Origin of the sequence: Streptomyces sp. NPDC045431, assembly GCF_040646655.1 — a bacterium.
GTDB lineage: Bacteria > Actinomycetota > Actinomycetes > Streptomycetales > Streptomycetaceae > Streptomyces.
This window is the reverse complement of the sequence record NZ_JBEZAQ010000016.1, coordinates 1-56,535: the sequence shown is the minus strand read 5'-3', so window position 1 is coordinate 56,535 and position 56,535 is coordinate 1. Positions and strand designations below refer to the sequence as shown.

General features: G+C 73.3%; 50 protein-coding genes and 2 pseudogenes (1 of these 52 only partly in view). 23 read left to right on the top strand and 29 right to left on the bottom strand.

Annotation, left to right across the window (positions count from 1 at the left end; translation table 11 throughout):
* A protein-coding gene (gene lexA / locus AB0A69_RS26555) for a transcriptional repressor LexA (protein ID WP_361426982.1) crosses the window boundary here: on the top strand, positions 1-641 show its 3' portion. Its footprint begins 148 nt before the window's first position; the window shows 641 of its 789 coding nt (coding positions 149-789); its start codon lies off the left edge, out of view; it ends in the stop codon at positions 639-641.
* Between the two features lie 82 nt (positions 642-723).
* Here lexA and AB0A69_RS26550 read toward each other — a convergent pair whose 3' ends face one another.
* The 5 genes from AB0A69_RS26550 to AB0A69_RS26530 all read right to left on the bottom strand — a co-directional run bounded on the left by AB0A69_RS26550 (position 724) and on the right by AB0A69_RS26530 (position 8,825).
* Positions 724-2,706 carry an ATP-dependent DNA helicase gene (locus AB0A69_RS26550; RefSeq protein WP_361426979.1) on the bottom strand — a complete coding sequence of 661 codons (1,983 nt, stop codon included), beginning with the start codon at positions 2,704-2,706 and terminating at the stop codon, positions 724-726.
* 46 nt (positions 2,707-2,752) lie between these two features.
* On the bottom strand, positions 2,753-4,510 hold the full coding sequence (locus AB0A69_RS26545; protein WP_361427228.1) for an IucA/IucC family siderophore biosynthesis protein: 1,758 nt from the start codon (positions 4,508-4,510) through the stop codon (positions 2,753-2,755).
* Between the two features lie 172 nt (positions 4,511-4,682).
* Positions 4,683-5,396, bottom strand: coding sequence for a GNAT family N-acetyltransferase (locus AB0A69_RS26540; RefSeq protein ID WP_361426976.1), 714 nt, complete (start codon positions 5,394-5,396; stop codon positions 4,683-4,685).
* Positions 5,397-5,434: 38 nt separating this feature from the next.
* A complete protein-coding gene (locus AB0A69_RS26535; RefSeq protein WP_361426973.1) occupies positions 5,435-7,411 on the bottom strand; it encodes an IucA/IucC family protein in 1,977 nt (658 codons plus the stop codon).
* A gap of 31 nt (positions 7,412-7,442) precedes the next feature.
* A complete protein-coding gene (locus tag AB0A69_RS26530; RefSeq protein ID WP_361426970.1) occupies positions 7,443-8,825 on the bottom strand; it encodes a diaminobutyrate--2-oxoglutarate transaminase family protein in 1,383 nt (460 codons plus the stop codon).
* Between the two features lie 288 nt (positions 8,826-9,113).
* Here AB0A69_RS26530 and AB0A69_RS26525 point away from each other — a divergent pair, with 288 nt between their 5' ends.
* A complete protein-coding gene (locus AB0A69_RS26525; RefSeq protein WP_361426967.1) occupies positions 9,114-10,289 on the top strand; it encodes a hypothetical protein in 1,176 nt (391 codons plus the stop codon).
* A gap of 223 nt (positions 10,290-10,512) precedes the next feature.
* A pseudogene (locus AB0A69_RS26520) lies at positions 10,513-11,692 on the top strand (hypothetical protein).
* 131 nt (positions 11,693-11,823) lie between these two features.
* Here AB0A69_RS26520 and hflX read toward each other — a convergent pair.
* The 6 genes from hflX to miaA form a co-directional block, all read right to left on the bottom strand.
* Positions 11,824-13,329 carry a GTPase HflX gene (gene hflX / locus AB0A69_RS26515; protein WP_361426964.1) on the bottom strand — a complete coding sequence of 502 codons (1,506 nt, stop codon included), beginning with the start codon at positions 13,327-13,329 and terminating at the stop codon, positions 11,824-11,826.
* 152 nt (positions 13,330-13,481) lie between these two features.
* Complete coding sequence (locus AB0A69_RS26510) at positions 13,482-14,990, bottom strand: M1 family metallopeptidase (protein WP_361426961.1); 1,509 nt, start codon at positions 14,988-14,990, stop codon at positions 13,482-13,484.
* Between the two features lie 99 nt (positions 14,991-15,089).
* Positions 15,090-17,210 (bottom strand): HD domain-containing protein, encoded by a 2,121-nt coding sequence (locus AB0A69_RS26505; RefSeq protein WP_361426958.1) that lies wholly within the window; start codon positions 17,208-17,210, stop codon positions 15,090-15,092.
* A 139-nt stretch (positions 17,211-17,349) separates the two neighbouring features.
* Positions 17,350-18,225, bottom strand: a complete 876-nt coding sequence (dapF, locus tag AB0A69_RS26500) for a diaminopimelate epimerase (protein ID WP_361426955.1) — start codon at positions 18,223-18,225, stop codon at positions 17,350-17,352.
* Positions 18,226-18,269: 44 nt separating this feature from the next.
* A complete protein-coding gene (locus AB0A69_RS26495) occupies positions 18,270-18,878 on the bottom strand; it encodes a hypothetical protein (RefSeq protein ID WP_361426952.1) in 609 nt (202 codons plus the stop codon).
* Between the two features lie 77 nt (positions 18,879-18,955).
* A complete protein-coding gene (gene miaA, locus AB0A69_RS26490; protein ID WP_361426949.1) occupies positions 18,956-19,894 on the bottom strand; it encodes a tRNA (adenosine(37)-N6)-dimethylallyltransferase MiaA in 939 nt (312 codons plus the stop codon).
* On the opposite strand from miaA, the gene AB0A69_RS26485 reads away from it, so the two are divergent.
* From AB0A69_RS26485 to AB0A69_RS26475, 3 genes are all read left to right on the top strand, one after another.
* Positions 19,863-19,943, top strand: a complete 81-nt coding sequence (locus AB0A69_RS26485) for a hypothetical protein (protein ID WP_355356955.1) — start codon at positions 19,863-19,865, stop codon at positions 19,941-19,943. The genes miaA and AB0A69_RS26485 overlap by 32 nt on opposite strands.
* Before the next feature lie 134 nt (positions 19,944-20,077).
* The gene (locus AB0A69_RS26480) at positions 20,078-20,347 is read left to right on the top strand and encodes a hypothetical protein (protein WP_361426946.1); all 270 of its coding nucleotides are present in this window, start codon (positions 20,078-20,080) and stop codon (positions 20,345-20,347) included.
* 70 nt (positions 20,348-20,417) lie between these two features.
* Entirely contained in the window at positions 20,418-20,678 is a 261-nt protein-coding gene (locus AB0A69_RS26475) for an antitoxin (RefSeq protein ID WP_361426943.1), read from the top strand.
* A gap of 105 nt (positions 20,679-20,783) precedes the next feature.
* Here the strand turns inward: AB0A69_RS26475 and AB0A69_RS26470 are convergent, their stop codons facing one another.
* Positions 20,784-21,500: a class III extradiol dioxygenase subunit B-like domain-containing protein gene (locus AB0A69_RS26470; protein ID WP_361426940.1), complete on the bottom strand. Its 717-nt coding sequence runs from the start codon at positions 21,498-21,500 to the stop codon at positions 20,784-20,786.
* Positions 21,501-21,694: 194 nt separating this feature from the next.
* Complete coding sequence (miaB, locus tag AB0A69_RS26465) at positions 21,695-23,212, bottom strand: tRNA (N6-isopentenyl adenosine(37)-C2)-methylthiotransferase MiaB (RefSeq protein ID WP_361426937.1); 1,518 nt, start codon at positions 23,210-23,212, stop codon at positions 21,695-21,697.
* Between the two features lie 207 nt (positions 23,213-23,419).
* On the opposite strand from miaB, the gene AB0A69_RS26460 reads away from it, so the two are divergent.
* From AB0A69_RS26460 to AB0A69_RS26450, 3 genes are all read left to right on the top strand, one after another.
* Positions 23,420-23,656, top strand: coding sequence for an acyl carrier protein (locus AB0A69_RS26460; RefSeq protein ID WP_361426934.1), 237 nt, complete (start codon positions 23,420-23,422; stop codon positions 23,654-23,656).
* Positions 23,656-24,945 carry a wax ester/triacylglycerol synthase domain-containing protein gene (locus tag AB0A69_RS26455; protein ID WP_361426931.1) on the top strand — a complete coding sequence of 430 codons (1,290 nt, stop codon included), beginning with the start codon at positions 23,656-23,658 and terminating at the stop codon, positions 24,943-24,945. The genes AB0A69_RS26460 and AB0A69_RS26455 overlap by 1 nt, the downstream gene beginning before the upstream one ends.
* A gap of 67 nt (positions 24,946-25,012) precedes the next feature.
* Positions 25,013-27,172: an MMPL family transporter gene (locus AB0A69_RS26450; protein ID WP_361426928.1), complete on the top strand. Its 2,160-nt coding sequence runs from the start codon at positions 25,013-25,015 to the stop codon at positions 27,170-27,172.
* Here AB0A69_RS26450 and AB0A69_RS26445 read toward each other — a convergent pair.
* The 3 genes from AB0A69_RS26445 to AB0A69_RS26435 all read right to left on the bottom strand — a co-directional run bounded on the left by AB0A69_RS26445 (position 27,147) and on the right by AB0A69_RS26435 (position 29,905).
* Positions 27,147-27,791, bottom strand: coding sequence for a histidine phosphatase family protein (locus AB0A69_RS26445; RefSeq protein WP_361426925.1), 645 nt, complete (start codon positions 27,789-27,791; stop codon positions 27,147-27,149). The two genes, AB0A69_RS26450 and AB0A69_RS26445, sit on opposite strands and share 26 nt — an antisense overlap.
* A gap of 77 nt (positions 27,792-27,868) precedes the next feature.
* Entirely contained in the window at positions 27,869-28,564 is a 696-nt protein-coding gene (locus AB0A69_RS26440) for a class I SAM-dependent methyltransferase (RefSeq protein WP_361426922.1), read from the bottom strand.
* 69 nt (positions 28,565-28,633) lie between these two features.
* Entirely contained in the window at positions 28,634-29,905 is a 1,272-nt protein-coding gene (locus tag AB0A69_RS26435; protein ID WP_361426919.1) for a BtaA family protein, read from the bottom strand.
* A 374-nt stretch (positions 29,906-30,279) separates the two neighbouring features.
* Between AB0A69_RS26435 and AB0A69_RS26430 the strand changes: the two genes are divergently transcribed.
* Positions 30,280-31,143 (top strand): methyltransferase domain-containing protein, encoded by an 864-nt coding sequence (locus AB0A69_RS26430; protein ID WP_361426916.1) that lies wholly within the window; start codon positions 30,280-30,282, stop codon positions 31,141-31,143.
* Between the two features lie 87 nt (positions 31,144-31,230).
* Positions 31,231-32,229 carry a TAXI family TRAP transporter solute-binding subunit gene (locus tag AB0A69_RS26425; RefSeq protein ID WP_361426913.1) on the top strand — a complete coding sequence of 333 codons (999 nt, stop codon included), beginning with the start codon at positions 31,231-31,233 and terminating at the stop codon, positions 32,227-32,229.
* A 12-nt stretch (positions 32,230-32,241) separates the two neighbouring features.
* Here the strand turns inward: AB0A69_RS26425 and AB0A69_RS26420 are convergent, their stop codons facing one another.
* Both AB0A69_RS26420 and AB0A69_RS26415 read right to left on the bottom strand, forming a co-directional pair.
* Entirely contained in the window at positions 32,242-33,633 is a 1,392-nt protein-coding gene (locus tag AB0A69_RS26420; RefSeq protein WP_361426910.1) for a HAMP domain-containing sensor histidine kinase, read from the bottom strand.
* Between the two features lie 13 nt (positions 33,634-33,646).
* A complete protein-coding gene (locus AB0A69_RS26415; RefSeq protein WP_361426907.1) occupies positions 33,647-34,537 on the bottom strand; it encodes a response regulator transcription factor in 891 nt (296 codons plus the stop codon).
* A gap of 253 nt (positions 34,538-34,790) precedes the next feature.
* Here AB0A69_RS26415 and AB0A69_RS26410 point away from each other — a divergent pair, with 253 nt between their 5' ends.
* From AB0A69_RS26410 to AB0A69_RS26375, 8 genes are all read left to right on the top strand, one after another.
* Positions 34,791-35,576, top strand: a complete 786-nt coding sequence (locus AB0A69_RS26410; RefSeq protein WP_361426904.1) for an amino acid ABC transporter ATP-binding protein — start codon at positions 34,791-34,793, stop codon at positions 35,574-35,576.
* A gap of 141 nt (positions 35,577-35,717) precedes the next feature.
* Positions 35,718-36,638 (top strand): glutamate ABC transporter substrate-binding protein, encoded by a 921-nt coding sequence (locus tag AB0A69_RS26405; RefSeq protein WP_361426901.1) that lies wholly within the window; start codon positions 35,718-35,720, stop codon positions 36,636-36,638.
* 151 nt (positions 36,639-36,789) lie between these two features.
* A complete protein-coding gene (locus AB0A69_RS26400; RefSeq protein WP_361426898.1) occupies positions 36,790-37,437 on the top strand; it encodes an amino acid ABC transporter permease in 648 nt (215 codons plus the stop codon).
* Positions 37,434-38,387, top strand: a complete 954-nt coding sequence (locus tag AB0A69_RS26395; protein WP_361426895.1) for an amino acid ABC transporter permease — start codon at positions 37,434-37,436, stop codon at positions 38,385-38,387. Before AB0A69_RS26400 ends, AB0A69_RS26395 begins: the two co-directional genes overlap by 4 nt.
* Before the next feature lie 189 nt (positions 38,388-38,576).
* Positions 38,577-40,253, top strand: coding sequence for an FAD-dependent monooxygenase (locus tag AB0A69_RS26390; RefSeq protein WP_361426892.1), 1,677 nt, complete (start codon positions 38,577-38,579; stop codon positions 40,251-40,253).
* Positions 40,254-40,296: 43 nt separating this feature from the next.
* A complete protein-coding gene (locus AB0A69_RS26385; protein ID WP_355356953.1) occupies positions 40,297-40,383 on the top strand; it encodes a putative leader peptide in 87 nt (28 codons plus the stop codon).
* Between the two features lie 193 nt (positions 40,384-40,576).
* Positions 40,577-41,095, top strand: coding sequence for a cysteine dioxygenase (locus AB0A69_RS26380; RefSeq protein WP_361427223.1), 519 nt, complete (start codon positions 40,577-40,579; stop codon positions 41,093-41,095).
* On the top strand, positions 41,092-41,556 hold the full coding sequence (locus AB0A69_RS26375) for a rhodanese-like domain-containing protein (RefSeq protein WP_361426889.1): 465 nt from the start codon (positions 41,092-41,094) through the stop codon (positions 41,554-41,556). Before AB0A69_RS26380 ends, AB0A69_RS26375 begins: the two co-directional genes overlap by 4 nt.
* A 124-nt stretch (positions 41,557-41,680) precedes the next feature.
* Here AB0A69_RS26375 and recX read toward each other — a convergent pair whose 3' ends face one another.
* From recX to AB0A69_RS26355, 4 genes are all read right to left on the bottom strand, one after another.
* On the bottom strand, positions 41,681-42,250 hold the full coding sequence (gene recX, locus AB0A69_RS26370) for a recombination regulator RecX (protein WP_361426886.1): 570 nt from the start codon (positions 42,248-42,250) through the stop codon (positions 41,681-41,683).
* Between the two features lie 3 nt (positions 42,251-42,253).
* Positions 42,254-43,399, bottom strand: coding sequence for a recombinase RecA (gene recA / locus AB0A69_RS26365; protein WP_361426883.1), 1,146 nt, complete (start codon positions 43,397-43,399; stop codon positions 42,254-42,256).
* Between the two features lie 208 nt (positions 43,400-43,607).
* Positions 43,608-44,789: an AI-2E family transporter gene (locus AB0A69_RS26360; RefSeq protein WP_361427220.1), complete on the bottom strand. Its 1,182-nt coding sequence runs from the start codon at positions 44,787-44,789 to the stop codon at positions 43,608-43,610.
* A 148-nt stretch (positions 44,790-44,937) separates the two neighbouring features.
* Positions 44,938-45,132, bottom strand: coding sequence for a DUF3046 domain-containing protein (locus tag AB0A69_RS26355; protein WP_355356707.1), 195 nt, complete (start codon positions 45,130-45,132; stop codon positions 44,938-44,940).
* A gap of 223 nt (positions 45,133-45,355) precedes the next feature.
* Between AB0A69_RS26355 and AB0A69_RS26350 the strand changes: the two genes are divergently transcribed.
* Positions 45,356-46,207 (top strand): hypothetical protein, encoded by an 852-nt coding sequence (locus AB0A69_RS26350; protein ID WP_361427217.1) that lies wholly within the window; start codon positions 45,356-45,358, stop codon positions 46,205-46,207.
* 122 nt (positions 46,208-46,329) lie between these two features.
* Here the strand turns inward: AB0A69_RS26350 and AB0A69_RS26345 are convergent, their stop codons facing one another.
* From AB0A69_RS26345 to AB0A69_RS26335, 3 genes are read right to left on the bottom strand one after another with little or no spacing between them, the layout of a single operon-like run.
* Positions 46,330-46,638 (bottom strand): AzlD domain-containing protein, encoded by a 309-nt coding sequence (locus tag AB0A69_RS26345; RefSeq protein WP_361426879.1) that lies wholly within the window; start codon positions 46,636-46,638, stop codon positions 46,330-46,332.
* The gene (locus AB0A69_RS26340) at positions 46,635-47,405 is read right to left on the bottom strand and encodes an AzlC family ABC transporter permease (RefSeq protein WP_361426876.1); all 771 of its coding nucleotides are present in this window, start codon (positions 47,403-47,405) and stop codon (positions 46,635-46,637) included. Before AB0A69_RS26340 ends, AB0A69_RS26345 begins: the two co-directional genes overlap by 4 nt.
* A 10-nt stretch (positions 47,406-47,415) precedes the next feature.
* Positions 47,416-48,300 (bottom strand): AraC family transcriptional regulator, encoded by an 885-nt coding sequence (locus tag AB0A69_RS26335; protein WP_361426873.1) that lies wholly within the window; start codon positions 48,298-48,300, stop codon positions 47,416-47,418.
* Positions 48,301-48,456: 156 nt separating this feature from the next.
* Here AB0A69_RS26335 and AB0A69_RS26330 point away from each other — a divergent pair, with 156 nt between their 5' ends.
* Positions 48,457-53,097 (top strand): DEAD/DEAH box helicase, encoded by a 4,641-nt coding sequence (locus AB0A69_RS26330; RefSeq protein ID WP_361426870.1) that lies wholly within the window; start codon positions 48,457-48,459, stop codon positions 53,095-53,097.
* A gap of 45 nt (positions 53,098-53,142) precedes the next feature.
* Entirely contained in the window at positions 53,143-53,949 is an 807-nt protein-coding gene (locus AB0A69_RS26325) for a DNA-formamidopyrimidine glycosylase family protein (RefSeq protein WP_361426867.1), read from the top strand.
* Between the two features lie 23 nt (positions 53,950-53,972).
* Here the strand turns inward: AB0A69_RS26325 and AB0A69_RS26320 are convergent, their stop codons facing one another.
* The 4 genes from AB0A69_RS26320 to AB0A69_RS26305 all read right to left on the bottom strand — a co-directional run bounded on the left by AB0A69_RS26320 (position 53,973) and on the right by AB0A69_RS26305 (position 56,218).
* Complete coding sequence (locus AB0A69_RS26320; protein WP_361427214.1) at positions 53,973-54,200, bottom strand: hypothetical protein; 228 nt, start codon at positions 54,198-54,200, stop codon at positions 53,973-53,975.
* 370 nt (positions 54,201-54,570) lie between these two features.
* A complete protein-coding gene (locus AB0A69_RS26315) occupies positions 54,571-55,056 on the bottom strand; it encodes a DNA starvation/stationary phase protection protein (RefSeq protein WP_361426864.1) in 486 nt (161 codons plus the stop codon).
* Between the two features lie 168 nt (positions 55,057-55,224).
* Complete coding sequence (locus AB0A69_RS26310; RefSeq protein ID WP_019889909.1) at positions 55,225-55,608, bottom strand: helix-turn-helix transcriptional regulator; 384 nt, start codon at positions 55,606-55,608, stop codon at positions 55,225-55,227.
* A gap of 109 nt (positions 55,609-55,717) precedes the next feature.
* Complete coding sequence (locus AB0A69_RS26305; RefSeq protein WP_361427211.1) at positions 55,718-56,218, bottom strand: CinA family protein; 501 nt, start codon at positions 56,216-56,218, stop codon at positions 55,718-55,720.
* 247 nt (positions 56,219-56,465) lie between these two features.
* Here AB0A69_RS26305 and AB0A69_RS26300 point away from each other — a divergent pair.
* A pseudogene (locus AB0A69_RS26300) lies at positions 56,466-56,535 on the top strand (DUF47 domain-containing protein); the annotation flags it as partial.

Below are 56,535 nucleotides of genomic sequence, written 5' to 3'. Positions count from 1 at the left end.
TCCGGGCGGACAGCTCGGGACTCACGGACCGGCAGCGCCGCGTCATCGAGGTGATCCGGGACTCCGTGCAGCGGCGCGGCTACCCGCCGTCCATGCGCGAGATCGGCCAGGCCGTCGGACTCTCCAGCACCTCCTCCGTCGCCCACCAGCTGATGGCGCTGGAGCGCAAGGGATTCCTGCGCCGTGACCCCCACCGGCCGAGGGCGTACGAGGTCCGCGGCTCCGACCAGCCCAGCACCCAGCCGACGGACACGACCGGCAAGCCCGCCGCGTCCTACGTCCCGCTGGTCGGCCGGATCGCGGCCGGTGGCCCCATCCTGGCGGAGGAGTCGGTCGAGGACGTCTTCCCCCTGCCCCGCCAGCTCGTCGGTGACGGAGAGCTCTTCGTCCTGAAGGTCGTCGGCGACTCGATGATCGAGGCCGCCATCTGCGACGGCGACTGGGTGACCGTGCGCCGCCAGCCCGTCGCGGAGAACGGCGACATCGTGGCCGCCATGCTGGACGGCGAGGCCACCGTGAAGCGTTTCAAGCGCGAGGACGGCCACGTCTGGCTGCTCCCGCACAATGCGGCATACCAGCCGATCCCGGGCGACGAGGCTACGATCCTCGGCAAGGTGGTAGCGGTGCTGCGGCGGGTCTGACCCCTTCCCCGCCGACCCCTGACCGACCCCGGGACCCACTGCGCCAGTCCCGGGGTCCTCCCATGTCACCCGCCCGCCGGACCTACGCTTCCCGGGCCTTCGCCGCGTCCTTCGCCGCCGCGTCGATCGCGGCGAGCGAGCGGCGCACCTGGTTGCGGTCCGTCGTGTACCAGAAGTCGGGCAGGGAAGCCCGCAGATAACTGCCGTACCGGGCGGTGGCCAGGCGCGGATCCAGGACCGCGACGACACCCCGGTCCCCCGTGGCCCGGACCAGGCGCCCCGCGCCCTGCGCCATCAGCAGGGCCGCGTGCGTCGCCGCGACGGCCATGAAGCCATTGCCCCCGGCCTCCTCCACCGCCTTCTGGCGCGCGCTCATCAGCGGGTCGTCCGGCCGCGGGAACGGAATGCGGTCCATCACCACCAGCTGGCAGTTCGGACCCGGCACATCGACGCCCTGCCACAGCGACAGCGTGCCGAACAGACACGTCTCGGCGTCACCCGCGAAGTTCTTGATCAGCTCACCCAGGGTGTCCTCGCCCTGGAGCAGGATCGGCTTGTCCAGCCTCCCCCGCAGCTCCTCGGCGGCGGCCTGGGCGGCGCGCATGGACGAGAACAGGCCGAGCGTACGGCCGCCGGCCGCCTCCACCAGCTCGGCGAGCTCGTCCATCATGTCCGTACGGCTGCCCTCACGGCCCGGAGTGGCCAGGTGCCGGGCGACGTAGAGGATGCCCTGCTTCGGATAGTCGAACGGCGAGCCGACGTCGATGCCCTTCCAGACCGGGACGTCGTCACCCTGGGTGCCCTCCGGGGCCAGGCCCAGCGAGGCCCCCACCCCGTTGAAGTCCCCGCCCAGCTTGAGCGTGGCGGAGGTGAGGACCACGGACCGGTCGGCGAACAGCTTCTCCCGCAGCAGCCCGGACACCGAGAGCGGCGCGACGCGCAGGGACGCGCCGAACCGGTCATGGCGCTCGTACCAGACGACGTCGTACTCGGAGCCCTGGGTGATCCGCTCGGCCACGTCGTGCACGGTCTCGACGGAGGCGAGCGCCTGCCTGCGCACCGCGTCCTCGTCCTGCACCGACTTGTCGCGCGTGGAGCCCAGCGCCGAGATCACGGTCCTGGCGGCGTCGCGCAGCGCCATCAGCGCGTACCCGAGGTCCTCCGGGATCTCCTCCAGGCGTCCCGGCAGGGCCAGCTCCATCAGCCGCTCGAAGCCCTCCGCGGCGGTCTGGAGCTGATCGGCGGCCTTCTCGTCGACCAGCTTGGCGGCCCGCCGCACCGCGCGGTTGACCTGGCCGGGGGTGAGCTCGCCGGTGGCGACGCCGGTGACCCGGGAGACCAGCTCATGGGCCTCGTCGACGATCAGCACATCGTGCTCCGGGAGCACCGGCGCGCCCTCGATCGCGTCGATGGCCAGCAGCGCGTGGTTGGTGACCACGACATCGGCGAGTTTGGCGCGCTCGCGCGCGGCCTCGGCGAAGCACTCGGCGCCGTACGCGCACTTCGACGCGGACAGGCACTCGCGGGACGACACGGACACCTGGGCCCAGGCGCGGTCCGAGACGCCGGGCGTCAGGTCGTCCCGGTCGCCGGTCTCCGTCTCGTCCGACCAGTCGCGCAGCCGGAGCAGGTCCTTGCCGAGCTTGCTGCTGGGCGCCGCGGTCTCAAAGGCGTCGAAGAGACCCTCTTCGTCGTCCTGCGGGACGCCCTCGTGGAGGCGGTGCAGGCACAGGTAGTTCGAGCGGCCCTTGAGCATCGCGAAGTCCGGGCGGCGGCGCAGCTGCGGGTGCAGGGCGTCGACCGTCCGGGGCAGGTCGCGCTCGACCAGCTGCCGCTGGAGGGCCAGGGTGGCGGTGGCGACGACCACGCGGTCCCCGTGCGCCAGGGCGGGCACCAGGTAGCCGAGGGACTTACCGGTGCCGGTGCCGGCCTGGACGAGCAGGTGGGAACCGTCGTCGATGGCCTGGGCGACGGCCTCGGCCATGGTGACCTGGCCTGGCCGTTCCACGCCGCCGACGGCGGTGACGGCGGCGTGGAGGAGGTCGGGGAGGGATGGCTTCGTCATAGCCCGTCCACCCTACGGTGCGGCACTGACAATCCGATCACGGCGATCATGCCAGCGGATTGGGGACGGTGCCGTGGATCGCCGCGTGCGGGCGCTGCGGGCGGTCGCGGTAACCGTCCAGATGCAGCCGGTTGCGGTTGAGACAGAGGCGCTCGATGCGCGGGGTGAAGAGGTCGAAGAGCTCGAACCGGTCCTTCAGCTCCGGGAAGCGGGCCTGGTAGCGCAGGATCTCCGCCCGTACGAGTGACCAGAAGTCGTTCTCCGCGACGCCGAGTTGTTCCTCGCAGAGCGGTGCCAGGAAGCGGAACACGCCGACGAAGAGGCCGGAGTGGATGAACTGGGTGAGGAACCCCGGCTCCTCGGTGAGGAGGATGGCCCGTACGTCGTCGGGCATGGTGTCGTGCTCCGGCAGGGGCCGGGCGCTGACGTTGATGTCGTCGACGAAGTCCTTGATCGCGAGCCGTACGGGTACGTCGTGGTCGTCGAAGACGACGATGGCGTTCTCGCCGTGCGGGGAGAACACCGTCCCGTAGCGGTGGAGGAAGTGCAGCAGCGGCGGCAGCAGCGCGGCGAAGAGGCGCTGCAGCCAGTTTCCGGGCGCGAGTCCCGAGCGGGCCACCAGCTCGGCGGTGAAGGCGCGGCCGCCGGGGTCGGTGTACAGGAGGGACGCGAGGGTGCGGGCGCGTTCGCCGGGCGGCAGCCGCAGGGGTTCGCGCCAGATCGCGCCGAGGAGCTCCTTGTACTGGTACGGGACCTCGGGCAGGTGGTCGTAGAGGGGGTGCTCGACGGTGACGGAGGCGACCTCGCCCTGCAGGATCACGCCGCACTCGTCGCGCAGGAACGGGTCGTTGTCGCGCAGCGAGTGGACCCAGGCGGTGACGGCCGGGGCGGCGAGCGTCCGCGCGGTCGGCAGGCCGCGCCAGACGAGGGTGTTGAGGACGGAGAGCGGCAGTTTGACGGTGTGCCGCTCGGGGCGGCTGGTGTTGAGGAAGGTGCGGATGGACTGCTGCGGCAGCCGGAGGTCGTTGTCGGTGCCGAGGGGCACGATGAGGTCACGGGCGATGGCGGGGGCGTAGAGCGGGAGCAGCACCTCGTCCCACTGCCAGGGGTGGACCGGAAGGAGGAGGTACACGGCGGGGTCGAGGCCGCGGGTGCGGAGCGCGGCGGTGAAGGAGTCGTGGACGTCCGGGTCGAGCTCGCGGGCGTAGAGCTGCTCGGGGGTGCCCAGTCCGGTGACGCCCCGGTAGGCGGCGAGCTCGGTGGAGACCGCGATCCACGGGAGCCGGGCCGGTCTGCGCGCTTCGGGTGCCCAGTGGGCCGCGTCGTCCGCGGAGAAGCCGATGCGGCCCTTGTTGAGGACGATCCACGGGTGGCCGGTCTGGTGTCCTTCGAGCTCCGCGTAGCCGAGCTCGGCGAGCCGGTCGGCGCCGAGCGCGGTGTGGTCGAGCCGGGTGTCGGCGGCGAGGGTGGTGGTCAGTTCCCGGAGGAGGTGGCCGAGGGTGGCTCCGTCGATGGCGAGCAGGCCGCGGGCCCGGACGAGGAAGGCGAGCGGGTCCGTGAAGGGCTGCCCGTCGCAGGCGAGGGAGTCGGGGGCGACCCGCCAGCTGCCGTACGCGGTGCGGCGTGCGGTGAAGGTGAGCTGGGCGCCGTCGTCGAGCCGGAGGGTGTACGGGTCGCCCGCCGGTGCCCCGGCGGCGACGGGTGGCCCGTCGGGCGCGGGCTCGATGATCTCCTCGTAGGCGAACTCGCCGATCATCTTGGCGAGGAGGCGGCGCGAGGCGTGGTCCCACGTCTGCGCGGTCAGCTCGGGCGGGGTGACGGGCGGGCGGCTGGTCGGCGGCTGGGTGTGCTGGGCCGGGGCGGATGAATCCGCGGAGTCGGGGACGGCAGGGGACTTCGGCACGTGGACTCCTCGGGGTGGGACCGATGCGGGTCGAACGGTGGACGTAAGGCGGGGGTGCGGAGAGGGGGAGCGTTCACAGGAGGTGTCTCAGGGCGCGGTCGCGGATCATGAGGGCGGCTCTCTTGTCCGGGAGGTCGACCTCCGCGCAGAAACGGAAGCCGGCGTTCATGAAGGCGGAGACGGACGGGGTGTTGCGCAGGTCGGGTTCGGCGACGACCCGGGTGCAGCCGGGACGGTGGTCGAGGACGAGGTCGGCGACGGCCCTCAGGAGCGTGGTGCCGAGGCCGCGGCCGCGGTCGGCGACGCCGCCGATGAGGAGGTGGACGCCGGTGTCGTGCGGGCGCGCGGGGTAGTGGCGGGCCAGCGGGTCGAGGTCGGCGCGGTAGAGCTCGAAGTAGCTCATCGGCACGTCGTCCAGAACGCCGAGACAGGGCACGCTGCGGCCGTCGCCGTCGAGTTGGGCGCGCAGGTGGGCGGCGGTGACGGCGTCGGGGCCGGCGAGTCTCCAGAAGGCGGCCACCGCCGGGTCGTTCATCCAGCGGGTGATCAGCGGCAGGTCGCGCTGGATGCGTACGGGTACGAGCCGGAAGACACCGACGGGCGTGGCGGCCGCGCCCCAGCCGGCGACCGCGTCGAGGAGATCTCCGTCGGCGAGGGTGTTCTGCGGCCCGCCGCCGAGCTGGTCCCCGGGGATCGGCCCCTCTCCTGCCAGCAGGGCGATGAGTTCGTCGGGCAGCCGCATGTCCAGCGTGTCCTCCGTGCCCGTGCTCGCATCGGTGGGAGGCATGGGGCGCTCCTCTCTGCGGATGGGTGGTGCCGGTCGGGTCAGGGGTGGAGGGGGTTGGTGACGGTGACGTAGACGGACTGGGTGTCGACCGGGCCGACGAGTTCGTCCAGGCCGTGGAGCCGGGTGAGGAGGTTGGCCTTGCAGCGCAGGGTGGGGCTTTCGAGGAGCAGGCTCGGCAGCGGTGACCCGAGGGTGGTGGCGGTGGTGAGGAACTGGCGGAAGGCGGCGAGGAGGAGGCGTTCGTCGGCGAGGCGCTGGGCGCCGAAGGCGCCGATCAGGCCGAGGACGTTGTTGATGCCGAGGTAGTAGGCGAAGCGCTCGTCGGTGACGGCGTCCGGGACGAAGGTGTCGCTCTCGGCGCCGATACCGGGCAACCGGCGCTCCAGGGCCGTGCGGTGGGACTCGCGGAAGTAGTAGCCCTGATTGTCGCGGTAGCGGCCGCCGGTGGGCCAGCCGTCGGGGTCGAGGACGACCAGGGTGTTCTGCTGGTGGGCCTCCAGGGCGACACCGGCCGTGCCGTCCAGCCAGAGCACCGGGCGTACGACGTGGTCGAGGTAGCGCAGGAACCACTCGGCGGCGACGGCTCCGGCGGGCCGGCCGGTGCGGGCGGCGAGGCGGGAGACGGTCACGGCGAGGCGGGAGCGCATGCGGGTGCTGCCGGGCCACGGGCGGGGCGCGGTGAGGCTCGCGATGCAGACGGCGTCGTCGCCGGGGCCGAAGGGGTTGTGGCGGATCATGACGTCCAGTCCGGGGACGGGCTCGCCGGAGGGGGCGTCGACGGCGAGCCAGGCCGGGTCCCGGACGATGTCGAATCCGGGGTGTGCGGCCCGCCACTGCTTGCCCAGTCCGGTGCGCAGCAGCCGGTGGACCTCGACGCCCCGGTGGAGTTCCTTGCGGAGGTTCTCCCGCCGGGAGTTGGTGATGCGCAGGCCCAGCGACAGCTTGAGCATGGCGGGGGCGCCCGGCTGGTGAACGGTGCGGATGGAGGAGGTCGGGTACCAGGGCGTGCCGTGCGGGCCCAGGTCGCGCAGCAGTCCGGCGGCCAGGAGCTCGGCGACCTGCGGGCGGTGGCGCAGGTCGCGGGCCTGCCAGGGGTGCACGGGCAGCGCGACGGTGCCGTCGGGGAGTCGCAGGCCGGCGGCGAGGCGGGCGGTGATCCGTTCGGCGGGCAGGGGGCGGCCCTGTTCGGTCCAGGCGGAGTCGGCGGCCAGGACGGAGCGGTCCACGGCCATCCAGTGCAGGGGGAAGGAGCCGTACGACTCGGGTGAGTAGAGCCGGGCCTCACCGTCGGAGAGCCCCTCGCGGCTCTTGGGCGTGGGGTGGAGCGGGTGGCCGAGCACCAGCGACTGCTCGCCGGCGAGGAACGCGTCGGACGCGGATACGGGGGTGGGCCGGCGGCGCCGGTGCGCGATGAAGTCGGCGGTGCGGCGGGCCGAGTCGGCGACCCGGGCCACCAGGTCGGCGCCTTCGGGGCGGGAGGGCGGGCGGTCCGCCTCGCGGGAGGGCGGGCGGTCCGGTTCGCGGGAGGGCGGGCGGTCCGGTTCGCCGCCCGGGGCGGCACGGTGGGTTTCGCGGCTGAGCAGGGCGGCGACCGTGACGGCGTCGGCGGGTGGGGCGCTGCGCGGGGCGCCTTCGAGGGCGGGCGGTCCGAAGCGGTGCCAGCCGGTGGCCGACCAGTAGTGGACGGGTGCGAGCAGGGCGGTGCCGCTGGCGTCGAGGGGGATGCGCAGGGTGGGCCCGGCGGGCGCGGCCAGGTTCTTCTCCCGTACCCAGCAGCGCAGCAGGTTCTCGGTGGTCGCCGCGTCCGCCGCGCGGTGCGCGTCGGGGTCGTCGAGGTGGTCCTCGGCCATCGCGGCGGTGGCGGTGCGCCGCTCGGCGTACGCACCCGGCTGCTGGCGCGGCACCGTCGTCGACTCGTCCGCGCGAGGCCCTCGGGGCAGGGGGCCGGGGCCAGGGGGCGGGGCGGTGGGGCGGCCCTCGGCGTCGGCTGCTTCGGGTGCGGGGGTGGGGTTCACGGAGGGTGCTTTCTGGTGAGGGTGTTCGGGGTCAGCGGGACGGTCCTGTGTCGTTCGGGAGGGGATGGTGCCGGGTGCGTTCGGCGGCGGTGAGGGCGTCGGCGAAGCGGTCGAGGACCGCCGCGGCCTGCTCGTCGGTGAGGGTGAGCGGTGGCAGCAGGCGGACGACGGCGCTGTGGCGGCCGCCGAGTTCGACGATGAGGCCGCGGTCGAGGCAGGCGCGCTGGACCGCGGCCGCCAGGGCCGGGGCGGGCGGCGGAGCTCCGTCGTGGGGGCCTTCGGCGTCCGGGTCGACGAGCTCGACGCCGAGCATCAGGCCCCGGCCGCGTACGTCGCCGATGCAGGGGTGCATGGCGGCCAGGCCCTGGAGCCGGCCGAGCATGCGGGCGCCGAGGGTCGCGGCGCGCTCGGCGAGCCGGTTCTCGCGTACGAAGGTGAGGGTGGCGGCGCCGGCGGCCATGGCGAGCTGGTTGCCGCGGAACGTTCCCGCGTGGGCGCCGGGCTGCCAGACGTCGAGCGCCGACCTGTAGACGATGACCGCCAGGGGGAGGGAGCCGCCGATGGCCTTGGACATGACCATCACGTCGGGGACGACGCCGCTGTGGTCGACGGCCCAGAAGGCTCCGGTGCGGCCGACACCGGTCTGCACCTCGTCCGCGATGAGCGGGATGGCGCGTTCGGCGGTGATCCGCCGCATGCGGCGCAGCCAGTCGTCGGGGGCGGGGATGACGCCGCCCTCGCCCTGCACCGGTTCGAGGATCATTCCGGCCGGGTCGGGTACGCCGCTCTTCGGGTCGTCGAGGAGGCTCTCCGCCCAGCGGGCGGACAGTTCGGCGCCGCGTTCGCCGCCGACGCCGAAGGGGCAGCGGTAGTCGTGCGGGTAGGGCAGGCGGGTGACCCGTACGTCGGTGGCGCCGCCGGAGGCGTCCAGCGCGCCGGCCGTCATGCCGTGGTAGGCGCCGGTGAAGGCGAGGAGGCCGGTGCGTCCGGTGGCCGTGCGGACCAGTTTCAGCGCGGCCTCGACGGCGTCGGTGCCGGCCGGGCCGCAGAACTGGATCCGGGCGTCGTCGGCGAGTTGGCGGGGCAGCGTCGCGAACAGCTCGGTGGTGAAGGCGTCCTTGACCGGGGTGGCGAGGTCGAGGACGTGCAGCGGTGCGCCCGAGTCGATGACCTTCCTGATGGCCTCCAGGACCACCGGGTGGTTGTGCCCGAGCGCCAGCGTCCCGGCGCCGGAGAGGCAGTCCAGGTACCGCCGCCCGTCCGCCCCTTCGATCGTCAGGCCCCTGGCGCGTACGGGCACGATGGGCAGCGAGCGCGCGTAGGTGCGGGCCGCCGATTCGCGGAGCGACTGACGGCGCAGGATGCCTTCGTGCGCGGCGGGCGGCGCCACCGTGGTTGGTTCGGTCGCGGCCACGTTTCGGGTCCTCCCGGCTGGAGCGGTCATCTGTCCCCCGTCCGTACCAACGACGAGGCCCCGCCGGGATCACGGTCGTCTCCGGATCCGTGCGGCCGCGGGCGGTGGGAGCCGGTGGGGCGAAGCGGGTCGGGCGAAGCCTGCCGGGCGCGGGGGAACCGTGGACCTGCCGCACGCCGTCCCCACCGTCACCGGCATAGTGGGGGCCGCACTCCGGTGCCGTGGTGCAGAAGTTGTTCGAGACGTACCTGACGTACGTGGTTACGAAGTCCCAGGGGGATTCACGACATGCGACCCATTCGTCCGCTGCTCGCCGCAGCCTCCGTCGCCGCCGCGCTGGCGCTGACGGCCACCGCCTGCGGGCCGGGTGAGGACACCGCGGGCGGGGAGCCCACCGCTTCCGCCGGTCAGACCTCGGACGGGAAGATCACGATCCCGGACGAGGTGAAGGACCGGCTCAAGGAGCACGGGATCGATCTGGACAAGTGGAAGAACGGCGAGTGGAAGAACTGGGACAAGGACACGTGGCTGCGTGAGGCCAAGGACTACGTCAACCCGATCATCGAGGACCTGTGGGACCCGGACCGGATGCGGGAGGCGGAGGAGCCGGAGCGCCCGGTCGAGGAAGAGGACATCTCCGGTGACGAGGGTGTCACCGACCCGACGCCCGCGCCGGTCGAGGCGCAGCCGGTGAAGGCGCCGTACCACTCGGGCGTCCCGGAGGCGGGCAAGCTGCTGTTCGACGGTCCGCAGGGCCCGATGGTCTGCTCGGCGACCGTGGTGAAGGACCCGGCGAACCCCGGCAAGTCCAACCTCGTGTGGACCGCGGGCCACTGCGTCCACGCCGGCAAGAGCGGCGGCTGGTACCGGAACATCGCCTTCGTCCCGTCGTACAACGACGGCGGCAAGTCGACCGCCGAGCTGGAGAAGGCCTCGCGCGAAGAGGTCGCCCCCTACGGCGTGTGGTGGGGTGACTGGGCGCAGACCTCGGAGCAGTGGATCAACGAGGGTGCGTCGACCGGTGGCCAGGGCGCGCCGTACGACTTCGCGGTCATCCACGTGACGCCGGAGAAGGGCGGCAACGGCAAGTCGCTGGAGGAGACGGTCGGCGCGGCGCTGCCGGTCGACTTCAACGCCCCGGCCACGCAGAAGATCACGAGCATCACGGCGACCGGCTACCCGGCGGCGCCGCCGTTCGACGGCCAGAAGATGTTCCAGTGCGCGGACAAGCCCGGCCGGCTGTCCCTGAAGGCGGACCAGCCGACGATGCACCGCATCGGCTGCACCATGACCGGCGGTTCGTCCGGCGGCGGCTGGGTCGCGGAGGGTCGGGACGGTAAGCCCGCCCTGGTGTCCAACACCTCGATCGGCCCGGTGTCGGCCGGCTGGCTGGCCGGTCCTCGCCTCGGTGACGAGGCGAAGGGCGTGTTCGACGAGGTCAGCAAGAAGTTCGCGGGCCGCTAGGGAGTGTCCGTGACACCGGCGGCGGCCGGTGAGTGCTCTCGTGGAGAGTCCGTGCAGGTGGTGCCGGGTGGCGACGCGCCCCGGCACCACTTGCATAGAGTGAGGGGCACATCCTCACGCGGCGGTCCCGGAAGACCGCCCTGCGGCGTGACAAGTTCATGGCAATACACGCGGGTTGGCGGCGCGACGGCCGGATCCTGCGCTTTCATGGGGGAGTCGTTTCATGCGATCCATACGTCCACTGCTGGGCGCCACCGGCCTGGCCGCGGCCCTCGCGCTGACGGCCACGGCCTGCGGCCCCGCGGAGGAGAAGGCGGCCGACAAGCCGGCGGCCTCCAGCCCCGCCGGCGGGCAGGGCGGTCAAGGGGGCACCGAGCTTCCGAAGGACCTCGCCGACAAGCTCAAGGAGCACGGCGTCGACCCGGAGAAGTGGAAGAACGGCGAGTGGAAGAACTGGGACAAGGACACGTGGCTGCGTGAGGAAGGACTTCGTCAACCCGGTGATCGAGGGGCTGTGGAAGCCCGAGCGGATGCAGACCGCCAAGTCGCCGCAGAAGACCATGGCCGCCGGTGACCTCTCCGGCGACCAGGGCGTCACCGACCCGGAGCCGGCCCCGGTCCAGGCCGTGCCGGAGGAGAAGCCGTACCACAAGAACGCCGCCCCGGTCGGCAAGGTCTTCTTCGACTCCCCCGAGGGCTCGATGGTCTGCTCGGCCACCGTGGTCAAGGACCCGAAGAACCCCGGCAAGTCCAACCTGGTGTGGACCGCGGGCCACTGCGTCCACGCCGGCAAGAGCGGCGGCTGGTACCGCAACATCGCCTTCGTCCCCGCCTACAACGACCTGGGCAAGAGCCCGGCGCAGCTGGAGGGTGCGCAGCCGCAGCAGATCGCCCCGTACGGCGTGTACTGGGCGGACTGGGTGGCGACCTCCGGTGAGTGGATCTCGCAGGGCGGCCCCACCGGCGGCGAGGGCGCTCCGTACGACTACGCCGTGATGCACGTGAAGCCGGAGAACGGCACCAAGTCGCTGGAGGAGACGGTCGGTGTCGCCCTCGACATCGACTTCCAGGCCCCGCAGGCCGTCGGCATCCCGGCGATGGGCGCCTGGGGCTACCCGGCCGCCCCGCCGTACGACGGCGCGCTGATGCACAAGTGCGTCGACCGGCCGGGCCGTCTGACCCTCAGCCCCGGTACGCCGACGATGTGGCGGATCGGCTGCACCATGACCGGCGGTTCGTCCGGCGGCGGCTGGTTCCGCGAGGTCCCGGGCGAGGACCGGCTGGTGCTCGTGTCGAACACCTCCATCGGGCCGGTGACGGCCGGCTGGCTGGCCGGACCGCGCCTGGACGAGGGCGCGCGGGGCATCTACACGATGATGAGCGACAAGTTCGCGGGGCAGTGACCCGGACGCGGTGACGCGGACGAGGTGACCCGGACGGAGCGACCCGGACGGAGCGACTCCGACAAGCGGACAGGCCGAAGGCCCGCCCCCTCACCTGGAGGGGGCGGGCCTTCGGTTCGTGCGGTACCGCGTCAGTGCGTCGCGGGGGTGAACCGGGCCAGCGCGGCGGCCAGCTCCTCGTGCACCCGCGCCTTGAGCAGCGTGCCCTCGGCGGTGTGCTCCTCGGAGAGGACCTCGCCCTCGGCGTGCACCCGCGAGACCAGCCCGCCCTGCGTGTACGGCAGGAGGACCTCGATCTCGACCTCCGGCCGCGGCAGCTCCGCGTCGATCAGCGCGAGCAGCTCGTCGATGCCCTCGCCGGTCCGCGCGGAGACGGCGATGGAGTGCCGCTCGATGCGCAGCAGCCGCTGCAACTCGACCGGATCGGCGGCGTCCGCCTTGTTGATCACGACGATCTCGGGGATGTCGGTGGCGCCGACGTCCCGGATCACCTCGCGCACGGCTGCCAGCTGCTCCTCCGGCGCCGGGTGCGAGCCGTCCACCACGTGGAGGATCAGATCGGCGTCGCCGACCTCCTCCATGGTGGAGCGGAACGCCTCGACGAGGTGGTGCGGCAGGTGCCGGACGAACCCGACGGTGTCCGCCAGCGTGTACAGGCGGCCGCTCGGCGTCTCGGCCCGGCGCACGGTCGGGTCGAGGGTGGCGAACAGCGCGTTCTCCACCAGCACGCCCGCGCCCGTCAGGCGGTTGAGCAGGGACGACTTGCCGGCGTTGGTGTATCCGGCGATGGCGACCGACGGCACCTTGTTGCGCCGCCGCTCCTGCCGCTTGATCTCGCGGCCGGTCTTCATCTCCGCGATCTCCCGGCGCATCTTCGCCATCTTCTCGCGGATCCGTCGGCGGTCCGTCTCGATCTTGGTCTCACCGGGACCACGGGTGGCCATGCCGCCGCCCGAGGAGCCGGAGCCACCGCCACCCATCTGCCGGGACAGCGACTGACCCCAGCCGCGCAGCCGCGGCAGCATGTACTGCATCTGCGCGAGCGAGACCTGGGCCTTGCCCTCGCGGGACTTGGCGTGCTGGGCGAAGATGTCGAGGATCAGGGCGGTCCGGTCGACCACCTTGACCTTGACGACGTCCTCGAGGTGGATCAGCTGGCCCGGGCTGAGCTCACCGTCGCAGACGACGGTGTCGGCCCCGGTCTCCAGCACGATGTCCCGCAGTTCGTTCGCCTTGCCCGAGCCGATGTACGTGGCCGGGTCCGGCTTGTCGCGGCGCTGGATCACCCCGTCGAGGACCAGCGCACCCGCCGTCTCGGCGAGCGCGGCCAGCTCCGCGAGGCTGTTCTCCGCGTCCTGCACGGTCCCCGAGGTCCACACGCCGACCAGCACCACGCGCTCCAGGCGCAGCTGCCGGTACTCGACCTCGGTGACGTCCTCGAGCTCGGTGGAGAGGCCCGCGACGCGACGCAGGGCTGCGCGCTCGTGGCGGTCGAACTGGTCGCCGTCGCGCTCCCCGTCGATCTCGTAGCTCCAGGCGACGTCCTCTTCCATCAGGGCATCGGCCCGAAGGCTCTCGGTGCGGGTGGTGTCCGCGAAGCTCTGTGCGTCCTGGGAAGGGGAAGAAGAGGAGGTCATTGGATCCTTACGTCGAAGAGATACTCGATTCGTCAGGCACAACGCGTGACTCCCCCGGATCATTCCCGGGGCGGGTCCCCGGCAACCCGGGGCCCGGCAGCGCCGCCGACCCGATGATGGTCGCACGGTACCGCGGGCCCGTCACGCGGGTTTCAGCGCTTCGTCGAGGGCTGGGCCTTGACGGGGGCCTTGCTGCGCCAGTCCGGGTGGCCGGGCATGGGCGGGGTCTTCTCGCCGTACAGCCAGCCCTGCAGGAACGTGCTCAGGTCGCGGCCCGCGATGTCGGAGGCGAGGCGTACGAAGTCCTCCGTGCTGGCCGTCCCGTGGGCGTGGTCGGCCACCCAGCGCCGCTCCAGCAGCTCGAAGGCGTCCTTGCCGATCTCCTGGCGCAGCGCGTACAGGACCAGGGCGGAGCCGTCGTACACCACCGGCCGGAACAGGCTGATCTTCTGGCCGGGGGCGGGGGGCTTGGGCGCGGCCGGGGGGCCGCCCGCCACGCGCCAGCCGTCGGAGGCGATGTACGCGTTCCGCATCCGCTCCTCCAGCGACTGCTGGGCGGTCTCCTCGGCGTACAGGGCCTCGTACCAGGTGGCGTGGCCTTCGTTGAGCCACAGGTCGGACCACGTGCGGGGGGAGACGCTGTTGCCGAACCAGTGGTGAGCCAGCTCATGGACCATGATCGCGTCGACGTACCACTTCGGGTAGTCACCGTCCCGGAACAGTGAGCGTTCGAAGAGGGACAGCGTCTGGGTCTCCAGCGCGAAGCCGGTGTCGGCGTCGGCGACGAGCACGCCGTACGTCTCGAAGGGGTAGGGCCCGACCCGGCGCTCCATCCACTCCAGGTGCTGCGGCGTCTTCCGCAGCCACGGCTCCATGGCCTCCCGGTCGGCCACCGGGACGACGTCGCGCACGGGCAGCCCGTGCGGGCCGGTGCGTTCGACGACGGTGGAACGGCCGATGGAGACCTGAGCGAGCTCGGTCGCCATGGGCTGGGCGGTCCGGTAGAGCCAGGTCTGCGTGTCACCCGTCCGCGCCTGTGCGACGCGGCGTCCGTTGGCGACGACGGTGAGTTCCGCGGGGGCGGTGACGCGGAAGGTGAAGTACGCCTTGTCGGCGGGGTGGTCGTTGCCGGGGAAGACCCGGTGGGCGGCGTCGGCCTGGTTGGCCATCGCCAGCCCGTCGCCGGTACGGACCCAGCCTCCCGCTTCCCGGGAGTCGCGCGGGTCGCTGGTGTGGGCGACGGTGATGGTCAGCGGCGCGCCCGCCTCGACCGGCTGGACCGGCTCGACGACCAGGTCCTCGCCGCTGCTCTCGTACGCGGCGGGCAGGCCGTTGACGTGGACGCCGCGCACGGTGCCGTGGGTGAAGTCGAGGTTGACCTGCTCCAGCCGGGCCGTGGCCCGCGCGTCGATCTTGGTGAGGGCGTCCATCGGCTTGGTGTTGTCGCCCTGGTAGGTGAGGGCGATGTCGTACGCGAGGACGTCGTAGCCGGGGTTGCCGAGGTGCGGGAAGAGCGGGTCACCGATGCCGAGCGGCTGGGGCGCGGGCACGGCGGCGGCGACCAGGCAGCCGGCCGACGCCGCGGCCAGCAGGGCCACGCGGACGCGTCGGGACGATCGCGCGAGCGCTCGCGGCGTGAATCGCGGTGTGATGAAAGGCATGGGGCAACCGCTACCAGCGCACCGCGCACGCGCCGTGACGGCGCGCGCCCCGCACGCCCCCGCGCACCCGAACGGCGTCGTACGTCGCCTTCCTGGGTCCTAGGCGCGGCTCACGTCGTACACCCCCGCCACGTCGCGCATCGCGCGCATCAGGGCGGGCAGCCGGGTCGCGTCGGGGAGCTGGAGGGTGTAGGTGTGCCGGACTCGCTGTTCGGTGGGGGGTTCCACGGTGGCGGAGATGATCGCGGCGCCCGCCGTGGCGATGACGTCGGTGAGGTCGGCGAGCAGCCGCGGCCGTCCGAACGACTCGGCGACGAGCGTGACGCGGCAGTCGGCGGTGTCGCCCCAGCTCACGGGCGTGGGCACGCGGCCGAGCGCCTCCATGCGGCGGACGGCCGGGCACTCGGCGCGGTGCACCGTGACGTTTCCGCCGCGTACCGAGAAGCCGGTGACCGCGTCGGGCGGTACGGGGGTGCAGCAGCGGGCGAGGCGGACGGGCGCGCCGGGGAGGCCGGCGACGACGGCCCGGGCGCCCGTCCCGGCCGGGGAGGCGGGGCCGGCCGGGCCGCGCTCCGCGGGAGGGGCGGCGGTGGGCGGCTGCTCCGACGCCGGCTCCGGCTTCGCGGCCTCCGGGTGCGCGGCGAGCCAGCGGGTGATGGCGATCCGCGCGGCCGGGGTGCTGGCGTGGTCGAGCCAGTCGGGCGAGGGCCCGGAGACCGCGTCCTGCGGGGGGTCCTGGGCGAGCAGCAGCTGCACGGTGTCCCCGTCGCCGAGCACGGTGCCGAGGGAGGCGAGACGGCCGTTGACGCGGGCGCCGACGCAGGCGTGGGCGGCCTCGCCGTACTGGGCGTACGCGGCGTCCACGCAGGTCGCACCGCCCGGCAGGGCCAGGGTGCCACCGTCGGGACGGAAGACGGTGATCTCGCCGTCCTGGGCGAGGTCGGCGCGCAGCGAGGTCCAGAACGTGTCGGGGTCCGGGGTCGCCTGCTGCCACTCCAGGAGGCGGGAGAGCCACCCGGGCCGGGTCGGGTCGGCGCGCTCGCCGTCCTCCCCTTCCTCGCCGTGCTCGGCGCCGTCGGCCGTGGCACCCGCGGCGTACGGGTTGCCGAGGGCGACGACGCCCGCCTCGGCGACCTTGTGCATCTGGTGCGTACGGATCAGGACCTCGGCGACCGACCCGTCGGGGGCGGCGACGGCGGTGTGCAGCGACTGGTACAGGTTGAACTTGGGCGCTGCGATGAAGTCCTTGAACTCGGAGATCACGGGCGTGAAGCAGGTGTGCAGTTCGCCGAGCACGCCGTAGCAGTCGGCGTCCTCCCCCACCAGGACCAGCAGGCGCCCGAAGTCCGTGGCGCGCAGCTCGCCGCGTTTGAGCCTGACCCGGTGCACGGAGACGAAGTGGCGCGGCCGGACGAGGACTTCGGCGGGGATGCCCGCCTCGCGCAGGACGGTCCTGACGTCGTCGGCGATGGCGGCGAGGGCGTCCCCCGCGGTGGCGTTCTCGGCGATGAGGGCGCGGGTCTGCTCGTACTCGGCGGGGTGGAGGATCGCGAAGACGAGGTCTTCCAGCTCGGTCTTGAGGGCCTGTACGCCGAGCCGTTCGGCGAGCGGGATGAGGACGTCGCGGGTGACGCGGGCGATCCGCGCCTGCTTCTCGGGGCGCATGACGCCGAGGGTGCGCATGTTGTGCAGCCGGTCGGCGAGTTTGATGGACATGACGCGGACGTCGTTGCCGGTGGCGACGAGCATCTTGCGGAAGGTCTCGGGCTCGGCGGCGGCGCCGTAGTCGACCTTCTCCAGTTTGGTGACGCCGTCGACGAGGTAGCAGACCTCGTCGCCGAACTGCTCCCGTACCTGGTCGAGGGTCAGGTCCGTGTCCTCGACGGTGTCGTGGAGGAGGGAGGCGGTCAAGGTCGTGGTCTCGGCGCCCAGTTCGGCGAGGATCAGCGTGACCGCGAGCGGGTGGGTGATGTACGGCTCGCCGCTCTTGCGGAACTGGCCGCGGTGCGAGGACTCGGCGAGGACGTACGCCCGGTGCAGCACGGCGAGGTCCGCGTCGGGGTGGTGCGCGCGGTGGGCCTCGGCGACATGGCTGATGGCGTCGGGCAGGCGGTCCCGGGCGCCTGGACCGAGCAGGGCGGCGCGGCCGAGCCTCCGGAGGTCGATCCTCGGGCGGCCGCGCCGGCGGCTGGGCGCGGGGTTGGTGGCCTCTGCGCTCATGGGGCACCTCCGGCGGGGTCTACCGGCGGTGGGCGGGCCGACATGCCCGCCGGGCCGGTGCTTGATGCTACCGAGCCCACCACGTCGAACCGACCGGCTCCCGCCCAGCGGGAACGGGATCACCCATTCGAGCGAAGCCTCAGGCGGTGGCGTCCTCCGCGAGCCAGGCGGGGTCTACGCGGCCCTCGGCGACGATGACCGCGGGGCCGGTCATCTCGATCTCGCCGTCGGGGTGTTCCGTGATCGTGAGGGTGCCGCCGAGGACGTCCACGGTGTACGTGACCGGGGTCCCGGTCTCGGCCGGGTCGGCGCCGTCCCGGCGGGCCGCGGCGACCGCGACCGCGCACGCGCCGGTGCCGCAGGAGCGGGTCTCGGCGGCGCCGCGCTCGTGGACGCGCATGGCGACGTGGCGGGGGCCCCGGTCGGCGACGAACTCGATGTTGACCCCGTCGGGGTAGACCGCCGCGGGCTCGTACGGCGGCTCGGACCGCAGGTCTCCGGCGTGGGCCAGGTCCTCGACGAAGGCCACGGCGTGCGGGTTGCCCATGTTGACGTTCCGGGCGGGCCAGCTGCGGCCGTCGACGGTGACGGTGACGCCGTCCTCGGGCAGCCGGGCGCGGCCCATGGAGATGGTGACGTCGCCGTTCTTGGCGAGGTGGGCGCGCTTGACGCCGTCGCGGGTGGCGATGGCGATCTCCCCGGCGGTGACGTGGCCCGCGTGCTGCAGGTAGCGGGCGAAGACGCGGACGCCGTTGCCGCACATCTCGGCGACCGAGCCGTCGGCGTTGCGGTAGTCCATGAACCATTCGGCCTCACCGGCCATGTCCCGCGCCTCGGGGTGCGCGGCGGAGCGGACGACGTGCAGCACCCCGTCGCCCCCGATGCCCGCCCGCCGGTCGCAGAGCCGGGCGACCGCGGAGGCGGTCAGCTCGATGGCGTTGTCCGGGTCCGGCACGATCACGAAGTCGTTCTCGGTGCCGTGGCCCTTGAGGAAGGCGAGGGGCGTGGTCGTCATGCGGTCCATCGTACGAGGGGGGTACGACACCGGCCCCGCCCGGCTCAGCGGAGGCGGGCGACCCGCCAGACGGCCAGCGCCACGAGGACGGCGACACCGGCCGCGTACAGCGCGATCACGCGCCAGTCGGGGCGCTCGCCGGAGCCGCGGGCGGGCAGGCCGGGCCAGGTGTAGCCGACCCGGCGGGCGGCCATCATGCCCCAGCCGGCGGCGCAGCCGCAGAGCAGCAGGCCCAGCATGGGGAGGACCGCGCCGCCGTCACCCGAGCCGAAGGCGAGGGGGAAGGCGAACATCAGCGAGCCGATCGCGGCGAGTCCCACGATGGGGGCGAGCTGCCAGATGCGCAACCGCCGCTGCGGGCGCAGTTCGACCTCGACCTCGTCGGGGGTGATCTCCTGGGCGCCGTCCTCGTCGAGCTCGGGCCCGTCGGGGCTCAGGCCCGGCGCGCCGGAGGCGCCGGGGACCAGACCCTGGACCGCCCGGCCCTGGGCCGCCCGGCCCTGGGCCGCCTGGGCCTGGACCGCCTGATCCCGGGCTGCCCGGTCTCGGGCTGCCTGGTCTTCGCCCGGTGCCATGTCGTCCGGTGCTTCGTACTGTTCTCTGTCGCGAGGGCCGGCCTCCATCGCCACGCGCCCTCCCAACTCGGACTCCACTGGTCGATCGATGCTCGATGATGGCACGGTCCCGGGCACCGGAATGACGGGCAGGGCGTCCCGATGCCATCACGTGATCAGGCTGTAACCGCTCGTTCGACCAACGTCAGGGCTTGCCGCGGGAGTTCCGCGCGGTCCGCGGCCGCGCCGCTGAGCCAGTGCACGCGCGGGTCGCGGCGGAACCAGGAGTCCTGGCGCCGCGCGAAACGCTTGGTCGCGCGTACGGTCTCGGCGCGCGCCTCGTCCTCGGTGCACTCGCCCGCGAGCGCGGCGAGTACCTGCTGGTAACCGAGGGCGCGGGAGGCGGTGCGGCCCTCGCGCAGCCCGTGCGCCTCCAGTTCCCGCACCTCGTCGACGAGCCCGGCCTCCCACATGCGGTCCACGCGCGCGGCGATCCGTTCGTCGAGCTCGGGGCGCGCGACGTCGACGCCGATCTGGACGGTCTCGTACACCGACTCGTGACCGGGGAGGTTGGCGGTGAAGGGCTTGCCGGTGATCTCGATGACTTCGAGCGCCCTGACGATCCTGCGGCCGTTGCTGGGCAGGATGGCCCGGGCGGCGTCCGGGTCGGCGGCGGCGAGGCGGGCGTGCAGGACGCCGGAGCCCCGCTCTTCGAGCTCGGCTTCGAGGCGGGCACGGACGGCCGGGTCGGTGCCGGGGAACTCGAGGGCGTCGACGGCGCCGCGTACGTACAGCCCGGACCCGCCGACGAGGACGGGGACGCGGCCGTCGGCGAGCAGCCGGTCGATCTCCGCGCGGGCGAGCCGCTGGTACTCGGCGACGCTGGCGGTCTCGGTGACGTCCCAGACGTCGAGGAGGTGGTGCGGGATGCCGCCGCGCTCCTCGGGCGTCAGTTTGGCGGTGCCGATGTCCATCCCCCGGTAGAGCTGCATGGAATCGGCGTTGACGACTTCGCCGCCCAGCTGCTGGGCGAGGAAGACGCCCAGATCGGACTTTCCGGCCGCGGTGGGGCCGACGACGGCGATGACCCGCGGGGCGGGAGCTGCGCTTCTCACCGACCCAGTCTCGCAAACCTCGCCGACTGTCCCCGAACGAGTTACGTGACGGTCCGGGATCGGCGTCGTTGCCTGTTGCGAGGTTCCGACCGCCGGTTTTCAGGACCGGCTCCACCGGGCGACGCAATGGGACGCTCCGGACGGCGCGGAATTTCGCCCACACGAGTACGCTATGGAGTAGACATGGGCGTTTTTGCATGGTTTCGCCGGAAGGGTAAGGAGTCTGCCGCGGCATCGACCGAGGAGACGGCGACCGCTCCGGTGACCGCCGAGGCGGACGGGGAGACGGCGGCAGCGGAGACCGAGGCGGCGGCCGAGGCCACCGAGGAGGCGGGCACGACCGGTGCGGCTCCGGCGTCCGAGGCCGCGGCCGGCGAAGGGGTGGAGATCCCGAAGCAGCAGTCGGCCGAGGAAGCGGCGGACAACGAAGCCGGTGAAGGCGCGCGTAAGTAGAGCCGGAGCGGGAAGCCGCGACACAGGAGCGGCATCACGGCCGGCGGCGACTGACGAGAGACGGTGACCCATGGGCTTCCTGGATCAGATGAAGGCCAAGCTCGCCCCTGCCAAGGAGAAGGTCCAGGGCCTCGCGCAGCAGCACGAGGGAAAGATCGACCAGGGGCTGGAGAAGGCCGCGCGGATGGTCGATCACAGGACCAAGGGCAAGTACAGCGACAAGATCCAATCCGGTACGGGCAAGGCCAAGGACGCCCTCGGCCGGTTCGCGCACAAGGACGGGGGCGACGCCACGCCGCCACCGCCGCCACCGCCGGGTTCCACCTCCTGACCTCCTGCGCCTCGCGCACGGGCACGCGATACGGCGGACGGCCACGGAGCACGACTCCGTGGCCGTCCGCCGTATGCGGTTGCCGGGAGGTGCGCCGCGGTGGTCCTAGGACCAGGCCGCGACGAAGTAGCCGACGCCGTACGGCGCGTCCTCGTGGAGCAGGCGGCCTTCCAGGCCGGCGCCCTCCGCCGCGCCCGCCAGGACCTGCCAGGGGGCGCGCCCGGCCGCCTTCAGGTCGTACGCGAGGTGCGCGTCCAGCGCCGCGAGGGCTCCGGTGTCCGCCGCGCCGAGGGCCCGGGCGGCCGCCTCGTCGAAGCCGGCGGCGCGGTCGTCGAGATAGCCGGGCGCCTTGAGGGAGCGGCACGCGCTGCCGTCGCCCATCACGAGCAGGGCGACACGCTCGGCGCGGGCGGCGAGGTCGCGGCCCGCGTCGGCGCAGCGGGCGGGCGCGAGGCGCTCCCCCACCGCGAGGCCTTCGACGGGGGCGCCGGCCCAGTCGACCCGCGCCAGCAGCCAGGCCCCGACGGCGAGGGAGGCCGGCAGCCGCCGGTCCTCCGCGCCCGCGGCGCCGCCGGGCCCCAGCCGTACGCCGAGGTCGACGCCGAAGCCCCGGAAGTCCCCCACGGCGCCGGCCGCGTACCGCTCCACGGCGTCGCCCTCGGCCGGGCCGACCACGAACAGCCGGTCCGGGCGGGCGGCCGCGAGCACCGCCAGCGCGTCGGAGCAGGCCGTGCGCGCGGCGTCGAGTTCGGGCGCGGCCCCGGCGGCGACGTCGGGGACCAGGAGCGGGGGGCAGGGGCAGACGGCCGCGGCGACAAGCATGATCCGCAGCGTAGCCGCTGCACCCCGCGGACAGCGGCGCAGGTCAGCGGGACACCCGGCCGCGGCGACGGAACAGCGGCCGCGGGTCAACGGCACCCGGCCGCGGATCGGCAGGACACCGGCCACGGTCGACGGAACGCCGGCCGCGGCTCAGCGTGGCACCCACCGCAGTCGACGGAACGCCCGCCAGCGGCTCAGCCGACCGCGCAGCCTCCGGTGACCGGCGGCAGGGGGGCCGGGGCGCCGATCTGGGGCAGGCCCAGCATCACGCCGGCCGGCTTGGCCGCCTCGGCGGCGTTGCGCTTCTCCCAGGCGTCGCCCGCGCGAGTGCGGCGTACGCGGGTCGTCGGGCCTTCGGCCAGCAGGTGGTGCGGGGCCGCGTAGGTGATCTCGACCGTCACCACGTCGCCCGGGCGCACCTCCTGGTCCGGCTTGCTGAAGTGCACCAGACGGTTGTCGGGCGCGCGGCCCGACAGGCGGTGGGTGGTGTCGTCCTTGCGGCCCTCGCCCTCGGCGACCATGACCTCCAGGGTCCGGCCGACCTGCTTCTTGTTCTCCTCCCAGGAGATCTCCTCCTGGAGGGCGACCAGGCGCATGTAGCGGTCCTGCACGACCTCCTTGGGGATCTGCCCGTCCATGGTCGCCGCCGGGGTGCCGGGGCGCTTGGAGTACTGGAAGGTGAAGGCCTGCGCGAAGCGGGCCTCGCGCACCACGTGCAGGGTCTGCTCGAAGTCCTCCTCGGTCTCGCCGGGGAAGCCCACGATGATGTCGGTGGAGATCGCGGCGTGCGGGATGGCCTCCCGCACCTTGCTGATGATCCCCAGGAAGCGGTCCTGGCGGTACGAGCGGCGCATCGCCTTCAGGACGGTGTCCGAGCCGGACTGCAGCGGCATGTGGAGCTGCGGCATCACGTTGGGGGTCTCGGCCATCGCCGCGATCACGTCGTCCGTGAAGTCGCGCGGGTGCGGGGAGGTGAAGCGGACGCGCTCCAGGCCCTCGATGTTCCCACAGGCCCGCAGCAGCTTGGAGAAGGCCTCGCGGTCGCCGATGTCGGAGCCGTACGCGTTCACGTTCTGGCCGAGCAGGGTGATCTCGGAGACGCCCTCGGCGACCAGCGCCTCGATCTCGGCGAGGATGTCGCCGGGGCGGCGGTCCTTCTCCTTGCCGCGCAGCGCGGGGACGATGCAGAAGGTGCAGGTGTTGTTGCAGCCGACGGAGATGGACACCCAGGCGGCGTACGCCGACTCGCGCCGGGTGGGCAGCGTCGACGGGAACGCCTCCAGCGACTCGGCGATCTCGATCTGCGCCTCCTCCTGGATGCGGGCGCGCTCCAGGAGCACCGGCAGCTTGCCGATGTTGTGCGTACCGAAGACGACGTCGACCCACGGCGCCTTCTTCACGATGGTGTCGCGGTCCTTCTGGGCCAGACAGCCGCCGACGGCGATCTGCATGCCGGGCCGGTCCGCCTTCCGCGGGGCGAGCCGCCCGAGGTTGCCGTACAGCTTGTTGTCGGCGTTCTCCCGCACCGCGCAGGTGTTGAAGACGACGACGTCGGCGTCACCGTCGGAGCCATCGGGCGCGCGGACGTAGCCCGCCTCCTCCAGCAGCCCGGAGAGGCGCTCGGAGTCGTGGACGTTCATCTGGCACCCGTAGGTGCGGATCTCATAGGTCTTGGACGCGCCCACGGCAAGGCTCCGGTCGATGCTGGTCATTCCTCCAGGGTAAGGGGGCGCCGAGCGAGCCCTGTCCCTAGCCGGTCGGGAACGGCCGGTGGGCGCTTCCGCCGTCCGAGTACAGGATCCCGGGCGATCGCCAACATGCCGGGGCGGTGCCGGGCGCGCACCTGGCGGGTGTGGAAAGTTGGCGCTTTCCAGAGCCCTCACGCGGGTGGTCCCACACGGCGGACGCAGAGGAGAACCATGTACGAATGGCTGCGGGAGACCATGACCGGCACGCTCCACCTGCCGGCCGACCTGATCCGGCCGGACGCCACGGTGGAGGAGGTCGGCCTCGACTCGCTCGCCGTGACGGAGCTGGTGCTCATCGCCCAGGACGAGCTCGGGATCAGCGTCGACGAGAGCCGGCTGCACGGCCTGAGGACGGTCGGGGACATCGCCGACTTCCTGCAGCGCCACGCCCAGCCCGTCGCGGGCTGATGACCGGGCCGGCCGACGGGGTCGCCGCCTACCCGGCGGTGGACGAGGTCATTCGCGCCATGGAGGGCCCCGGCCAGGGGCACTACCTGCACATCGGTGCCGTACTGGAGCTGGACGGTCCCGTGCCGGAGCTCGCCGCCGTACGGGAGCACGTGCGGGGGCGCCTGCCGTTCCTGCCGCTGCTCGCCCTGTCCGTCGCCGGGGACCTCGGGGACGCCGGGGACTTTGGGGACGGGGGGCCGGACCTCGACCGGCACGTACGTGAACTGCGCGTGGAGCGGCGGGAGGCGGCGTACGACGCGCTGCTCAACGCCGCCGCGCCCTGTCCGCGGCGGCCCTGGGGGGTCTGGCTGGTGCACGGGTACGCGGAGAACCGGTTCCTGCTGTGCTACCGCGGCCACCACGGGCTGCACGACGGTGTGAGCCTGGCGTGGGTGATGCAGCGGCTCTTCCGTACGAAGCCGCCCGCCGGAGCCCTGCCCTCGGCGGGCGGTCCGTTCGCGCCGACCCTGCCCGCGCGTGTGGGCGCCCACGCGCGCAACGCGCTGGAGTCCGTACGGCTGTTCCTGCCGGCCCCGCGCCGGCCGCTGCTGGACGGGCCCCGGGAAGGGCGGCGGGTGCTGTCCGCCGTGACCGTGCCGGTGGGCCGGCTGCGGACGGCGGCCGCCGACCTCGGCTGCTCGGTCCTCGACATCCACCTCAGCGCCCTGTCGTACGCGGCACAGCGCGCGGACACCACCGGCTGGACCCGGGAGGGGCCGCGCGCACGCGGTATCGGTCTGCCCATCGCGCTGGGGCCGATGGGGTCCGCGACCACAGCGTGTCCCGCCTATCCGGGCAACCGCTTCTCCGTCGCCGTGGTGGACGTGCCGTGGGACGAGGCGGACCTGCGGCACCGCGCGCGGCTGCTGTCCCGCCGTACCGCCCGCTACAAGGACCCCGCCCTCCGCTGGGCGAAGGGCGACGCGCTCGTACGGCTCGACGCGCGGCGCACGAAGAGCCTGTCGGAACGGGTCTTCGCGCGCTGCGGGGTGCAGACCACGGTGCTCACGCAGACGGCCGACTTCGGGTTCGACGGCTGCCGTGCCCTGAGCGTCACCGGGCTGAACTGCCTGCCCGCCCACTTCCCGTACCAGCCCGTGCTGACCACCTGGCGCTCCCAGGCCACCTGCGCGTTCACCGCCGACGCGGCCGTGCCGGCGGCGAGGGAGCTGGCGGAGTACTGGCGCGAGGCGCTGGACCTGCTGGCTCCGGAGGCGGCCGCCCCGGCGCCTTCGATCGGGAGGTAGTGCCCTGCGCGCCGATCCGCTGGGCGCTCTGGCCCGGCTCGTCCTCCGCTTCCCCGTCCGTACGCTCGTGCTGACCCTGTGCGCCCTGGTGGCGGCCGGGGTGGCCGGAGTGGGCGTGGGAGACCGGCTGTACCACGGCGGTACGACGCCGCCCGGCGCGGAGTCGGCGCGGGCCGAGTACACGCTGTCCACGGCCTTCCGGAGCGGCGTGCCGACGGTCACGCTGGTGGCCACGGCGGCCGGGTCCGTGGACGACCCCGCGGCCCGACGGGCCGGCACGCGGCTCGTGGCGCGGGCGCGCTCGCTGCCGAAGGTCGTGGCGGTGCGTTCGTACTGGACCGAGCGTCCGATCTCGCTGCGGGGCCGCGACGGGCGCTCGGCGCTGGTGCTGCTGCGGATCGCGACCAGCGAGGCCACCGCCCACCGGGACGTCGAGCCGCTGCTGCGCGAGCTCACCGGCCGCCACGGGCCGCTGGAGGTGGCCGCGACGGGGCCGACCCCGGTGGGGCTGGCCATCGAGCGGCAGAGCCGGCTGGACCTCCAGCGCATGGAGCTGCTGGCGGCGCCGCTGACCGCCGCCGTGCTGGTGGTCGTCTTCGGGGGCGTCGTGGCCGCCGGGCTGGCCCTGCTGGTCGGTCTCGCCGCGGTGGTGGGCAGCGCGGCGGTGCTCAGTGGGCTCGCCGGCTTCACCACCGTCTCCGTGATCGCCCTGAACCTGACGACCGCGCTCGGTTTCGCCCTGGCGGTCGACTTCAGCCTCTTCATGCTGGCCCGCTACCGAGAGGAGCGGGAGCGGACGGCGAGCCTCCACGACGCGCTGCTGGAGACCGTGCGCACCACCGGCCGGACGGTGGTGTGCTCGGCCCTGACGGTGGTCGGCAGCATGGCGGCGCTGCTCGTCTTCCCGCTCGACATGCTCCGTTCCATCGCGTACGGAGGGATGGCCGTGGTGGCGCTCAGCGCGCTGCTGGCCCTCACCGCGCTGCCCGCCGCGCTGCTCCTGCTGGGGCCCCGCATCGACCGGCTGTCGCTGCGCCGCCGCGGCCGCGGTGCCGCGCGGGCGGCCGTCGCCGCACCGGAGAAGGGCCGCTGGTACCGGCTGGCCGACGGGGTGATGCGGCGGCCCGTTCCGGTCGTCGTCGTCCTGGGCACCCTGCTGGCGGCGCTGGTACTGCCGTTCGCCGAGGCCCGGTTCGGCACGTTCGACGACCGGGCGCTGCCGCAGGGTTCGCCGACGCGGCAGGCGACGGAGACGCTTCGGCGGGACTTCGACCACTACGCCGTCAACCCCGTACAGGTGGTCCTGCCCGGCCTCGACGCGCACCGCGCGCGGGACGCCGCGGCGCTGGACGCGTACGCCCGCCGCCTGTCGCGGCTGGAGCACGTGAGCCGGGTGGAGACGGTCACCGGCATCTACCACCACGGCCGGCTGCTCGGCCCCACGCACCCTCAGGTCGGGTACGCCTCCCCCGCCGGCTCCTGGGCCGCGGTCGTCACGGACGTCGGCCCGCACGCCGAGGAGGGCGCGGCGGTGGTGCGGGCGGTGCGGGAGACCCCCGCGCCCGGGCCGGTCCTCGTGGGCGGTACGCAGGCGTGGCTCGCCGATCTGCAGGACAGCATCCGGGCGGGCCTGGTCCCGGCGCTGGTGCTGATCACCGTGGTCACCCTGGCGCTGCTGGCCTGGTGCACGCGGAGCGTCGTCCTGCCCCTGAAGGCGTTCCTGCTCAACGTCCTCAGTCTGAGCGCGGCCTTCGGGGTGATGGTGCTCGTCTTCCAGCAGGGTTTCCTGCGCGGCGTGCTGGGCGACTTCGCGGTGACGGGCGTGACCGACACCCTCGTACCGATCCTGGTGCTGTGCGTGGCCTTCGGGCTGTCGATGGACTACGAGGTGCTGCTGCTGTCGCGTGCGGTGGAGGAGCACGCGGCGGGCGCCTCCACGCGGGAGGCCGTCGCGCGGGCCGTGCAGCGCACCGCCGGGCTGTTCACCGCCTCGGCCGTGGTCGTCATCGTCGTCATGGCGGCGCTGGCGGCCTCCGGGCTGCTGCTGCTGAAGGTGGTGGGCGTCAGCCTGGCCGTGGCGGTGTTCGTCGACGCCACCCTCATCCGGCTGCTGCTGGCGCCCGCGCTGATGGCGCTGCTCGGCAGCGCCAACTGGTGGCTGCCGTTCAGAAGGACACCGGCGGACGCGAAGCCGCCCGAGCCTAAGCCGGAGCTTGAGCCGGTGTAGCCGGGGTGAGGGTGGTGGTCAGGTTCCCGCCCGTCCAGGACAGCGCGAGCCAGCCGTCCTCCGGGGAGCCCTCCAGGGCGACCACGCCCGTGTTGGGCAGCTCGTGCGCGGCGGCGAAGGGGACGGACACGTTGTGCGCCCGGGCGGCCGCCCACACGCGGATCGCCGACCCGTGGCCCACCAGCGCGGCGGTGGCGGCGCCCGAGGCGGCGGCCTCGGCTACGACGGCGTCGAAGCGGGCGAGGAACTCGGCTCCGTCCTCCCCGCCCGGCATGCGGGGCTCCGTCCGCCCGGCGGCCCAGGCGACGGCGACCGTGCGGTACCGGGTGATCCCCTCGGCGTCGCGGCAGCCCTCCAGGACGCCGGCCTCGATCTCGCGGATGCCGTCCCGGACGCGCACCTCCAGCCCCCGCGCGGCGGCGAGCGGGGCGGCCGTCTGCCGGGCGCGCGTGAGGGTGGACGCGTACAGGACGTCGATGTCCTCGTCGGCCAGCGCGGCGGGCAGGGCGGCCGCCTGCCGCCGTCCCACCTCGTCCAGGGCGGCGCCCGGTGCCGCGGTGTCGAGGACGTGGGTCCGGTTGGCGTCGGTACGGCCGTGGCGGATCAGGAGCATGCGCATGGGCGGTGCCCTTCGAATCGGATCGTTGCGTCGTGCAGTCGGGTCTTGAAGTCGGCTCTTGGGGCCGGGTCCTGGAGTCAGGTCTTGCTTCCGAGGAAGAGGTAGAAGGGCACGCGCGCCTTGAGGTAAGGGACCCGGCCCAGCCGTTCGTCCAGCCGGACGGTGCCGAACCGCTCCCGGAGGTACGGGAGGTGGTCGGCGGAGAGGAAGACGTTGTTGTGGCTGAACCAGGCGGGCCACAGGTGCCGCCGCCACGCCGCGTGCCGTACGCCGCCGTCGGGCGGGTACTTGCGGGAGACGTAGAAGTCGCAGACCGCGATGGTGCCGCCCGGCCTGAGGAGGGAGCGGGCGTGGTCGACGGCCGCGAACCAGTCGGGCATCATCGTCAGCGCGTACGAGAACACGACGACGTCCACGGGCCCGTCCGGCGGCCGGTAGGCGGTGGCGTTCGCGTGGACGGTCTCCACGTTGTGCCAGCGGTTGCGGCGGATCCGTTCGCGCGCCACCTGCAGCATGGAGGCCGACACGTCCACGATCGTGATGCGCGCGCACCGCTCCCGGCGGTCGGTGTCGAGGTACTCGAGGTTGTTGCCGGTGCCGCCGCCGAGGTCGACCACCCGGCACCCGGGTTCGAGGGGCAGCGTCTCCATCAGGTCGCGGCGGCCGTGCAGCAGCCGGTTCTCGCGGAAGGCGTCGTAGAGGTGGGCGGTCGGCTGGTAGAGGGACTCCATGCGCTCGGCGGGCGTCGCGCCGTCGAGGCGTGGGAAGGCCATGTGGCGGACGATCCGCACATGGGAGCTGAGACGCAAAAAGCGCTCCCTTCGGGCGTCAGGCGTCGGGCTTCACGGCAGGTCGGCGATGTGGAAGCTGCCGTACGTGTGGACGCGGTCCCGTTCGTGCAGCCGGGCGGCGAGTCCGGGGTGGCGGTCGAGCAGGTCGGGAAGGTGGTGCGTACGGCCCTCGTGGCGGACGCGCACCGGGTCCAGGTAGCGCGTGTGCAGGCCGGCGCTGCGGTAGATCACGCGCGCGCCGGGCCGGGCCGCGTCGACGATGGCCTGCCACTCCTCGGCGAGCGCGGCCTGGTCGCGCCAGCCCATCCAGTCCATGTGGTCCAGCAGGACGAACTTCGAGACCCCCGCGGCGGCCCCGGCCGGCGCCATGCCCGTCAGGCACGACGTGACCGTCGCCGTACGCACCTCCAGGCGGGGCAGGAGCTCGCGCAGCCGCCCGTAGTTGTGCGCCCGCAGGTACTCGGGGCAGCACGTGGGCGTGTAGGAACCGGTGATGTAGGCGCGCCAGAAGTAGTTGTCCACGAGGGGCAGCCGTCCGAAGACCGCATCGAAGCCGTCGTGGATGAGCTGGGCGGTGCCGCCGGGGTACTCCTCGATGATCTCGCGGCGCTGCTCCGGTGGTACACCGACGAGGCTCAGCGCGAGCGGCTGCGCGGCCATGCGCGCCACGGTCCACAGCGGGCCCCGCAGCCGTGCTTCGTAGATCTCCCGCTGCTCGTCGACGGTCGGCGCCTCCAGCAGCGCGTCGAAGTACCGCCCCACGCCCCGGAAACGGCGCAGGAAGAGCATGAGGCACTTCGCCAACAGGCCGGAGGTACCGCGGTAGTAGAAGGAGCGGCGCCAGCCGCGGCCGGCGAAGGCGTCGATGTAGCCGTCCCAGAACCGGCGTGAGGGCGGCGACAGTCCGGCGCGCAGGGCGTCGCCGTACATCTCCCGCGCGCGGGGCGAACGGCCGGTGCCGAACAGTTCGAAGAACTCCGCGTGGTCCAGGCTCCGTACGGCGGCCGTCTTCAGCTCCAGCAGCGCGGTCTGGCGCGGGTTGACGTCGACCGCCGTGACCCGGCCGGCTCCGGCGAGCAGGTAGTCCAGGGCGTTGCAGCCGGCGCTGGTGATGACCAGGACGTGGTCGTCGGGCCCGAGGTCCAGTGCCGCGCGGTCGAGCGCCGGGTCCTCCCAGCACGCGTTGTACACGAGGTTGCGGTCGTGCAGCGCGGTGAACATCCGCCCGCTCAGCGCGCCGCCCGCGCCGGGCGCGGTCAGGGGCGGCCGGCGGGTCCCGGCGACGGGCGTCACGACGGCACTGGCAGATGAGTACGAGGCCATGGCACTCACCATGCGGGATGGAGGACGCCCGTCAGCGCAGAGGCACCGGGTTTCCCCCGCATGGCCGACCGCCGACGGTGACTCACTAGGCCGTGCGGGGGGCATGTCCTTCCTTGTCGGGCCGGTGCGTCCGCCGCACCGGCCGTCCTGGTGGACGATCGGGGCCCGCCGCACACGGGACGGGGGGACGGAACGGAGGGACAGGACCGCTATGGGAACGAAACCACGTCCGCGCGTGACACCGGCGGGGATCATGACCACCGCCGTGGCCGCGCTGGTCGTCGCCGGCTTCGTGGCGACGCGCGGCACGGGCGCCCGGAGAAGGCGTCGGCCGCATCCCCTGCTGCTCATTCCGACCGCGTAGGACGGCGTCCATGACAACCACGAACCCCACCCGGTTCTACCGGCGCTCCGTCCTGCCGTACTACAAGCGGCTCGGCTCCCGCTGGGGCTACGCCATGCTCCTGGGGCGCACGCGGCACTTCGGGTGGTACGAGCCCGGCCAGTCGCCCTGGGGTTTCGCCGCCTCCATGCGGCGCATGGAGGCCACCACGGCCCGCAAGCTGGCGCTGCCCGCCGGCTCCCACGTCCTGGACGCGGGGTGCGGGGTCGGCGACGTGGCCCGGACCGTCGCGGCGGAGGGCGGGCTGCGGGTGACGGGCATCGACGGCATCGAGTCCGACGTCGCCCTCGCCCGCCGCCGTACCGCCGCCCGGGCCCCCGGGGAGGCGGCCCGGGCGACGCGGTTCCTGGTGGCCGACTACCACGCGCTGCCGTTCGCGGACGGCGCCTTCGACGGGCTCTACACCATGGAGTCCTTCGTCCACTCCGCCGATCCGCGCCGCGCGCTGGCGGAGTTCTTCCGGGTCGTACGGCCCGGGGGGCGGCTGGTGATGTCCGAGTACTCGCGGACCCCGAGCGCGGAGCTCACACCGCGGGCGGAGCGGGTCCTGACGGACGTCTGCGCGCTCGCGGCGATGCCGGGGATGATGATGCTGCCCCACGGCCGCCTGGAGGAGCTCCTGGGCGAGACGGGCTTCGCGGTCGAGTCCGTCACGGACGCCACCGCCCACGTCCTGCCCATGCTGCGCGCCTTCTCCCTCCTCGGGCGGGTGCCGTACGCGGTGGCGCGCGGCGTGGGGCGCGGCCATGCGCTGGTGAACGCGATGAGCGGGGTCGAGCTGTACCGGCACCAGGAGACGTGGCGGTACCACATCACCACCGCCGTACGGCCCTGAGCGCCCGGTCCCGGCCCGCCCGCGCGGAGGCGCCCTCCGTACGGGCGGGCCTGGCCATGACGGGAGCGGGCTGGCAGGATCGCGGCCATGGTCCAGGCCCTGTCCCGCATCAGCCGCCGCCGCGCCCTCGAAGGCGCGGCCGCGGCCCTCGTGGTGCTGGCGCTGTTCCTGTGGTGGTCCGCGCCGGACGAGGCGGCGGCCCCGCGCGGCGAGGTCACCTTCAGCACCGGCGTACCGAGCGGGGTCTACCAGCGCTACGGCGCGCTGCTGGAGGAGGCTCTCGCCCAGAACGTGCCGGAGGTGCGGATACGTCTGCTGACCAGTGAGGGCTCGCAGCAGAACCTGGTCCGGGTCGCGTCCGGGGAGGCGGACTTCACCATCGCGACGGCCGACGCGGTCGCCACGCACCTCCGCGACGGCCGGCCCGGCTCGAAGGGGCTGCGGGGCTGTGCGCGGCTGTACGACGACTACGTGCAGCTGGTGGTGCCGAAGTCGTCCACGGTGCGCTCGACGCGCGACCTGCGCGGGCTGCGGGTCGGGGTGGGGCAGCAGGGCTCGGGGGTGCGGCTGCTGGCCAACCGGATCCTCAAGGCGGCGGGGCTGGACCCGGAGCGGGACGTCGTGCCGATGTCCGCCGGCATCGACACGATGCCCGGCCTGCTGGAGACCGACCGGCTGGATGCCTTCTTCTGGTCCGGCGGCCTGCCGACCAACGCCGTACAGCGGCTGTCGGAGCGCTTCCCGGTCCGGCTCGTACCGCTGGAGAAGGAGCTGGTGGACCGGATGCACGCGCAGGGCGGCACCAGCCGGTACTACCGCTCCGCCGTGATCCCCGCCGACGCCTACGCCCGGGTGCAGGCGGGCCGCCCGGTGGAGACCGTGGCGGTGGCGAACCTGCTGGTGACCACCGACCGGACGGAGCCGGCGCTGGCGGAGGCGTTCACGCGTACGGTCATCCGCAGCCGGGACCGGATCGGGCGGGAGGTGCACCCGGCGCAGCTGGTGGACCTGCGTACGGCGATCTACACGGACCCGCTGCCGCTGCACGAGGGCGCGCGGCGCTACTACCTCTCCGTCAAGCCCTGACCACGGCCAGGGTCAGTGGGGGGCGCTGCGCGGCACGGTGACCGTGACGCGCAGACCGTGCGGTGCGTGATGGGCGTACGTGATCGAGCCGCCGCCCGCCGCGAGCAGGGCGCGGGAGATGGACAGGCCGAGGCCGGAGCCCTTGACGTTCTGGTGGCGGTTGCTGCGCCAGAAGCGGTCGCCGATACGGGCCAGCTCGTCGTCGGTCAGGCCCGGGCCGCGGTCGGTGACCACGACCGTGGAGCACTCCCCGTCGGCGGCGACGGTGACCGTGACCTCCTCCCCGGCCGGGGTGAACTTAAGCGCGTTGTCGATCACGGCGTCCAGGGCGCTGGACAGCGCGACCGGGTCGGCCCAGGCCGTGACGGCGGGCGTGGCCCCGGTCAGGTGGACGCCCTTCTCGTCGGCGAGCGCGCGCCAGGCGTCGAGCCGCTCGGCCGTCAGCGCACCGATGTCGGTCAGCCGCAGGTCCGCGGAGGCGTGCTCGGCCAGCGCCAGGTCCAGCAGGTCGTCCAGGACCTGGGCCAGGCGCTTGCCCTCCGTCCGTACGGAGGCGATCTCCTCGTTGCCGGGGGGCAGTTCGAGCGCGAGCAGCTCGATGCGCAGCAGCAGGGCGGCGAGCGGGTTGCGCAGCTGGTGCGAGGCGTCGGCGACGAAGGCGCGCTGCTGCTCCAGGACCTCCTCGACGTTGTCGGCCATCTCGTTGAAGGAGCGGGCGAGGCGCCGCAGTTCGGGCGGGCCGCCGGCCGCGGCGACGCGCGAGTTCAGCCGCCCGGTCGCGATGTCGTGGGTGGCCGCGTCCAGGACGCGTACGGGCTTGAGCACCCACCCGGTGAGCCGGAACGCGGCGCCGACCGCCAGCAGCATGGCCGCCGACTCGCCGGCGGCGATCAGCAGCCAGCCGTGCAGGATGCGCGAGCGCAGCGGCCCGGTCGGCGAGTCGGTGACCACGACGGCGACGACGTCCCCGTCCCGTACGACCGGCGAGGCGACCGCGAGGCGGGCGTTCGGCTGCCAGGGCAGGACCTGCGGCGGGTTGTGGCTGCGGCGGCCCAGCAGCGCCTCGCGGAAGGCGCGGCGGGGTTCACCGTCCCCGGGGATGGTCCAGTTGTGGGGGGCGCGGGCCATGGCGGTGCCGTCGCGGTAGAAGACACCGGCATGGATCCCGTACACCTCGTGGTAGCGGGCGAGCTCGCCCTCGAGGGTGGCCTTGCGCTCGTCGATGCCCGGTCCGCTCTCGGTGACGAACTGGGCGAGGGCGGCGAAGCGGGCGGTGTCGTCGATCCGGTCGACGACGACGGTCTGCTGGCGTGCGGCGGCGAGGCTGCCGGCGAGCGGGAAGCCGAGCGCGAGCAGCACGCCCGCCATGAGGACGATGAGGAGCGGAAGGAGGCGGGTGCGCACAGGGCGGGGGGGGTTACGCGGCCGGGGCGACCAGGCGGTAGCCGACGCCGCGCACGGTCTCGATGAGGGCGGGCATCCGCAGCTTGGCGCGCAGGGACGCCACGTGCACCTCCAGGGTGCGTCCGGTCCCCTCCCAGCTGGTGCGCCACACCTCGCTGATGATCTGCTCACGGCGGAAGACGACGCCGGGGCGCTGCGCGAGGAGGGCGAGGAGGTCGAACTCCTTGCGGGTGAGCTGGATCACCGTGCCGTCCACGCTGACCCGGCGGGTGGGCACCTCGATGACGACCGGCCCGAGGTGCAGGGGCGGTGCCTCTCCGGGGACGCGGGCCGTGCCCTGCGGTCCGGGCCCTCCGGCGCCGTTCCCGCCGGCGTCCGTGCCCGCGCCCGCCGTGCCGTTGTCCGTGCCGGCGCCGCCGGTGCCCGTGGTGGCCGTACGGCGGCTGACGGCGTGGATGCGGGCGAGCAACTCGCCCGTGTCGTACGGCTTGACGACGTAGTCGTCGGCGCCGAGGTTCAGGCCGTGGATCCGGGAGCGTACGTCGGCGCGCGCGGTGACCATGATGACCGGGGCGGTGGTGAGCTTCCGGATCTTCCCGCAGACCTGGTAGCCGTCCTGGTCGGGCAGGCCGAGGTCGAGGAGCACGACGTCGAAGGGGCCGCGGGCGGTACCGGCGCCCGCGCTGCCGTTGCCCGGTGCGGCGGCGCCCGTGGCGAAGGCGGCGGCGACGGCGGTGCCCGCCGCGGAGGTGCCGGACGCGGAGGTGCCTGCCGCGGCGGGCAGGACGGCCTGGAGGGCCTCCTCGCCGTTGCGGGCGTGCGTGACGTGGAAGCCGTGCTTCCTGAGGATGGCGGCGAGGGCCGCGGCGACGTGGTCGTCGTCCTCGACAAGCAGCAGTCTCATGGGCCCCCCTCCTGAAGGTGCGTACGCGTGGGTTACCAGGGCATGAACGCCGATGCCGGGCATGCCCGTCAAGAGCCTTCCGGCGGCACCGCGGTTTCCGTTACCCAGCCGTACTCAGGATGCCTGCCCCGCTCACCCTTGGTGTCCGGTCGCAGCCGGATCGTTATGCTCAATTTCAGCTCAGATGTAATGACGCTGGTCGCACCGCGTGCTTAATGTCCTCTCCAACCGAGGAGGACGGAGCAAGAAGCCGATGAGCGGAGTGTCAGTGACCAAGGGCGCGGAGGATGCCGCACCGACGGCGAGCGACCTGGTCGTGCTGAGCAACGTCAACAAGCACTTCGGCGCGCTGCATGTGCTCCAGGACATCGACCTGACCATCGCCCGTGGCGAGGTCGTGGTCGTCATCGGACCGTCCGGGTCCGGGAAGTCCACGCTGTGCCGCACCATCAACCGGCTGGAGACGATCGACTCCGGCACGATCACCATCGACGGCAAGCCGCTGCCCCAGGAGGGCAAGGAGCTGGCCCGGCTGCGCGCCGACGTCGGCATGGTCTTCCAGTCGTTCAACCTCTTCGCGCACAAGACCGTGCTGGAGAACGTCATGCTGGGCCAGGTCAAGGTCCGCAGGGCGGACAAGAGCCTGGCGGAGCGGAAGGCCCGGACCCTGCTCGACCGCGTGGGCGTCGGCTCGCAGGCCGACAAGTACCCCGCCCAGCTCTCCGGCGGACAGCAGCAACGCGTGGCGATCGCCCGGGCGTTGGCCATGGACCCGAAGGTCATGCTCTTCGACGAGCCGACCTCGGCGCTCGACCCCGAGATGATCAACGAAGTCCTCGAGGTGATGCAGCAGCTGGCGCGCGACGGGATGACGATGGTGGTCGTCACCCACGAGATGGGGTTCGCTCGCTCGGCCGCCAACCGCGTCGTCTTCATGGCGGACGGCCGGATCGTCGAGGAGGCGTCGCCGGAGCAGTTCTTCAGCAGTCCGCGCAGCGACCGGGCCAAGGACTTCCTGTCGAAGATCCTCCACCACTGAGGGCCAGGGCCACCGACGGCCGGGATCACCGACGGCCGGATTCACCGACGGCCGGGATCACTGATGGCCGGGATCACTGATGGCCAGGATCTGCGTACGACACCTGGCGACCAACGAACCACGACTCAAGGGATGTTCACCATGAAGCTCCGCAAGACGGCGGCCGTGGCCGTCGCTGTGCTCGCGCTGACCGCGACCGCCTGCGGCGGCAAGGAGGGCTCCGCCGGCGACAAGCCGAGCGGTGTGCAGCCGGGCGCGTCGAACGCGCCGGCCCTGCCGAAGTACATCGTCGCCACGGACGTGAACCTCGACTCGCCGACCTTCAAGGCGGCCAAGGAGCGCGGCAAGCTGATCATCGGCTCCAAGGCCGACCAGCCGTACCTCGGCTTCGAGGACCAGGCGACCAAGCAGCGCTCCGGCTTCGACATCGAGATCGCCAAGATGATCGCCGCCGACCTGGGCTTCACCGAGAACCAGATCGAGTGGAAGACCGTCGACTCCAGCACCCGCGAGACGGCCATCTCCAAGGGCCAGGTCGACTACTACGTCGGTACGTACACGATCAACGACAAGCGCAAGGCCCTGGTCGGCTTCGCGGGCCCGTACTACAAGGCCGGCGCCGACCTCCTCGTGCGCAAGGACGAGACCTCGATCACCGGCCCGGAAACCGTCAAGGGCAAGAAGGTCTGCTCCATCAAGGGTTCCACCCCGCTGCAGGAGATCAAGAAGCCGCAGTACGGCGCCCAGGCCACCGAGCTCGCCAAGTACTCGGACTGCGTCCAGCAGCTGCTCACCAAGCAGGTCGACGCCCTCACGACGGACGACGCGATCCTCAAGGGCTACGCCGCGCAGAACCCGGCCAAGCTGAAGGTCATCGGCAAGCCGTTCACCCAGGAGCCGTACGGCGTGGGTCTCAACAAGGACGACAAGGTCCTGCGCGAGGCGATCAACAAGTCGCTGGAGAACCGCGTCAAGGACGGCACGTACAAGAAGATCTACGAGGCGACCCTGGGCCTGTCCGGCTCCGCCTACACCGAGCCGCCGGCGATCGTCCGCTACTGAGCCGCTGATCGCCACAGCTCCGGCTGTGCCTGCTGTAGCGCCCCGTACGCGAGCGTGCCGGGCGCTACAGCCCTTGCTCACCCCCAGAGCTCACCCCCAGAGCCGCAAAGACCGTTGACCGTAAGCCGCTGACCGCCGACGCGGAGACCTCATGAACGTACTGCTGGACTATTTCTCGGATTTCCGTGACGGCTTCATAGGAACCGTGTCGATCACCCTCGTCAGCTCGGTCATCGCGCTGGTGCTCGGCATCGTCATCGCCGGTTTCCGGGTCTCGCCCGTCCCGCCACTGCGCTTGTTCGGCACCCTCTGGGTCACCCTGCTGCGGAACACGCCGCTGACGCTGCTGTTCCTGGTGACGACGTTCGTGGTGCCGGAGATCCTCTTCCCGGGTATGAGCCCCTTCGTCCTCGGCTCGATCGCCCTCGGCTTCTACACCTCCTCCTTCATCTGCGAGGCGGTCCGCTCCGGCATCAACACGGTGCCGCTGGGCCAGGCCGAGGCGGCCCGCTCCCTGGGCATGTCGTTCTCGCAGACGCTGCGGCTGATCGTGCTGCCGCAGGCCACCCGGACCGTGCTGCCGCCGCTGAGCTCCATCTTCATCGCGCTCACCAAGAACTCGGCCATCGCGGGCGCCTTCAGCGTCACCGAGCTCTTCGGCTGGCAGAAGCTGGTGAGCGAAGAGGGCTACGACATCATCCCCATCTTCATCTGGGTCTCCCTCGCCTACCTGGTGGTCACGTTCTCCATCAGTGGGGTCTTCCGAGTCCTCGAGCGCCGCCTGGAGGTCGCCCGATGAGCGCCAGCGTTCTCTTCGACGCACCCGGCCCGAAGGCCGTCATCCGCAACCGCGTCTACGCCGTCATCGGCACCCTCGCCGTCGTGGGGCTGCTCGCCGTCACGATCGTGCGGCTGAGCGACAAGGGGCACCTCGCCCCCGAGATGTGGGACATCTTCAACTACGCGGGCATCCGGCAGAACATCGCCGACGCCATCCTCGCCACCCTCAAGGCGTTCGGCATCGCCGCCGTCGGCTCGCTGGTGCTCGGCGTGCTGCTGGCCGTCGCCCGGCTCTCCGACCACAAGCCGGTCCGGTGGCTGGCGACCGGCTTCATCGAGCTGTTCCGCTCCATCCCGCTGCTGATCACCATCTACGCCGTGTGGGTCGGTTTCCTGACCGACTACTCGATGTGGGCGCTGGCGGTCGGCCTGTCGATCTACAACGGCTGCGTCCAGGCCGAGGTGCTGCGCGCCGGCGTCAACGCCGTGCCGAAGGGCCAGCGGGAGGCCGCGTACGCGCTCGGCATGAACAAGACGCAGGTCATGACGACCGTGCTGCTGCCGCAGGCCGTCCGGGCGATGCTGCCGACGATCATCAGCCAGCTCGTGGTGACGCTGAAGGACACCTCGCTCGGATTCATCATCCTGTACCCCGAGCTGCTCCAGACGGCCCGACTGATCGCCTCCAACACGCAGGTCAACGGCATGTACCCGTACGTGTCGACGATCGTGGTCGTCGGCGCGATCTACGTGGCGATGTGCCTGGCGCTGTCGGCGCTGGCCACCTGGATCGAGAAGCGCGGGCGCCGCGCCAAGACCGGCATCGGGGTGGCGTCGGCGGCCGAGCCCGCCTCCGCCGCGGCCACGACGGTACTGAGCCAGGACGCCGGGCAGGCGTTCGGTAACACGGGCATCACAAAGCTGCCTCCGGGCGGGGGCGACGGTGCCGGCGGCACCGGCTCCTCGTAGGGCTGGACCGTATGGCTGGTGAGGGCAGTGGCGTCCGCGTCGCTGCCCTCGTCGCTTGACGCAAGCACCGGCAGTGGGTTGCATACGTAGTGTGATCACCTCGCGCCCGGCTCCGGCCGCCTGTCCCGCCCTTTTCGATGTGTGTGCTGTTCTCGGTGCTCGTGGGGTCGCTGGTCCTGGAGTCACGCCGTGGACCCGGTGATCGTGGTCGGCGCGGGCCCGGTCGGGCTCGCGCTGTCCCTCGCGCTGGCCGCGCAGGGCGTCCCCTCCGTCGTCCTGGACGAGGGCCCCGGCGACGACGAACCCCGCGCGGCCCGAACCGCCGTGCTGCGTCCGGACACGGCGGCGTTCGTGGAACGCCTCGGGTGCACGGCCGTACGGGCCGAGGGGACCCGCTGGAGCGGGTGGCGGTCGATGCGGCGCAAGCAGGAGACACGGCACGTGCTCTTCGCGGAAGGCGCGGAACCGTTCCCCCCGGAGGAGGACGGTGACCCGGTCCCGCCGCTGCATTTGGCGCAGCACGCCCTCACGCGCGGGCTGCGGGCGGCCATCGCCGCGCTGCCCCGGCGGGGGCTGGTGCGGGTGGTCACGCACAGCCGTGTGGACGCGGTCGAGCAGGACGCCGACGGCGTCACCGTGCACACGCGCGGGCCCGAGTCGACCTGGTGGCGCGGCGGTTACCTGGTCGGCTGCGACGGAGCCCGCTCCACCGTGCGCAAGCTGCTGGGGGTGCGCTTCCCCGGGCGTACGGCGGTCGAACGGCACGCCGTCGCCACCCTGCGCGCCGAACTCCCCTGGGAGGGCGAGGGGCTGCTGCACCGTCAGCCGCCGTGGCGGGGCGCGGGCGAGGAGGTGACGGCGCGGCCGCTGCCCGGCGGCGCCTGGCGGCTGGACTGGTTGCTGCCGCCGCGCGGCGACCTGGTGACGCCCGACGCGCTGCTCGCGCGGATCCGCGAGACGCTGGACGGCTGGTGCGGCCAGGCCCCGCCGTACGACCTGATCGACACGGGCGTCTACACGTTGCACCACCGGCTCGCCAAGCGGTGGCGCGTGGAGCGGGCCTTCCTCGCCGGGGACGCGGCCCATCTGCTGGGCGCGCTCGGTACGCAGGCGCTGGACGAGGGGCTGCGGGACGCCGACAACCTGGCCTGGAAGCTGGCGATGGCCTGGCACCACGGCGCCTCGGAGGCGCTGCTCGACAGCTACCAGGCCGAGCGGCGCACGGCCGTCGCGGCGCGGCTGCGGGCCGCCGACCAGTCGCTGCCGGTGCTCCGGGGTGCCGGCGGGCTCCGGACGTACCTGCGGGGCGGCGGGCACGACGCGCTGCTGACGGACGGCCACGTGGGGCGCGGGCCGCTCGGTGCGCCCCCCGCGTACCCGCACTCCCCCCTCGCACCTCCGTACGCCGAGGGGCACACGGCCGTGGGTACACCGCTGGGCGCGCCGGTCGCCGATGTGCGGGTGACGGCGCCGGAGGACGGCACGACCGGGCGGCTGCGCGACCGGCTGGGGCGCGGGCGTCTGCTGGTGGTGCTGGTCGCGCCCGGAACGGGCGTGTGGGACCGGCGGCACTGGATGACCGCGGGGGTGATGCCCCGGCTCGCGGCGGCGGTGGAGGCGCTGCCGGTCGCCGGTGAGCTGCTGGTCACGGAGGCGTATCCGGGTGCCGCCGCGCACACCGTGCTGCTGGTGCGGCCCGATGGGCACCTGGCGGCGGCGTTCGCCGGGGTGCGGCCGGAGGAGCTGCGTGCGGCGGCCGACGCGCTGCGGGGCGGGGCGCCGGAGGCGGCACGGCGCGACCGGACGACCGCGGACGCCGACGCCGACGCCGACGCCGACGCCGACGCGGCGTTCAGCCGCGGTTGACGGTCGATTGACCGTCACGGGTGTCCATGGTGTACTCCGGATCATGAACGGCACCGTGGTACGCCTGTGGCGGAGGGTCCATATGGACCTGCTCCGCTACGCGGGCTGCGTGTGTCGTCCGTCCTGCTGAACTCGCCTCCCTTCCCTGCGTACGCGCGGTGGGTCCATCCCGCGCGTACGCGCCTTCGCGACTTCCAGGACGGTTTCCCGTGCCCCAGCATGTCTCCTCCCCGCATGTCTCGTCCCCGCACATCTCCTCCCCGCATGTCTCGTCCCCGCATGTCTCGTCCCCGCACGTCTCCTCCCCGAACGTCGCCGCGCGCTTGGCCGGCCGTGCCGCCGATCCCGCGGCGCCGAACGCCGCCGAGTTGCTCGACTTCGCCCGCCGTACCGCCGCCGACACCGAGTTGATCGCTTCCCTGCCGCTCGATCCGGAGGGCCGCACCTGGGTGCGGCTGGACGGGCCGGGAGGCAGCGAGGCGTGGCTCATCGGGTGGCCGCCGGGCTCCGGCACGGGGTGGCACGACCATGCCGAGTCGATCGGCGCGTTCGCCACCGCACGCGGCGAACTCCGGGAGCAGTCGCTCTCCGTACGGCTGCCCGCGGGCGGCTGGCGGTCGCTGGAGCTGACGGAGGACGTCGACCGCCGACGGGTACTGCCGGCGGGACGCGGGCGCGCCTTCGGGCGGCACCATGTGCACGAGGTGCTGAACGAGTCGGCGACCGAACACGCCATCTCGGTGCACGCGTACTATCCGCCGCTGCCGCTGATCCGCCGGTTCAGCCGGACCGGCGCGGTGCTGCGGCTGGAGCAGGTCGAGCGTCCGGAGGACTGGCAGTGAGTACGGGTACGGGCACGGGCACGGGTACGGGTACGGGTGCGGCTTCGGTGCGGGTGGGCGTCGACGAGCTGCTGGAACGGGTCCGGGCGCACCTGGCCCGCGTGGCGCCGCGGGTGACGCCGCGCGAGGCGTGGGCGGCGGCCGCGGCGGGTGACGCGCTGCTGGTGGACATCCGGTACGCGGCGCTGCGCGAACGCGACGGGCTTATCCCCGGGGCGCTGGTCGTGGAGCGCAACGAACTGGAGTGGCGCCTGGACCCGCGGGGCAGTCATCGCGTGCCGCAGGCGGTGAGCCACGACCTGCGGATCGTCGTCGTGTGCAACGAGGGCTACGCCTCCTCGCTGGCGGCCGCGTCCCTGCACCAGCTGGGCCTCCACCGCGCGACGGACCTGATCGGCGGCTTCCAAGCGTGGCGGGCGGAGAGCCTGCCGGTCGAGTCGGTCACGGCGAACGGGCCGTGACCGCCCGGAAGCGGGCCCGCCGGGAAGGACCCGGTCACGAAGAGACCGGCCGGGGATGGACCGACCGGGGAGGGACCGGCCGGGCGTGGCCCGATCAGGCAGGGACCGGTCGGGCAGGGCTCCGTCAGGAGGGGTCGAACGGCAGGTCGTCCGTGTCCTCGCCCTCCTCCTCCAGGGCCTGGCGCACCACGCGCAGGGCCATGCCCTCGGAGTAGCCCTTGCGGGCGAGCATGCCCGCGAGGCGGCGCAGGCGGCGGTCGCGGTCGAGGCCGCGGGTGGCGCGGAGCTTGCGCGCCACGAGCTCGCGGGCCGTGGCCTCCTCCTGCTCGGGGTCGAGCTGCCCGACCGCCTCGTCGATCAGCTCGGCGTCCACGCCCTTGGTGCGCAGCTCCCGGGCGAGGGCGCGGCGGGCCAGGCCCCGGCCGTGGTGCCGGGACTCCACCCACGCGCCCGCGAAGGCCGCGTCGTCGATGAGGCCGACGTCCTCGAAACGGGAGAGGACCTCGTCGGCGACCTCGTCCGGGATCTCGCGTTTGCGCAGCGCGTCCGCGAGCTGCTTGCGGGTGCGCGGGGTCCCGGTGAGCAGGCGCAGGCAGATCGCCCGCGCCCGCTCAGCCGGATCCTGGGGCGACAGCTCCTGCTCGGCCCTCGACGAGTCGGCGCTGTCGCCCGGCCATTCGGTACGGCGGGCCATGGGCTAGGCCTTGGCCGCCGTGGCCTTGGTCGCCTTGGTGGCCTTCGCCGCCGGAGCGGGCACCGACTTCGCGGCGTCGTCCGGGGTGGCCGCGCCCGCCGCGCCCGCCGCGCCCGCCGCGTCCGCGCCCGGCTCGGTCGCCGGGGTCTCCGGGCGGACGCCGACGCCCAGCTTCTCCTTGATCTTCCGCTCGATCTCGTTGGCGAGGTCGGGGTTGTCCTTCAGGAAGTTCCGGGCGTTCTCCTTGCCCTGGCCGAGCTGGTCGCCCTCGTACGTGTACCAGGCGCCCGCCTTGCGGACGAAGCCGTGCTCCACGCCCATGTCGATCAGGCCGCCCTCGCGGCTGATGCCCTGGCCGTAGAGGATGTCGAACTCGGCCTGCTTGAAGGGCGGCGCGACCTTGTTCTTCACGACCTTGCAGCGGGTGCGGTTGCCGACCGCCTCCGTGCCGTCCTTGAGGGTCTCGATGCGGCGGATGTCGATGCGCACGGAGGCGTAGAACTTCAGCGCGCGACCACCGGTCGTGGTCTCCGGCGAGCCGAACATCACACCGATCTTCTCGCGGAGCTGGTTGATGAAGATCGCCGTGGTCTTGGACTGGTTGAGGGCGCTGGTGATCTTCCGGAGCGCCTGGCTCATCAGACGGGCCTGGAGACCGACGTGCGAGTCGCCCATCTCGCCCTCGATCTCGGCACGCGGGACGAGCGCCGCCACCGAGTCGATGACGATCAGGTCGAGCGCGCCGGAGCGGACGAGCATGTCCACGATCTCCAGGGCCTGCTCGCCGTTGTCGGGCTGGGACAGGATCAGGTTGTCGATGTCGACGCCGAGCTTCCTGGCGTACTCGGGGTCGAGGGCGTGCTCCGCGTCGACGAACGCGACCTGGCCGCCGGCCTTCTGCGCGTTGGCCACGGCGTGCAGGGTCAGGGTCGTCTTACCGGAGGACTCGGGGCCGTAGATCTCCACCACACGGCCGCGCGGCAGGCCGCCGACGCCGAGCGCGACGTCGAGCGCGGTCGAGCCGGTCGGGATGACCTCGATGGGCTCCCTCGACCGCTCGCCCATGCGCATGACTGCGCCCTTGCCGAATTGCCGTTCAATCTGTGCGAGCGCGGCGTCGAGCGCCTTCTCGCGGTCGGTACCTGCCATGGGTTCCACCCGGTTTGCTTGTGTCGATCGCTTCACGTCAAAGACGCTAACCCCTGCCACTGACAATGGGCCCCGCCGTCCCTCCGGCCTGTGGATAACTCTGTGGACAACTATGTGAACAGCTTCACGCGACCCCGGGATTCCGGGCCGGAACCCCATAAGAATGGATGTTCGATTTTAGTGTCAAGCGCGCCGCGCCGGGCCCGGCTCAGGCGCCGTCGCGCGGCGGGGCCTGGTCGGGGAGGCGGGGCGAGGCGGGCGGGGTCTCGTCGCCGGCCTGCTCCTTCTTGGCCCGCAGCGCCCGCTGCACCCTGGCCAGCACCAGCTCGCCATGGCGCCGGTGGCCGTGGACGCGCGGGTCCTCCGTCACGTCGTACCGCTTCACATAGGCCCCGAGGAACGCCTGGAGGGTGGCGACCGCCGGGATGGCGATGAGCGCCCCGACCGCGCCCAGCAGCGCCGTGCCGGCGACGACCGACCCGAAGGCCACGGCCGGGTGGATGTCGACGGTCCTGGCGGTGAGCTTGGGCTGCAGCACGTAGTTCTCGAACTGCTGGTACACCACGACGAACGCCAGCACCCACAGCGCGTACCAGGGGTTCTCGGTGAAGGCGATGAGCATCGGCAGGGCGCCCGCCAGGTACGTGCCGATGGTCGGGAGGAACTGCGACACCAGGCCCACCCACACCGCCAGCGCCGGCGCGTAGGGCACGTTCAGGAACTCCAGCAGGACGTAGTGCGCCAGACCGGAGATCAGGGCCATCAGACCGCGCGAGTAGAGGTAGCCGCCCGTCTTGTCGACGGCGATCTCCCAGGCGCGCAGCACCTCGGCCTGCTTGGCCGGCGGGAGTACGGAGCACAGGGCCCGGCGCAGCCGGGGCCCGTCGGCCGCGAAGTAGAACGAGAACAGGAAGATCGTCAGCAGCTTGAACAGCCCGCCGAGCACGGTCGCGGAGACGTCCAGCACACCGCTGGCGCTGTTCTGGACGTACTTGCGCAGCCAGTCGGAGCGCAACAGGCTGTCCTGGACCTCGACCCGGGACAGCTCGGTGTGGAAGGTGTGGTTGCTCCAGTTGATCAGCGAGTCCAGGTAGCGGGGGAAGTCCTCGACGATCTCGATGATCTGCCCCGCCAGCATGGAACCGAGGAGCACCACGAACCCGACGCCGACGGCCATGACCGCGAAGAACACCAGGAAGGTGGCGAGGCCGCGGCGCATGCCGCGGGCCGCCATCCGCCCGACCGCCGGCTCGACCGCCAGCGCCAGGAAGAAGGCGATCAGGATGTTGATGAGCAGGCCGATGAGCTGGTGGAAGGCCCAGCTGCCGAGCTGGAAGCAGGCGTAGAGGGCCAGGGCGAGCACCATCGCGCGTGGCAGCCAGCGGGGCATACGGCCGCCGGCCGGGGGTGGGGCGGACTCTTTCCCGGTCGGGGGCACGGTGGTCGTCGTCTCGTTCTCGTCAGTCGGGGCCACGGGGCAAGTCTCGCGTACGGCTCGGACAACGGGCGTATGCCCCGGAAATCCCCGGCGATGCGCGTCAGCGCTTGTCCGCGGGGACGCCCACCGCCTCGCACACCGCCCGCCACACGTCCTTGGCCTCCCAGCCGGCCCGCAGCGCCTCGTGCACCGTACGACCGCCGAGTTCGGACATCACGTGGTCCCGCGCGAAGGACTCGGCGTACGCCGAACCGAAGTGGTCCGCCATGCGCTCCCAGAAAATCGTCAACCGCATGAACCCAGTATCCCGCTCCTGAGAGTGCAGCCCTGTCCGCACTGCTTGCCGAAAGCCCTTTCCGCCCTACCGTCGGAACATGGCTGGAACTCCCCTCGCTGGACCTCCCCTCGCCGGAACTCCCCTCGCCGGGGCTCCGCTCGCCGGAACTCCCCTCGCCGGGGCTCCGCTCGCCGGAACCCCTCTCACGCGCGCCGAGCACTTCGTCTGGCTGACGGCCCGCGTGCTCGAACAGCGGCGCTTCGCGTACCACTTCCTCGGCGGCGGCGCCGACGCGGTCGAGGCCGCCCTCACCGCGTACCTCAACGAGGACGGCGGTTACGGGCACGCGCTGGAGCCGGATCTGCGCGGCCCCGTCAGCCAGCCCCTGCACACGGCGCACGCGCTGCGGGTGCTGGACTCCATCGGCCGGTGCGGCGGGATGCGCGTGGAGCGCGTGTGCCGCTACCTGACGGGGGTGTCCACGCATGACGGCGCGCTGCCCGCGCTGCACCCCTCCGTGCGGGGCTATCCGATCGCGCCGTTCTTGCCGGTCGTCGACGACCCGCCCAGCGACCTGCTGGCCACCGGGCCGGTGGTGGGGCTTCTGCACCGGAACCAGGTGTGGCACGCGTGGCTGTTCCGCGCCACGGACTTCTGCTGGGCCGCGGTCGAGGGGCTGGAGAAGTCGCACCCGTACGAGGTCCAGGCCGCCGTCGCGTTCCTGGACGGCGTCCCGGACCGGGCCAGGGCGGAGGCGGCGGCGGACCGGCTGGGCCGGTCGGTGCGGGAGCAGCGGCTCGCGGTGCTGGACCCGGCGCGCGTCGGGGACTTCCCACTCCCGCCGGGGTACGCGCCGGGCGAGCACCACTTCCCGCACGACTACGCGCGGGTGCCGGACTCCCTGGCCCGGCGCTGGTTCACGGACGAGGAGATGGCGCGCTCGCTGAACCACCTCGCCGCCGAGCAGCGGGAGGACGGGGGCTGGCCGATCCGCTGGCGCGAGTGGGCCCCGGGGACGGCCCTGGAGTGGCGGCCGATCGTGACGATCGAAGCGCTGCGGACGCTGCGCGCGTACGGCCGCCCGATCGGCTGAACCGGCGCCGGCCGGCCGCTGTACGGAGGGGCCGGCCGTACGGAGGGGCCGGCGCGGGGCCGTCGTACGGAGGGCCGACCGTACGGAGGGGTCGGCGGGACCGTCGTACGAAGGGGCCGGCGTCAGCCGCCCAGGGCCCGTACCACCGCCGTCACCGCCACCGCGGCGGCGACCACCACCAGGAAGGGCGAGCGCAGGACCAGCGCGAGCGCCGCGGCCGCGAGGCCGGCACCGCGCGCGTCGACGACCAGCGAGCCGCCGGCGCTGAAGGTCTGCTGCGCGGTCAGGGCGGCCAGCAGGGCGACGGGCAGCAGCGCGGACAACCGCTGGACGAGCGGCCTCTCCAGGGTCGCGGCCGGGACGAGGAGACCGGTCAGTTTCAGCAGGTAGCAGCCTGCGGCGGTCAGGCCGATGGCGATCCAGACGCTCAACGCTCCGCCCCCTGCCGTCCCGGGCGGTCACCGAGCGCCCCGCGCCCCTGGAACCACAGCACGGCCGGTGCCGCGAGCGCCGCGACGAGCACCGGCGCCCCCGCGGGCAGCAGGGGCAGGGACGCGAGCCCCAGCACGACGGCGAGCCCGGCGACGGCCCGCTCGGTGGCCGTACGGAGCATGGGCGCCAGCAGGGCGAGGAAGACGGCCGGTCCTGCGGCGTCCAGGCCCAGGGCGTTGGTGTCGCCGATGGCCTCGGCCCCCAGGGCGCCGAGGAACGTGGTGAGGTTCCACAGCACGTACAGGGTGAGCCCGGTGACGGTGAAGCCGATCCGCGCGGCACGGCGCGTGGGCTGGGCGAGGGAGACGGCGGCGGTCTCGTCGATGACCCAGTGGGCCCCGAGCGGGCGTACGAGGCGGGGCAGGGCGAGCAGCTGGGACAGGCGGAGCCCGTAGAAGGCGTTGCGGGTCCCGAGGAAGAAGGCGCCGGCCGCCGCGGTGAACGGGTTCCCGCCGGCCGCGAGCGCCCCCACGAGCGCGAACTGCGAGGCGCCGGTGAAGACCAGGAGACTGAGCGCGCAGGTCTGCAGGAGGGTCAGCCCCGCCCCGGCCGACGTCACGCCGAAGGCGAAGCCGGACAGGCCGACGGCCAGCCCGACGCCGAGCGCGTCGCGGACGACGGCGCTGTCGGCCTTGCCCACGGGCGGAACGGCTGTCGGGCGCCCCGGTTCTCCGGTGTCTCTGGTGAGTGCTGTCTGTTCTGCCACGCCCGGGACGCTACGGGCGGGGGCCGTTCCCGGTCTTGTACGTTCTTGCGCGTTCGCGCTGGTAGGCGCCCGGTGGCACGCCGACGATGCGGGTGAAGTGCCGGTTCAGGTGCGGCTGGTCGGTGAAGCCGACCGCGACGGCGGCGGCCGCGGGCGCGGTGCCGGCCTCCAGGAGGTCACGGGCGGCACGCACGCGCGCGTTGGTGAGCCAGGTGTGCGGCGGCATGCCGTAGGCGGCCTTGAAGGCCCGCAGCAGGGCGAACGGGCTGGTGCCGAGTTCGCGCGCGAGCTGTTCCAGGGAGGGCGGCTCCGCCATCCGCGCCTGGAGGAGCTCCCGGGCCAGGGACGCCGTGCGGGCCCCGGCGGCGAGCGGCGCGCGGGCGGGCAGCGTCTGGCCGTGGCGGTGCAGCAGCCGGGCTATGGCGACGCGCAGGAGGCTGTCGGCGGCCAGCGCGTTGCCCTCTTCGGCCGCCCGGTGCACGGCGCGGACGAGCCGGGCGGTGTCCTCGTCCTCGACGATGGTCTCGGCGAAGCCGGGCGTACCGCGCAGCGTGGTCTCCTCCGCCGCGATCCCGGCCACCAGGGTGGACGACGGGTAGAGGGTCGCGTACGACCAGCCATCGGGGGCCCCGGCGTGCGCGGAGTGCGGCACCTCCGGGTTGATCATGACGACGGTGCCGGGGCGGGCGCGGATCGTGCCCTCCGGCATGACCACGTCCTCGGCCCCGCGGCGGACGGCGCCGAGGACGAACCCCTCGTGGCTGTGGCGCGCGAAGGTGTGGCGTACGTAGCGCGCCCGGAGCAGGTCGAGCCCGGGCACTCCGGGGTAGTTCCAGTGCCTGGCCCACTCGCCGTCCCGGTCGCCGCCCCGCTCACCGTTCCGTTCGCTCGCCATGATTCCATTCTGCGCCCGTCCGCCCGCCTCCCGCGTCCGTCCGTACGCCTCCTGCATCCGTCCGTAACGCCTCCGACCTGCGCGTCCATGGCGCGGACGGGCGCGTGGCCCCGCCGCCGGGCCGGATTGTCGGTGGCGGGGTGCACGATGGTGGACATGGCCAGGACTGCGCTCGACTCCTTCTCCCCCGCGACCCGCGCCTGGTTCACGGGGGCCTTCAGCGCGCCCACCGCCGCGCAGGAGGGCGCGTGGCGGGCGATCGGCGCGGGCTCGGACGTGCTGGTGGTGGCGCCGACCGGTTCCGGCAAGACCCTGGCCGCGTTCCTCGCCGCGCTGGACCGGCTCACCGCCACGCCGCCGCCCGCGGACGCCAAGAAGCGCTGCCGGGTGCTGTACGTGTCGCCGCTCAAGGCGCTCGCGGTCGACGTCGAGCGCAATCTGCGCAGTCCGCTGACCGGCATCCGCCAGGAGGCGGTCCGGCTGGGGCTGCCCGAGCCGGAGGTGCGGGTCGGCATCCGCTCCGGTGACACCCCGGCCGCCGAGCGGCGCTCGCTGGCCACCCGGCCGCCGGACATCCTGATCACCACGCCCGAGTCGCTGTTCCTGATGCTCACCTCCGCGACCCGGGACGCCCTGTCCGGCGTCGAGACGGTGATCCTCGACGAGGTCCACGCCGTCGCCGGTACGAAGCGGGGCGCGCACCTGGCCCTGTCCCTGGAGCGGCTGGACGAGCTGCTGCCGCGGCCGGCGCGCCGCATCGGCCTGTCGGCGACGGTGCGCCCGGTGGACGAGGTGGCCCGCTATCTGTCCCCGCAGCGGAAGGTGGAGGTCGTCCAGCCGCCTTCCGGCAAGGAGTTCGACCTCTCCGTCGTCGTCCCGGTCGAGGACCTCGGCGAGCTCGGGGGCTCCCCCGCCACGGACACGGACCAGGCCGAGCGGCCGTCGATCTGGCCGCACGTCGAGGAGCGGATCGCCGACCTCGTACAGGCGCACCGCTCGACGATCGTCTTCGCCAACTCGCGCCGGTTGGCCGAGCGCCTGTGCAACCGGCTCAACGAGATCGCCTACGAGCGCGCCACCGGAGAGGCCCTCCCCGAGGACCAGTCACCGGCCGAGCTGATGGCCCAGTCGGGCGCGGCGCAGGGCGCCCCGCCGCTGCTGGCCCGGGCGCACCACGGGTCGGTCTCCAAGGAGCAGCGTGCCCTGGTCGAGGAGGACCTCAAGGCGGGCCGCCTGCCCGCCGTGGTCGCCACCTCCAGCCTGGAGCTGGGCATCGACATGGGCGCGGTGGACCTGGTGGTCCAGGTCGAGTCGCCGCCGTCCGTCGCCTCGGGCCTCCAGCGCGTGGGCCGGGCCGGGCACCAGGTGGGCGCGGTGTCGACCGGTGTCGTCTTCCCGAAGTACCGCGGTGACCTGGTGCAGGCGGCCGTGGTCACCGAGCGGATGCGCAGCGGCTCCATCGAGTCGATGCGCATCCCGTCCAACCCGCTGGACGTGCTGGCGCAGCAGGTGGTCGCCATGGTCGCCCTGGACACCTGGCAGTTCGACGACCTGCTCGCGGTGGTGCGGCGCGCGGCGCCCTTCGCGTCCCTCCCGGAGTCGGCGTTCACGGCCGTCCTGGACATGCTCGCCGGCCGCTATCCCTCCGACGCGTTCGCCGAGCTGCGCCCGCGCGTGGTGTGGGACCGGATCGCCGGCACCATCACAGGCCGGCCGGGGGCGCAGCGCCTCGCGGTCACCTCGGGCGGCACGATCCCCGACCGGGGCCTGTTCGGGGTGTTCCTGGCGGGCGCCGACCCGAAGAAGGGCGGCGGCCGGGTCGGGGAGCTCGACGAGGAGATGGTGTACGAGTCGCGCGTGGGCGACGTGTTCACGCTCGGCACCTCCTCCTGGCGGATCGAGGACATCACGCGCGACCGGGTGCTGGTCTCCCCGGCCCCGGGCGTGCCGGGGCGGCTGCCGTTCTGGAAGGGCGACCAGCTGGGCCGGCCCCTGGAGCTGGGCCGTGCGGTGGGGGCCTTCCTCCGCGAGGTCGGCTCGCTGGAGCCGGACGACGCCCGGCTGCGCCTGGTGGCGGCGGGCCTGGACGCGTGGGCTGCGGACAACCTCCTGGCGTACCTGGACGAGCAGCGCCGCGCCTGCGGTCACGTCCCGGACGACCGCACCATCCTGGTGGAGCGGTTCCGCGACGAGCTGGGCGACTGGCGGGTGGTGGTCCACTCGCCGTTCGGCGCCCAGGTGCACGCTCCCTGGGCCCTGGCCCTCGGCGCCCGCCTCTCCGAGCGGTACGGCATGGACGCCCAGGTGATGCACGCGGACGACGGCATCGTGCTGCGGCTGCCCGACGCCGACCTGATGGGCCTGGACCTGCTCGACCCGGACCCGGCACCCACGCCCGCGCCCGGTCTGGAGTACGACAGCGAGCAGGCCCCGGTCGGCGCCGCCGACGTCGTCTTCGACAAGGGCGACGTCGACCAGGTCGTCACCGACCAGGTGGGCGGCTCCGCCCTCTTCGCCTCCCGGTTCCGCGAGTGCGCGGCCCGCGCCCTGCTGCTGCCGCGCCGCAACCCCGGCAAGCGCACCCCCCTGTGGCAGCAGCGCCAGCGCGCGGCCCAGCTGCTCCAGGTGGCGAGCGAGTTCGGCTCGTTCCCGATCGTGCTGGAGGCCGTCCGCGAGTGCCTCCAGGACGTCTTCGACGTGCCGGGCCTCCAGGAGCTGATGGGCGACATCGAGTCGCGCCGCGTCCGCCTGGTCGAGGTCACCACCCCCGAGCCGTCCCCCTTCGCCCGCTCGCTCCTCTTCGGGTACGTCGCCCAGTTCCTGTACGAGGGCGACTCCCCGCTCGCCGAGCGGCGGGCGGCCGCCCTGTCCCTGGACTCCCGGCTGCTGGCCGAGCTGCTGGGCCAGGCGGAGCTGCGGGAGCTGCTCGACGCTGAGGTCCTGACCGAGCTGGAGCGCGAGCTGCAGTGGCTCGCCGAGGACCGCCGCGTCAAGGACGTGGAGGGCGCCGCCGACGCCCTGCGCGTCCTCGGCCCGCTCACCGACGCCGAGCTGGCGGAGCGCGGCGCCGACCCGGCGTGGGCGCAGGACCTCGCCAGGACGCGCAGGGCGATCCGCGTCCGGATCGCCGGGGCCGACCACTGGGCGGCCGTCGAGGACGCGGGCCGGCTGCGCGACGCCCTGGGCACCGCGCTGCCGGTCGGCGTCCCGGAGGCGTTCACCGAGCCCGTGAAGGATCCACTCGGCGATCTCCTCGCCCGGTACGCCCGCACGCACGGCCCGTTCACGTCCTCGCAGGCCGCCGCACGCTTCGGTCTGGGCACCGCCGTCACCGACGGCGCGCTGCACCGCCTGGCCGCGAGCGGGCGGGTCGTCCAGGGCGAGTTCCACCCTTCCGGCATCGGCCAGGAGTGGTGCGACGCCGCCGTTCTGCGCCGCCTGCGCCGCCGCTCCCTGGCCGCCCTCCGCCACGAACTGGAGCCGGTCCCGCCGGCCGCCCTGGCGACCTTCCTGCCCCAGTGGCAGCACCTCGGGAGCAGCAGCCTGCGCGGCATCGACGGGCTGGTCCGCGCCATCGAGCAGTTGCAGGGCGCCCCGGTCCCCGCCTCCGCGCTCGAAAAACTGATCCTGCCCTCCCGCGTGGCGCACTACGCGCCCACCCTCCTCGACGAGCTCACCACCACGGGCGAGGTCCTGTGGGCCGGGGCCGGGGCGCTGCCCGGCAAGGACGGCTGGGTCTCGCTCTACCTCGCCGACGCCGCCCCGCTCCTCCTGCCCCCACCCCACCCCCTGGAGCTCACGGCCCTCCACGAGTCGATCCTCACGGCGCTCTCCGGAGGCTACGGCCTGTTCTTCCGGCAGATCGCCGACCAGGTCCGCGCCACCACCCATCCCGACGCCACCGATCCGCAGCTCGCCGACGCCCTGTGGGACCTGGCCTGGTCCGGCCGGCTCACCAACGACACCCTCGCGCCGTTGCGCGCCCTGCTCGGCTCGGGCCGTACGGCGGGCGCCACCGCCCACCGTGCCAAGCGCACCGTCCCGCGCGGCCGGTACGGCACCCTCACCGCGGCCGCCCGCCCGACCGGTCGTGCCGCCTCCCGTTCCGGCCCGCCGACCGTGAGCGGCCGCTGGTCACTGCTGCCTCCCGCCGAGCCGGACCCGACGCACCGCGCCCACGCCCTGGCCCGCACCCTGCTGGACCGGCACGGCGTGGTCACGCGCGGCGCCGTGGCCGCCGAAGGCGTGGAGGGCGGCTTCTCGGCGACGTACCGCGTCCTCTCGGCGTTCGAGGACAGTGGGCAGGCGCGCCGCGGCTATGTCGTCGAGGGCCTGGGCGCCGCCCAGTTCGCGATGGACGGCGCGGTCGACCGCCTCCGCGCGGCGGCGACCGCGCGCGACCGCGCCGAGCCCGGCGCCGCCCCGCGCGCGGTGGTCCTCGCCGCCGCCGACCCGGCCAACGCGTACGGCGCCGCCCTGTCCTGGCCCGAGCCCCCGACGGGCGCCGGGCACAAGCCGGGCCGCAAGGCGGGCTCCCTCGTCGTGCTCGTCGACGGCGAGCTCGCGCTCTACATGGAGCGCGGGGGCAAGACCCTGCTGTCCTGGTCCACCGAGCCGGAGGACCCGGTCCTGCGGGCGGCGGCCGAGGCGCTGGCCGAGGCCGCCCGCGCGGGCGCCCTGGGCACCGTCACCGTGGAGCGGATCAACGGCACGGCGGCCCTGACGTCGCCGCTGTCCCGCGCCCTGGAGGCGGCCGGTTTCCACGCCACCCCGCGGGGCCTGCGGCTGCGCGCGTAGCGGCCGCGAGCGCACCGGCCGCCGGCACTGGCCCATCATGGAGACATGCCCGAAGGAGACACCGTCTGGCTGACCGCCCGTCGCCTGCACACCGCCCTCGCGGGCAGGCTCCTGACGCGCTCCGACCTCCGCGTCCCGAAGCTGGCCACCGCCGACCTGACCGGCCGTGAGGTCCTCGACGTCACTCCGCGCGGCAAGCACCTGCTCACCCGCATCGAGGGCGGGCTGACCCTGCACTCCCATCTCCGGATGGACGGCTCATGGCGCGTCTTCGCGGCCGACGAGCGCTGGCGCGGCGGCCCCGCCCACCAGATCCGGGCCATCCTCGCCACCACGGCCCACACCGCCGTCGGCTACCGCCTGCCCGTCCTGGACCTCATCCGTACCAGCGACGAACACACCGTCGTGGGCCACCTGGGCCCCGATCTCCTCGGCCCGGACTGGGACTTCGAGGAAGCCGTACGCCGTGTGTGCGCCGACCCGGCGCGCCCTCTCGGCGAGGCGCTGCTGGACCAGCGGAACCTCGCCGGCATCGGCAATGTCTTCAAGTGCGAGCTCGCCTTCCTCGCCCGCGTCACCCCCTGGCTCCCCGTCGGCGACCTGCCGCTTGGCGTGCCCGAGCGGCTCGTCGCCACCGCCCACCGCCTGCTGGAGGAGAACAAGGAGCGCGTCGAGCGCCGCACCATGCCGGGTTCACGCCCCGACCAGAAGGTGTACGTCTACGGCCGCAGGCACCAGCCCTGTTACCGCTGCGGCACCCCGATCCGCTGGGACGACCGGCACGAGCGGATCTCGTACTGGTGCCCCGGATGCCAGAAGGGCCCCGGCCCCGAGGCCGCCGCCGCCAGGTGACGCCTTGTCGGCGCCGGAGCGCGTCAAGCGCGTGAACGGCCCCACCGCACCGCTCTGGTGAACCTCAAGGCCCTGGACCCCTTGGAGGCCCTGCGCGCCGGCGGCGGTGACGCGGCGTGCACCGGCAGGAGACTGAGCCCCCATCCGCCGGCCGCCACGGCACCCTCCACGACGCCCGCCTGACCCGGCGCCAGGGCCAGTCTCAGCACCGCCCAGCACCACAGTCCGCCCAGCACCAGCGCCAGCGTCACCCGCCCGGCCGTCAGCAGCCGCGGGCCCACCCGCCGTTCGGGTACCGGGCGCCCGAGCCCCCGCTGTCCAGCCACCGGCAGTCCGGCCACCGGCAGCCCGCCCACCGGCGGTCCACCCGCCGGTAGTCCAGCCGCCGCCGACCGCCGTTCAGCCGACCGCCGTTCAGGTGCCGGCCGCGAGACCCGTCGCCGTACCATGGCCGCCTCCTCCGGTCGACGCTAGACCGGCCGGTCAACCGGCGGGAGGGGCGTACCGGTGCGCGCCTCCCGCGCGCACCCGGCCGCCCTCACGCGCTCCTCGCGCTCCGCCGGCGCCGTACCGCCTGTAACGCCCGTACCGCCACGCGCGCGTAATCCGGCTCCGCGCCGCTTACACACTGTCCGCCTGGCGGCTCTCGGCCTGGAACATCCACCCGTGCTTCTCGAGATCGGCGGTCAGCGCGATCAGCAGGTCCTGCGTCACCGGGTCGGGCTCGTCGGTCGCGGCGATGCGCTCCCGCATCCGTCCGACCACGGTGACGAGCGCGTCGACCATGATCTTCACCGCGTCGTCGTCCTTGATCCACCCCGTCGGTACGTTCCCGATGGCGCTGCTCGACGCGACCGATGAGGCGCGCCCGTCCGGGTTCACGCCCAGCGTCGAGGCACGCTCCGCCACGATGTCGGCGTGCTGGCGCGCGGTGGCCACGACCTCGTCGAGCTGGAGGTGAATGGAGCGGAACCGCGGTCCGACGACGTTCCAGTGCACCTGCTTGGCCACCAGGGACAGGTCCACCACGTCCACCAGCGCCCCCTGCAGGGCTTCGCCGACCACCTTGAGGTCGGCGTCGGGCAGAGAGCTCTTCACGACAGTCATTCCGAATCCTCCATTCGAGCGTGCGGCTGTACACCCTCACGCCTCGTCCACCATGACACATATGACCTGAAACGGGCATTCGGAGTAAACGAAAGCCCCGGTCGGCACTCGGGTACCCGACCGGGGCTCAGCTCAAAACGCTAGCTCGCTCTCAACACGAGCGCGCGCTCAGGCGGCGACGACGTCCACCGCCTCGGCGGGCGCCTTGATGGTCACCCGCTCCGTCGGCACGCCCGCCACCGACGTCACGGACACAGAGTTGAGCATGGGACGCACTGGTGCCGGCACCGGCTCACTCGCCGCTGCCGATTCCGCCAGCTCCGCCAGCGAGAGCTCGTCGCTCACCTCTCGCATGAGCTCGGACATCCGTACGTCAAGCGCGTCGCAAATCGCGGAGAGCAGCTCGGAGGAAGCCTCCTTCTGCCCCCGCTCCACCTCGGAGAGATAGCCGAGCGAGACTCGGGCGGACGAGGAGACTTCGCGCAGAGTACGGCCCTGGCGTTGGCGCTGCCGACGCAGCACGTCACCCAGCAGGCGACGGAGCAGAATCATCGGTGGCTCCCTCCTCGGACCGCGTAGCCGCATCCTTCACGCCCCACCGTACCGCCTCGCGCTGCGGCCGTGCGGGGAGCGATGTCGTGTTCACTCAGGGCTGCAAACATCAATTCCCCCCGTTCTGTTCCGTATCCTGTGCCCGCGCATTCTCCGAGAGTTCGTTCGCGAGCAGCTCCAGCACGCTCCGTACACTCTCTTTACGGATTTCCGCACGGTCGCCGTTCAATCTCAGGGCGACGACTTTCCCCGCTCCGAGTGGCCCGTCGGGCGGCCCGCAAACCGCCACGAACACCGTGCCGACCGGCTGCCCGTCCTGCGGTTCGGGCCCCGCGACACCCGTCGTCGCGACCCCCCAGACGGCACCCAGCCGGGCCCGTACACCCGCCGCCATCTGCAGTGCCACGTCCGGGTCGACCGCCCCGCGCTCCTCCAGAAGGGTGCCGTCGACGCCCAGCAGCTCGCGCTTGAGCGCCGTCGCGTACGCCGTGACGGAGCCGCGGAACGAGCGGGAGGCGCCCGGTACGGAGGTGAGCTCGGCGGCCACCAGGCCGCCGGTGAGGGACTCGGCCACGGCGAGCGTCTGGTGACGCTCCGCGAGCAGCGCCAGCGCCCGCGCCGCGAGGGCCGCCTCGTCCGTAGCCGCCGGCGTCGCGACGGCGGCTCCGGCCGGACCCGGCGAAGTCGCCACGACACCCGCCGCCGAACCTGCCGAAGTCGTCGCCGGCGTCATCGGCCCGGCTCCGATCCGCTCTCCGCCCCCGCTCCCGAAGCCGTCCCCGCGCCACCCGGCGCCGCGTCCCCCGGAGCCGTCCCGGCCGCCCCCGCGCCCGGAGCCGCCCCGGCCGCCGCCGCGGCTGCGCTTTCGTCTGACCCCCAGGGAGACGAGCTTCTACGACATGTTTTCCGCCTCCGCGGACAACATCG

Coding starts and splice junctions, on each gene's coding strand:
- miaB (WP_361426937.1), bottom strand. CDS start 23,212: ATGACCAGCATCGACCGGAGCCTTGCCGTGGGCGCGTCCAAGACCTAT.
- AB0A69_RS26445 (WP_361426925.1), bottom strand. CDS start 27,791: ATGCGCATGCTCCTGATCCGCCACGGCCGTACCGACGCCAACCGGACC.
- AB0A69_RS26360 (WP_361427220.1), bottom strand. CDS start 44,789: ATGCCCCGCTGGCTGCCACGCGCGATGGTGCTCGCCCTGGCCCTCTAC.
- AB0A69_RS26410 (WP_361426904.1), top strand. CDS start 34,791: ATGAGCGGAGTGTCAGTGACCAAGGGCGCGGAGGATGCCGCACCGACG.
- hflX (WP_361426964.1), bottom strand. CDS start 13,329: ATGACCTCCTCTTCTTCCCCTTCCCAGGACGCACAGAGCTTCGCGGAC.
- AB0A69_RS26405 (WP_361426901.1), top strand. CDS start 35,718: ATGAAGCTCCGCAAGACGGCGGCCGTGGCCGTCGCTGTGCTCGCGCTG.
- AB0A69_RS26440 (WP_361426922.1), bottom strand. CDS start 28,564: ATGGCCTTCCCACGCCTCGACGGCGCGACGCCCGCCGAGCGCATGGAG.
- AB0A69_RS26455 (WP_361426931.1), top strand. CDS start 23,656: ATGACCGGGCCGGCCGACGGGGTCGCCGCCTACCCGGCGGTGGACGAG.
- AB0A69_RS26315 (WP_361426864.1), bottom strand. CDS start 55,056: ATGACTGTCGTGAAGAGCTCTCTGCCCGACGCCGACCTCAAGGTGGTC.
- dapF (WP_361426955.1), bottom strand. CDS start 18,225: ATGACGACCACGCCCCTCGCCTTCCTCAAGGGCCACGGCACCGAGAAC.
- AB0A69_RS26510 (WP_361426961.1), bottom strand. CDS start 14,990: ATGCCTTTCATCACACCGCGATTCACGCCGCGAGCGCTCGCGCGATCG.
- AB0A69_RS26550 (WP_361426979.1), bottom strand. CDS start 2,706: ATGACGAAGCCATCCCTCCCCGACCTCCTCCACGCCGCCGTCACCGCC.
- AB0A69_RS26415 (WP_361426907.1), bottom strand. CDS start 34,537: ATGAGACTGCTGCTTGTCGAGGACGACGACCACGTCGCCGCGGCCCTC.
- AB0A69_RS26435 (WP_361426919.1), bottom strand. CDS start 29,905: ATGGCCTCGTACTCATCTGCCAGTGCCGTCGTGACGCCCGTCGCCGGG.
- AB0A69_RS26400 (WP_361426898.1), top strand. CDS start 36,790: ATGAACGTACTGCTGGACTATTTCTCGGATTTCCGTGACGGCTTCATA.
- AB0A69_RS26430 (WP_361426916.1), top strand. CDS start 30,280: ATGACAACCACGAACCCCACCCGGTTCTACCGGCGCTCCGTCCTGCCG.
- AB0A69_RS26540 (WP_361426976.1), bottom strand. CDS start 5,396: ATGCCTCCCACCGATGCGAGCACGGGCACGGAGGACACGCTGGACATG.
- AB0A69_RS26480 (WP_361426946.1), top strand. CDS start 20,078: ATGGGCGTTTTTGCATGGTTTCGCCGGAAGGGTAAGGAGTCTGCCGCG.
- AB0A69_RS26460 (WP_361426934.1), top strand. CDS start 23,420: ATGTACGAATGGCTGCGGGAGACCATGACCGGCACGCTCCACCTGCCG.
- AB0A69_RS26425 (WP_361426913.1), top strand. CDS start 31,231: ATGGTCCAGGCCCTGTCCCGCATCAGCCGCCGCCGCGCCCTCGAAGGC.
- AB0A69_RS26470 (WP_361426940.1), bottom strand. CDS start 21,500: ATGCTTGTCGCCGCGGCCGTCTGCCCCTGCCCCCCGCTCCTGGTCCCC.
- AB0A69_RS26335 (WP_361426873.1), bottom strand. CDS start 48,300: ATGGCGAGCGAACGGAACGGTGAGCGGGGCGGCGACCGGGACGGCGAG.
- AB0A69_RS26395 (WP_361426895.1), top strand. CDS start 37,434: ATGAGCGCCAGCGTTCTCTTCGACGCACCCGGCCCGAAGGCCGTCATC.
- AB0A69_RS26355 (WP_355356707.1), bottom strand. CDS start 45,132: ATGCGGTTGACGATTTTCTGGGAGCGCATGGCGGACCACTTCGGTTCG.
- AB0A69_RS26310 (WP_019889909.1), bottom strand. CDS start 55,608: ATGATTCTGCTCCGTCGCCTGCTGGGTGACGTGCTGCGTCGGCAGCGC.
- AB0A69_RS26325 (WP_361426867.1), top strand. CDS start 53,143: ATGCCCGAAGGAGACACCGTCTGGCTGACCGCCCGTCGCCTGCACACC.
- AB0A69_RS26505 (WP_361426958.1), bottom strand. CDS start 17,210: ATGAGCGCAGAGGCCACCAACCCCGCGCCCAGCCGCCGGCGCGGCCGC.
- recX (WP_361426886.1), bottom strand. CDS start 42,250: ATGGCCCGCCGTACCGAATGGCCGGGCGACAGCGCCGACTCGTCGAGG.
- AB0A69_RS26485 (WP_355356955.1), top strand. CDS start 19,863: ATGACCCGCGGGGCGGGAGCTGCGCTTCTCACCGACCCAGTCTCGCAA.
- AB0A69_RS26385 (WP_355356953.1), top strand. CDS start 40,297: ATGAACGGCACCGTGGTACGCCTGTGGCGGAGGGTCCATATGGACCTG.
- recA (WP_361426883.1), bottom strand. CDS start 43,399: ATGGCAGGTACCGACCGCGAGAAGGCGCTCGACGCCGCGCTCGCACAG.
- AB0A69_RS26475 (WP_361426943.1), top strand. CDS start 20,418: ATGGGCTTCCTGGATCAGATGAAGGCCAAGCTCGCCCCTGCCAAGGAG.
- AB0A69_RS26525 (WP_361426967.1), top strand. CDS start 9,114: ATGCGACCCATTCGTCCGCTGCTCGCCGCAGCCTCCGTCGCCGCCGCG.
- AB0A69_RS26330 (WP_361426870.1), top strand. CDS start 48,457: ATGGCCAGGACTGCGCTCGACTCCTTCTCCCCCGCGACCCGCGCCTGG.